50 protein-coding genes, 3 pseudogenes and 1 riboswitch (1 of these 54 running past the window's edge) are annotated in these 57,671 nt (G+C 47.4%); of the genes and pseudogenes, 37 read left to right on the top strand and 16 right to left on the bottom strand.

The features are described 5' to 3' along the window. Positions 1-113, bottom strand: partial view of an APC family permease gene (locus GSO_RS09440; RefSeq protein WP_010491485.1) — the 5' end (the start) only. The gene continues 1,558 nt to the left of window position 1, outside the view; only the first 113 of its 1,671 coding nucleotides appear in the window; its start codon is at positions 111-113; its stop codon lies off the left edge, out of view. A gap of 301 nt (positions 114-414) precedes the next feature. Between GSO_RS09440 and GSO_RS09435 the strand changes: the two genes are divergently transcribed. The 4 genes from GSO_RS09435 to GSO_RS09415 all read left to right on the top strand — a co-directional run bounded on the left by GSO_RS09435 (position 415) and on the right by GSO_RS09415 (position 6,178). Next, positions 415-1,176 carry an ABC transporter ATP-binding protein gene (locus GSO_RS09435; RefSeq protein ID WP_010491483.1) on the top strand — a complete coding sequence of 254 codons (762 nt, stop codon included), beginning with the start codon at positions 415-417 and terminating at the stop codon, positions 1,174-1,176. 12 nt (positions 1,177-1,188) lie between these two features. Further along, complete coding sequence (locus GSO_RS09430; RefSeq protein WP_010491481.1) at positions 1,189-2,997, top strand: FtsX-like permease family protein; 1,809 nt, start codon at positions 1,189-1,191, stop codon at positions 2,995-2,997. Between the two features lie 555 nt (positions 2,998-3,552). Continuing rightward, the gene (rhaD, locus tag GSO_RS09425) at positions 3,553-4,446 is read left to right on the top strand and encodes a rhamnulose-1-phosphate aldolase (RefSeq protein ID WP_010491477.1); all 894 of its coding nucleotides are present in this window, start codon (positions 3,553-3,555) and stop codon (positions 4,444-4,446) included. A 376-nt stretch (positions 4,447-4,822) separates the two neighbouring features. Further along, complete coding sequence (locus GSO_RS09415) at positions 4,823-6,178, top strand: cysteine peptidase family C39 domain-containing protein (RefSeq protein WP_010491475.1); 1,356 nt, start codon at positions 4,823-4,825, stop codon at positions 6,176-6,178. Between the two features lie 278 nt (positions 6,179-6,456). Here the strand turns inward: GSO_RS09415 and GSO_RS09410 are convergent, their stop codons facing one another. Then, complete coding sequence (locus GSO_RS09410) at positions 6,457-7,122, bottom strand: histidine phosphatase family protein (RefSeq protein WP_010491473.1); 666 nt, start codon at positions 7,120-7,122, stop codon at positions 6,457-6,459. A 160-nt stretch (positions 7,123-7,282) separates the two neighbouring features. Between GSO_RS09410 and hemH the strand changes: the two genes are divergently transcribed. Further along, complete coding sequence (gene hemH / locus GSO_RS09405) at positions 7,283-8,251, top strand: ferrochelatase (protein ID WP_010491471.1); 969 nt, start codon at positions 7,283-7,285, stop codon at positions 8,249-8,251. Further along, positions 8,238-9,590, top strand: a complete 1,353-nt coding sequence (locus tag GSO_RS09400) for an Nramp family divalent metal transporter (protein ID WP_010491470.1) — start codon at positions 8,238-8,240, stop codon at positions 9,588-9,590. Before hemH ends, GSO_RS09400 begins: the two co-directional genes overlap by 14 nt. A gap of 100 nt (positions 9,591-9,690) precedes the next feature. Here the strand turns inward: GSO_RS09400 and GSO_RS09395 are convergent, their stop codons facing one another. The 3 genes from GSO_RS09395 to GSO_RS09385 all read right to left on the bottom strand — a co-directional run bounded on the left by GSO_RS09395 (position 9,691) and on the right by GSO_RS09385 (position 13,365). Continuing rightward, a complete protein-coding gene (locus tag GSO_RS09395) occupies positions 9,691-10,152 on the bottom strand; it encodes a DUF8821 family protein (RefSeq protein ID WP_010491468.1) in 462 nt (153 codons plus the stop codon). Positions 10,153-10,209: 57 nt separating this feature from the next. After that, positions 10,210-11,115: a proline-specific peptidase family protein gene (locus GSO_RS09390; protein ID WP_010491466.1), complete on the bottom strand. Its 906-nt coding sequence runs from the start codon at positions 11,113-11,115 to the stop codon at positions 10,210-10,212. A 420-nt stretch (positions 11,116-11,535) separates the two neighbouring features. Next, positions 11,536-13,365, bottom strand: coding sequence for a monovalent cation:proton antiporter family protein (locus GSO_RS09385; RefSeq protein ID WP_010491464.1), 1,830 nt, complete (start codon positions 13,363-13,365; stop codon positions 11,536-11,538). 71 nt (positions 13,366-13,436) lie between these two features. Here GSO_RS09385 and GSO_RS09380 point away from each other — a divergent pair, with 71 nt between their 5' ends. From GSO_RS09380 to GSO_RS09365, 4 genes are all read left to right on the top strand, one after another. Beyond that, positions 13,437-13,634, top strand: a complete 198-nt coding sequence (locus GSO_RS09380; RefSeq protein ID WP_010491462.1) for a hypothetical protein — start codon at positions 13,437-13,439, stop codon at positions 13,632-13,634. Between the two features lie 95 nt (positions 13,635-13,729). After that, positions 13,730-16,024 (top strand): RNA polymerase recycling motor HelD, encoded by a 2,295-nt coding sequence (gene helD / locus GSO_RS09375; protein WP_010491460.1) that lies wholly within the window; start codon positions 13,730-13,732, stop codon positions 16,022-16,024. A gap of 5 nt (positions 16,025-16,029) precedes the next feature. Next, a complete protein-coding gene (locus GSO_RS09370; protein ID WP_010491458.1) occupies positions 16,030-16,506 on the top strand; it encodes an acyl-CoA thioesterase in 477 nt (158 codons plus the stop codon). Between the two features lie 476 nt (positions 16,507-16,982). Beyond that, positions 16,983-18,392: a C69 family dipeptidase gene (locus GSO_RS09365; RefSeq protein ID WP_010491456.1), complete on the top strand. Its 1,410-nt coding sequence runs from the start codon at positions 16,983-16,985 to the stop codon at positions 18,390-18,392. Between the two features lie 115 nt (positions 18,393-18,507). On the opposite strand, the gene GSO_RS09360 is transcribed toward GSO_RS09365, so the two are convergent. Then, positions 18,508-18,798: a hypothetical protein gene (locus GSO_RS09360; protein WP_010491454.1), complete on the bottom strand. Its 291-nt coding sequence runs from the start codon at positions 18,796-18,798 to the stop codon at positions 18,508-18,510. 36 nt (positions 18,799-18,834) lie between these two features. After that, entirely contained in the window at positions 18,835-19,182 is a 348-nt protein-coding gene (locus tag GSO_RS09355; RefSeq protein WP_010491452.1) for a hypothetical protein, read from the bottom strand. Positions 19,183-19,375: 193 nt separating this feature from the next. On the opposite strand from GSO_RS09355, the gene coaA reads away from it, so the two are divergent. Together coaA and guaA are read left to right on the top strand one after the other, a co-directional pair. Then, a complete protein-coding gene (gene coaA / locus GSO_RS09350) occupies positions 19,376-20,302 on the top strand; it encodes a type I pantothenate kinase (RefSeq protein WP_010491450.1) in 927 nt (308 codons plus the stop codon). A 203-nt stretch (positions 20,303-20,505) separates the two neighbouring features. Beyond that, positions 20,506-22,059 (top strand): glutamine-hydrolyzing GMP synthase, encoded by a 1,554-nt coding sequence (gene guaA / locus GSO_RS09345; protein ID WP_010491447.1) that lies wholly within the window; start codon positions 20,506-20,508, stop codon positions 22,057-22,059. Between the two features lie 162 nt (positions 22,060-22,221). Here the strand turns inward: guaA and GSO_RS16970 are convergent, their stop codons facing one another. Further along, entirely contained in the window at positions 22,222-22,458 is a 237-nt protein-coding gene (locus GSO_RS16970; RefSeq protein ID WP_225358798.1) for a site-specific integrase, read from the bottom strand. A gap of 254 nt (positions 22,459-22,712) precedes the next feature. Here GSO_RS16970 and GSO_RS09340 point away from each other — a divergent pair, with 254 nt between their 5' ends. The 3 genes from GSO_RS09340 to GSO_RS09330 all read left to right on the top strand — a co-directional run bounded on the left by GSO_RS09340 (position 22,713) and on the right by GSO_RS09330 (position 25,410). Beyond that, positions 22,713-23,267 carry a restriction endonuclease subunit S domain-containing protein gene (locus GSO_RS09340; protein ID WP_010491446.1) on the top strand — a complete coding sequence of 185 codons (555 nt, stop codon included), beginning with the start codon at positions 22,713-22,715 and terminating at the stop codon, positions 23,265-23,267. 3 nt (positions 23,268-23,270) lie between these two features. Beyond that, positions 23,271-24,647: an N-6 DNA methylase gene (locus GSO_RS09335; RefSeq protein ID WP_010491444.1), complete on the top strand. Its 1,377-nt coding sequence runs from the start codon at positions 23,271-23,273 to the stop codon at positions 24,645-24,647. A 67-nt stretch (positions 24,648-24,714) separates the two neighbouring features. Further along, complete coding sequence (locus GSO_RS09330) at positions 24,715-25,410, top strand: hypothetical protein (RefSeq protein WP_010491442.1); 696 nt, start codon at positions 24,715-24,717, stop codon at positions 25,408-25,410. Positions 25,411-25,413: 3 nt separating this feature from the next. Here the strand turns inward: GSO_RS09330 and GSO_RS09325 are convergent, their stop codons facing one another. Next, positions 25,414-26,184, bottom strand: a complete 771-nt coding sequence (locus GSO_RS09325) for a hypothetical protein (RefSeq protein WP_010491440.1) — start codon at positions 26,182-26,184, stop codon at positions 25,414-25,416. 735 nt (positions 26,185-26,919) lie between these two features. On the opposite strand from GSO_RS09325, the pseudogene GSO_RS15860 reads away from it, so the two are divergent. Continuing rightward, positions 26,920-27,273: pseudogene (locus tag GSO_RS15860) on the top strand (type II toxin-antitoxin system RelE/ParE family toxin); the annotation flags it as partial. A gap of 1 nt (position 27,274) precedes the next feature. Further along, the gene (locus GSO_RS09315) at positions 27,275-27,553 is read left to right on the top strand and encodes a helix-turn-helix domain-containing protein (protein ID WP_010491435.1); all 279 of its coding nucleotides are present in this window, start codon (positions 27,275-27,277) and stop codon (positions 27,551-27,553) included. 252 nt (positions 27,554-27,805) lie between these two features. Here the strand turns inward: GSO_RS09315 and GSO_RS09310 are convergent, their stop codons facing one another. The 3 genes and pseudogenes from GSO_RS09310 to eno all read right to left on the bottom strand — a co-directional run bounded on the left by GSO_RS09310 (position 27,806) and on the right by eno (position 32,241). After that, positions 27,806-28,447, bottom strand: coding sequence for a DUF4767 domain-containing protein (locus GSO_RS09310; protein WP_010491433.1), 642 nt, complete (start codon positions 28,445-28,447; stop codon positions 27,806-27,808). Positions 28,448-28,601: 154 nt separating this feature from the next. Continuing rightward, a pseudogene (locus tag GSO_RS15855) lies at positions 28,602-30,879 on the bottom strand (HAD-IC family P-type ATPase). 76 nt (positions 30,880-30,955) lie between these two features. Further along, positions 30,956-32,241 (bottom strand): annotated as a pseudogene (gene eno, locus GSO_RS15850) (phosphopyruvate hydratase). 50 nt (positions 32,242-32,291) lie between these two features. After that, positions 32,292-32,360, bottom strand: a riboswitch (Fluoride riboswitch). 520 nt (positions 32,361-32,880) lie between these two features. Between eno and folP the strand changes: the two are divergent. The 8 genes from folP to GSO_RS15845 all read left to right on the top strand — a co-directional run bounded on the left by folP (position 32,881) and on the right by GSO_RS15845 (position 39,537). Next, positions 32,881-33,714: a dihydropteroate synthase gene (folP, locus tag GSO_RS09295; RefSeq protein ID WP_010491431.1), complete on the top strand. Its 834-nt coding sequence runs from the start codon at positions 32,881-32,883 to the stop codon at positions 33,712-33,714. Position 33,715: 1 nt separating this feature from the next. Next, the gene (gene folB, locus GSO_RS09290) at positions 33,716-34,081 is read left to right on the top strand and encodes a dihydroneopterin aldolase (RefSeq protein WP_010491430.1); all 366 of its coding nucleotides are present in this window, start codon (positions 33,716-33,718) and stop codon (positions 34,079-34,081) included. After that, positions 34,078-34,575, top strand: coding sequence for a 2-amino-4-hydroxy-6-hydroxymethyldihydropteridine diphosphokinase (folK, locus tag GSO_RS17550; RefSeq protein ID WP_010491428.1), 498 nt, complete (start codon positions 34,078-34,080; stop codon positions 34,573-34,575). Before folB ends, folK begins: the two co-directional genes overlap by 4 nt. 12 nt (positions 34,576-34,587) lie before the next feature. Next, positions 34,588-35,160: a GTP cyclohydrolase I FolE gene (gene folE / locus GSO_RS17545; RefSeq protein ID WP_010491426.1), complete on the top strand. Its 573-nt coding sequence runs from the start codon at positions 34,588-34,590 to the stop codon at positions 35,158-35,160. A gap of 9 nt (positions 35,161-35,169) precedes the next feature. Beyond that, positions 35,170-36,519 carry a bifunctional folylpolyglutamate synthase/dihydrofolate synthase gene (locus GSO_RS09275; RefSeq protein ID WP_010491424.1) on the top strand — a complete coding sequence of 450 codons (1,350 nt, stop codon included), beginning with the start codon at positions 35,170-35,172 and terminating at the stop codon, positions 36,517-36,519. A gap of 367 nt (positions 36,520-36,886) precedes the next feature. Beyond that, positions 36,887-37,447, top strand: coding sequence for a helix-turn-helix domain-containing protein (locus GSO_RS09270; protein WP_010491423.1), 561 nt, complete (start codon positions 36,887-36,889; stop codon positions 37,445-37,447). An 18-nt stretch (positions 37,448-37,465) separates the two neighbouring features. Next, entirely contained in the window at positions 37,466-38,206 is a 741-nt protein-coding gene (locus GSO_RS09265) for an ABC transporter ATP-binding protein (protein ID WP_010491420.1), read from the top strand. Next, on the top strand, positions 38,203-39,537 hold the full coding sequence (locus GSO_RS15845) for an ABC transporter permease family protein (RefSeq protein ID WP_010491418.1): 1,335 nt from the start codon (positions 38,203-38,205) through the stop codon (positions 39,535-39,537). Before GSO_RS09265 ends, GSO_RS15845 begins: the two co-directional genes overlap by 4 nt. 105 nt (positions 39,538-39,642) lie before the next feature. On the opposite strand, the gene GSO_RS09255 is transcribed toward GSO_RS15845, so the two are convergent. Further along, positions 39,643-40,398, bottom strand: a complete 756-nt coding sequence (locus GSO_RS09255; protein WP_010491416.1) for a matrixin family metalloprotease — start codon at positions 40,396-40,398, stop codon at positions 39,643-39,645. A gap of 204 nt (positions 40,399-40,602) precedes the next feature. Here GSO_RS09255 and GSO_RS09250 point away from each other — a divergent pair, with 204 nt between their 5' ends. The 12 genes from GSO_RS09250 to GSO_RS09195 all read left to right on the top strand — a co-directional run bounded on the left by GSO_RS09250 (position 40,603) and on the right by GSO_RS09195 (position 55,783). Next, a complete protein-coding gene (locus GSO_RS09250; RefSeq protein WP_010491414.1) occupies positions 40,603-41,445 on the top strand; it encodes a phosphotransferase in 843 nt (280 codons plus the stop codon). A gap of 132 nt (positions 41,446-41,577) precedes the next feature. Continuing rightward, the gene (locus tag GSO_RS09245; protein WP_010491411.1) at positions 41,578-44,340 is read left to right on the top strand and encodes a DEAD/DEAH box helicase; all 2,763 of its coding nucleotides are present in this window, start codon (positions 41,578-41,580) and stop codon (positions 44,338-44,340) included. Between the two features lie 130 nt (positions 44,341-44,470). Further along, positions 44,471-44,869, top strand: coding sequence for an iron-sulfur cluster biosynthesis family protein (locus tag GSO_RS09240; RefSeq protein ID WP_010491410.1), 399 nt, complete (start codon positions 44,471-44,473; stop codon positions 44,867-44,869). Positions 44,870-45,291: 422 nt separating this feature from the next. Further along, on the top strand, positions 45,292-46,896 hold the full coding sequence (locus tag GSO_RS09235) for an ATP-binding cassette domain-containing protein (RefSeq protein ID WP_010491408.1): 1,605 nt from the start codon (positions 45,292-45,294) through the stop codon (positions 46,894-46,896). Further along, a complete protein-coding gene (locus GSO_RS09230; RefSeq protein WP_010491407.1) occupies positions 46,889-48,550 on the top strand; it encodes an ATP-binding cassette domain-containing protein in 1,662 nt (553 codons plus the stop codon). Before GSO_RS09235 ends, GSO_RS09230 begins: the two co-directional genes overlap by 8 nt. Positions 48,551-48,723: 173 nt before the next feature. Continuing rightward, the gene (locus GSO_RS09225) at positions 48,724-48,987 is read left to right on the top strand and encodes a hypothetical protein (protein WP_010491405.1); all 264 of its coding nucleotides are present in this window, start codon (positions 48,724-48,726) and stop codon (positions 48,985-48,987) included. A gap of 693 nt (positions 48,988-49,680) precedes the next feature. Continuing rightward, complete coding sequence (locus tag GSO_RS09220; RefSeq protein ID WP_010491403.1) at positions 49,681-51,351, top strand: peptide ABC transporter substrate-binding protein; 1,671 nt, start codon at positions 49,681-49,683, stop codon at positions 51,349-51,351. Between the two features lie 100 nt (positions 51,352-51,451). Beyond that, a complete protein-coding gene (locus GSO_RS09215; RefSeq protein ID WP_029345572.1) occupies positions 51,452-52,402 on the top strand; it encodes an ABC transporter permease in 951 nt (316 codons plus the stop codon). 68 nt (positions 52,403-52,470) lie between these two features. Beyond that, entirely contained in the window at positions 52,471-53,373 is a 903-nt protein-coding gene (locus tag GSO_RS09210) for an ABC transporter permease (RefSeq protein WP_420896616.1), read from the top strand. Positions 53,374-53,469: 96 nt separating this feature from the next. Continuing rightward, positions 53,470-53,778: a hypothetical protein gene (locus GSO_RS09205; protein WP_010491396.1), complete on the top strand. Its 309-nt coding sequence runs from the start codon at positions 53,470-53,472 to the stop codon at positions 53,776-53,778. Positions 53,779-53,803: 25 nt separating this feature from the next. Then, positions 53,804-54,871 carry an ABC transporter ATP-binding protein gene (locus GSO_RS09200; RefSeq protein WP_010491394.1) on the top strand — a complete coding sequence of 356 codons (1,068 nt, stop codon included), beginning with the start codon at positions 53,804-53,806 and terminating at the stop codon, positions 54,869-54,871. 33 nt (positions 54,872-54,904) lie between these two features. Further along, on the top strand, positions 54,905-55,783 hold the full coding sequence (locus tag GSO_RS09195; protein WP_010491392.1) for an ATP-binding cassette domain-containing protein: 879 nt from the start codon (positions 54,905-54,907) through the stop codon (positions 55,781-55,783). 135 nt (positions 55,784-55,918) lie between these two features. On the opposite strand, the gene GSO_RS09190 is transcribed toward GSO_RS09195, so the two are convergent. From GSO_RS09190 to GSO_RS09180, 3 genes are all read right to left on the bottom strand, one after another. Further along, the gene (locus GSO_RS09190) at positions 55,919-56,632 is read right to left on the bottom strand and encodes a hypothetical protein (RefSeq protein WP_010491390.1); all 714 of its coding nucleotides are present in this window, start codon (positions 56,630-56,632) and stop codon (positions 55,919-55,921) included. Further along, positions 56,625-57,341, bottom strand: coding sequence for an ATP-binding cassette domain-containing protein (locus GSO_RS09185; protein WP_010491388.1), 717 nt, complete (start codon positions 57,339-57,341; stop codon positions 56,625-56,627). The genes GSO_RS09190 and GSO_RS09185 overlap by 8 nt, the downstream gene beginning before the upstream one ends. Further along, positions 57,328-57,671: GntR family transcriptional regulator (locus GSO_RS09180; RefSeq protein WP_010491386.1), on the bottom strand; the 344-nt coding region annotated here is incomplete at its 5' end. The genes GSO_RS09180 and GSO_RS09185, both read right to left, overlap by 14 nt.

The following is a 57,671-nucleotide window of genomic DNA, read 5'->3' as shown; positions in this document are numbered from 1 at the left end:
TGGTTCTGGAAGTTATAGATGATATCGTCGAACCCGATCACGGTCACAAAATCCATGAGGCCGACAACCATCCAGGGAATATATTGTTTTTGCGGTTTTTCCAAATCGTTCATATTAAAACAAACTCCTTTACTAGGTTGAGTGCTGAACTAACTGCGAACCTAGACCCGGAGCTTTGTTGCGAAATTTTCCCACGACGAACCAACTTTCATAAGTATTTTCATGAATCAATAGTGATTATAGCAAGGATTCGGGGCTTTTTGGTGGAAAAAGTAAAGAAAAGCTAATGGAACTAACAAACCCGTTAGTTTCCAAAGGCCAACTGTTAGCGCATAAACAGGAGAAATCGATTAATAACCACTATTATTAAATTAATCAAGCAAGCGCCGTGACTTGGCGAATGGAGGTTTTATCATGGATAAACAACAACCAATTGTCACCGTTGAAAATGTGACCAAGACTTATGGTAAACGCGGGGAGAAGCAGACACCTGCGTTAAAAGGCGTCAGTTTTGAAGTTGAACCGGGAGAATTTGTCGGCATTATGGGCGCTTCCGGCTCAGGGAAAACCACGCTTTTAAATATTTTGAGTACGCTCGATACCCCGACGTCCGGTTCCGTGCGGATTAAAGGGAATGACGTGACCAAGCTTAAAGGTAACGCCTTGTCTGACTTTCGCGCGAAACGTATCGGCTTTATTTTCCAGGATTTCAACTTACTGGAGAATTTGACCGGGCGAGAAAACATTGCCTTACCGCTGGCGTTGCAGAACGTGAGCGCCAAGAAGCAGACCGAAGCGGTGGATAAAATTGCGCAGACGTTGGGCATCGAACCGGTGTTAGATCATTACCCGACCGAGCTTTCCGGTGGTCAAAAGCAGCGAGTGGCAGCAGCGCGGGCATTGGTTCAGCAGCCGGATATTCTGTTTGGCGATGAACCGACAGGAGCGCTCGATTCCACAGCGGCGCGCGAATTGCTGGATACCATGGCCCATTTGAATCGGGATGAAGGTGTATCGATTTTGCTGGTGACGCACGATCCGTTTTCGGCTAGTTATGCCAGTCGGATTTTGTTTATCAAAGACGGGCAGATCGGTTCTGAACTGAAACATGGTGACAAAAGCCAAGAAGCCTTTTATCAGGAGATTCTTGAGACACTCGGAACATTCCAGAAGTAGGAGGCGAAAATGATGTTAACAAAGCTCGCACTTGGCGGTTTAAAGAACCGTTTTCGGGATTATGCGGTGCTATTTTCTGGCTTGGTAATTGCCAGCGCCGTGTTTTATATGTTTATGGCATTAGCCACCAACACCAGCTTTTTGACGAAAAATTCTCCGATTAGCGTTACGCCGTTTATCTTCGGGTTCGGTGCTGTTTTACTGGCGATCATTACGTTGGTTTATATCGTGTATGCCAATAGTTTTCTGCTTAGTATGCGGCAGCGCGATTATGCCATGTTTATGATGCTGGGCGCAAAAGGTCGCAAAATCGGCCAGCTGGTGTTTCTTGAAACCGTTGTGATCGGTTTACTCGCTACGATTGCCGGCATTGCGATTGGGATGGTCGGCACGACCTTTATCGGCCAATGGTTAATCAAAACGTTACATGCTCCGGCCACCGGTTTTTCCGCGATCTGGGTGCCGGCGATTTTATGGACGCTGGGCTTCTTTATCGTTTTGTTTGTTTTTTCCGCAATCTACAATGCCAGGAAATTATTGAAAACGCCAATGATGGCACTGTTACATCAAGCCCAGACACCGAATCGGATCAAGCAGCGCAAGACCACTTTCGCCATTCAGATTGTGCTCGGATTGGTGTTGCTGGCGATTGGCTACTACAGCATGGCTAACATTGCCGTTTTTCAGTTAATGGCAATTCCGCTAGCGTTAGTAACGATCGTGGCGGGGACGTATTTTCTGTTTAATTCCGTGTTTGTGGCGTTGATTAGTCTCATGAAGCGCAACAAGCCATTCGCAGCTGAGCAGTTGCATACCTTCACGTTATCGCAACTGAGTTTTCGAATTCGCGATTATACCCGAATTTTGTCAGTTGTGTCGATTTTGTTCGCGTTGGCGTTAGGTGCGATTACGGTTGGCCTTGGTTTTACCCATGACATTCCAATGTTGGTCAATCAAACCACGGTTTACGACGTGACGGTGACCTCACCGAATGCCGCAACCCGCGCGGAAGTGAATAAGTTGCAAGGCGTTACCGAAAAGCAGCAATACACGCTTAAGTCGGATGCCAAAACGGTTTACGTCAGCAAAGCGGCGATTGATGCGCATCCGCTGGAAATCAAAGCGAATGACAAAGGACTCAACGCGCCTAGCATCAAGGTCACCAGCCGCAATTTCGATCGGGTTATCGAGCGTTACCCAACTGCTTTTGGCGTGTTCACCGGCAATAATCGCGGCAAGCAAATGAAAGTAGCAGACGCTGCGACATTTGCCAAACTCGGCAACGCACAGACGCTGACGACGATCAAAGTCAAAGATTTTAACCAGAATTATGACACGATTCAAAAGATTGTGACCATGCAGCAACATCAATATCCGCGGCTTGGCAATAGTAACACCGATCAAAAGATTGCCTTCTACGACATCATCAATGGCATGTATTCCGGGCTTGCGTTCATGGGCTTCTTCCTGGGCATTGCGTTCTTAGCGATGCTGGCGTCCACGCTCATGTTCAAAATCCTCTCTGGCGCCAACTATGATCAAAGCCGTTATCTCATGCTGCAAAAAATCGGTGCCCGTCCGCAAGCACTACGCCGTTCCATTCGCCAGGAAATCGGCGCACTGTTTCTGCTGCCAGGATTGGTCGGCATTGTGCACGTCTTATTCGGGCTTCAGATGTTTAAGACCCTGCTAAGTCAACCTTACGCGAATTTGTTAGTTCCGTTTGGCTTGTTCATCGTCTTATACGGTCTCTATTATTTGGCCACTGTCTGGATCTATCAGAGCATTGTCATTAACAAGGATCTGGCGGCTAAAGCGTAAGCAGGGCATAGACATAATCTAATATCAAAAAAGCAATCGCACACTTTCCAAAAATGGTGTGATTGCTTTTGTTTCTGCGTAGAATTTTTGTTAGGCATATTAAGTTCTTAGTGCCAAAGCGGAGCAATCGGAGGCCAGATGGGGCTCAGTGGTGCAATTGTACTAGCCGGGCGATCTTCCCGGCGTAGTACAAGGCCGATCTTTGAGACTCAGTCGGGCTTGCTGAGGCTCAAAGTCGTGCCCACCACGTTCCAGCCCCATCTGGCCGGAGATTGCGGAGTTTGGCACGGCATGGAACTTATTGCCTAAGCCTCTCAATATGTATATCTGTTCCGTTTTGGCTGTTTTGATGCGTACATTTGGTCTGGTCGAGCGCTTACATTGCTTCGTAAAATAGGGGTTGTAAGAAAGATAAAGAACAAATCAAACCGAGAGTGCTACTGGTTCAGTGCGGTTGACCATTTCTGACAAGGGTCGAAGCGGTTCATCTGTTTATTTGTCACTGTTTTCATAAGCAATCGGCGCGATGACCATAAGGAAAGAAGGAACGTTTTCATGGCAGATTCAAAAAAGGATTTCTTGAATCCCGAATATACGCAGGCGTTTATTGATTCACCATTTGTTCAACAAATGCAAAAGGTGACCTGGAACCTTTATCAACATGGCTGGGACGAGCGTAACGGCGGCAATGTCAGCTATCGGTTGACCGAACAGGAAGTTAGTCAGTATGGTGATGTGCATGAAGTGAAGCGCAACATCCCGATCAAGTTCGATGCCAGCGAATTGGCCGGCCAATACTTCTTGGTAACCGGCACTGGCCGCTACTTCAAGAATGTTAAGGACTTCCCGGAACGTGACACAGGGCTTGTTCGCATCGCCGAGGACGGCCACAGTGTTGACTTGTTGTGGGGCTTTTCAGACGGCGGCCAGCCAACCAGTGAGTTCCCGGCACATTTGATGACCCACATCCAGCGGCTCAAGAAGGATCCTAACCAGCGCGTTGTCATGCATTGCCATCCAACCAACGTGATTGCGATGACATTCACGTTGCCATGGAAAGAGAAGCTCTTCAGCCGGATTTTCTGGAAGATGCAGGCTGAATCGATTGTTGTCTTCCCTGAAGGTGTCGGCGTTTTGCCATACATGACACCAGGCACAAATGAAATCGGTCAGGCAACCGCTGAAAAAATGGGCACCTACCGCATCGTGCTCTGGCCATTACACGGCATCTTCGGCGCAGGCGACTCGATTGATGAGACGTACGGTTTGATTGAAACCGTTGAAAAGGCCGCAACCATCTACACCGCAATTCAGGCGCAAGGCGGCAAGTTCGTCAACGAGATTACCGATGAAAATCTGGAACAGTTGGCACAGCGCTTTGACTTAACCCCGAATCCGGAATTCATCCACGGCGATTCGTTGATTAAGGAAAAGGAATTGGTACACTAGTATTCGTTTGTTCAATAGTAAAAAAGAAGGTTACGCACTTGCAATTGATGCGTGGCCTTTTTATATGCCTTAGGGAGGCTTGATTGTTCTTTGCCAAGTCGACCGGTGTCTGGGAGTTAAAAATGTGGCAATCAATGGCACGAGCAAAATAGTTTTGAAACCACTGAAAAATAATAATTTTTCTTGATAGCGGTCTTTATGAGGCTCATTATATAACTTGTAAGGGCTAGCCGATGAAGCGCAAACAACAAGAACGGCCCTCTCTCGCATCGAAAGAGGGGACTCTGGATCCTACAACAGCTTGGCTGATGGATTTTGCTCACTTGATTGGCTATACAACCGAACTGCACTTTATCAAATGGGACGGAGGAGAGAAATGAAAACCACGATCAAGGCCGGTGGGGCCATCATCTTATCAGGACTACTTTTAGCAGGGTGCGGTGGTCAAGCAAAAGCGTCACAGACCAAGCCATCATCGGCGTCACAACTGACGCTGATGACGAAGCAAATAAAGAATCTCTACGCCGATAGCAAGTATGAGATGCCGGCAAAAGGTCTCAGCAAGTCAATGTTGACCAAAGCGGATAACCAAAAAGCCAAAGTGTACAAACTGCGCGGAGATTTATCAAAAGCTCAAAAAAAGATTTTTAGGGTCAATCAAGAACAACTTATTGCTGCAAAAAGAATTTTTTCAGTTCAGAGCGTGTTAAACACTCAGCTCGGCAAGGATCAAATACTTAAAGATGAGGGGTTGGAAGTTCAGAAGCTCAACACCGATTTTGCTTATCTCCAGAAGCATAAAGCGAAGTTTGCAGAAACGATCAAAGATAAGGTGAATCTGCTGAACAGTGAAGTAAAAGCAGTTGCGCTGGTAAAATCGACTCTTAGCGGTGATTCCGTCCAAGACAAGATCGATCAGGCACGTGACGCCATCAATGCTGTTAATGTTAAGGCGTTCAAAGATAAGTACCTACCGCAACTGGATGAAGCCATCAAAAAACTACCTAAAGATCAGCAGGCCGAACAAGCGAAGAAACAAGCTGCGGCTGGTGATCCGCAACAGGCCGCTGTTGCAAAGGCGGCAGCTGCTTCTAGCAGCAGGGCTCAAGCTGCAGCAAGTAGTCAGACAGTTACCCAAGCGGCTGCAACTCGTAGCACAGCTAGTACCAGTGCTCCGCAAAACCAGACTAGTAATAACAACGGCGGAGCTGCAAGCAATAGTAATGCTGCAGCCCAACCAAGCAGTAGTAAAGTACTGGGCGTCCAGTTTATCAGTCAGGAAGCGGCGGGAGCACCGATGGGTTGTGAGGCTGCGAGTGCATTAGAGGCGCTTCATTATAAGGGACGTGCAGCTGGCCATAATCTTGCGACCTTCTTAAAGACAATGCCGATTGCCGCAAACGGTAATCCGTATCAAGGCTTTGGTGGCACCCCGTACGCTGTCGTCAACGGTGTTTATCAGTCCATTTTCCCAAGTGCGTTCACGCCGTGGGTTAGTCAAGTTGCCGCTGGAAACCCAGTTGTGGCTTGGGTCACATTAAATTATCAAGTGCCACAGTGGCGTCATTACGACTGGGGCAATGGTATTGACAACGCACATGTCGTGACAGTAGATGGTTACAATACCGGGTCAATGCACATTGTCGATCCTGAAAATGGCACTTATTGGATTAGCAAATCAGCATTTAATGCGGCGTACAGCTACACGAAATTTGCCGTTGCCATTCAATAACTCAGCAATGGCATTAAGGAGATGAAACTGGACCGGATGCATAGATTTCCAGTGACTGATAATCTGTTGTTGGGTAAGCGTCAAAACAAGAAATAGTAAGAAAAAAGATCACACACAGAACTGATATGTGATCTTTTTTGATGTTTAAGTTGAAAATAAAGTAAAGTCCTCGTTGCATTTAGAAACATTGGTGAATAATGATGGACGTAATACCAAGGCTGAGCAACCATATGCTAGATGGAACTGGAGATTGCAAAGTTTGGTAGGACAAGGAACAATCAAGCCTCAAACTCGTTATAACTCAAGATCTTAATCCCCGTGTCGGTCAGCAAAATCTTGCTAATCGACCCATTACGCGGCGAATCGGTGACCACGAAGCCGTCATTTTTGCCGAACTTGTCGACAATGCTGCGGATGGTGGTGCCATGGCTGACCATGAGCACCTTGTCGCCTTCCTTGTTTTCGGACCGCAGCTGGCGGAAGCCCTTCATAAGTCGGGTCCAGTAAGTCCGTGCGTCTTCGGCTTCATGGAATGGATCGGCATCGTGCATGAAGTCCTTTGAGGCATCGACGCCATATTGTTCCAGAATTTCCGGATACGTCTTTGCGCCATGCGGAAAGCCGACCATGTACCAGGTTTGACCGGAATCTTCGCCTTCAAAATAGCCGTAAAACTGCTCCCGGAAAAATGGTGTAACCGTTAGCGGAATCTTGCCGGTTACATTCTTGCTTAAAATCAAATCAGCCGTTCGCGTCGCCCGCATCGTGTCACTGCAATAAGCATGGGTAAACGCGACATTGCGCAAAATAATGCCAGTGTTAGTGCCGTCTTTGACCCCGTTTTCGGTTAGTGGTGAATCGCACCAACCTTGCATTTTATTGAAATGATTGAACCATGTTTGGCCGTGACGCACCAGATAAACGGTAATACCCTTCGTAGCCATCCTGCTGCCTCCTCGAAAGTTTACTTCTAAAGATAGTTTAGCATAGAAACGCGGGTAGGTTAGCTTTGAACGGATGCTTATAGGCAAGAAAACGCCCTCAGAAGAACGCGCACTGTGTTATTCTTAATTTATGATTTTGACGCATGATGGGGGCAGTAAAATGGCAACAGGGTTGTTAATTGTAAATCTGGGATCGCCGGTTTCGCCAAGTACGCGGGATGTGCGCCGGTATTTGCAGGAATTTTTAAGTGATCAGAATGTCATCACGATGCCTAAAATGTTGTGGCAGCCGATTTTACGCGGCTTTATTCTGCCTTTTCGCAGTTGGCGGTCAGCAACCTTTTATCAGCATGAATGGACCAAAGCCGGATCACCATTGATTGCGTATACCCAGGTGACGCGCGATCGCTTGCGGAAGAAGCTGCCAGACTGGGATGTCCAAATGGCGATGACTTATGGTGGGGAATATCCCATTGGCGAGACTTTGCAAGGCATGGCGGCGCGCGGAGATCATCCGATTGTGGTCATTCCGCTGTTTCCCGAGTATACGCAAAGCACGACGAAGACCATTTTGGACAAAGTGGCAGCATCCGGAGTTAAGACGCTGGTCATTGATCAATTCTATGATCAGCCGGCTTATTTGCAATTGTTGGCGCAACAACTGGACGACGCCTACAGCCAAGATGACTATGACACCGTGATCCTGAGCTACCACGGAATTCCAACATCCATGGTGCGTCATGGCGATCCTTATCAGCAAGCCTGTGAAGCCACGACTGCAGGCGTTAAACGCTATTTAAAGAAAGTACCACAGGAGAAGGTCGAAATGTGTTACCAGTCCAAATTTGGCCCGGTCCCGTGGTTAAAACCCTATTTGCGCAACCGTTTGATGGCGTTAGCGGCGTTGGGCAAGCGGCGGGTACTTGTGACGACGCCGAGTTTTGTGGCAGATTGTCTGGAGACCCTAGAAGAAAATGATGTCCAAAACTACCAGACATTTCGAGCCAATGGCGGCAAAGTCTTTAAATCAGTACGACCGATGAATGGGTGTGCACCGTTTTGTGACATACTGGCATCGCTGGCAAAGGAAAAAGTTGCAGCGGAGGCCCAAGACGATGAAACAAGATGACCGATTGCGGGCGCAACAGGCCAAGCGCAGTCTAGATGACATTAATCGCAGTGTGCAGGTGCCGGGCGTTTACGAAACTTCTTTTTTCCAGAAGTTTCTGGCTTATAGCGGTCCTGGCGCGCTGGTGGCGGTTGGTTACATGGATCCGGGAAACTGGTTGACAGCGTTGGAAGGTGGTAGTAAGTACCGTTATGCGTTGTTGTCAGTGTTGTTGATGACGATTTTAGTTGCGATGTTTATGCAGAGTCTGTCGATCAAGCTCGGGGTTGTCGCGCGGCTGGATCTGGCGCAGGCGATTGCCGCCTTTGTGCCAAAATGGGCGCGGATTTGCCTGTGGCTGATCAATGAAGCGGCGATGATGGCAACAGATATGACCGGTGTTGTGGGTACTGCCATTGCGCTGAAGTTGCTGTTTGGTCTTCCGTTAATGTGGGGGATGTTACTGACGATTGCCGATGTGCTGGTTGTTTTGTTCTTCTTGCGTTTTGGCATTCGGCGCATTGAGCTGATTGTCTTGGTCTCGATTTTGACGGTAGGGATTATTTTCGGCATCGAGGTATTGCGGGCGCATCCGTCAGTCGGCGGGATCGTTGGCGGTTTTGTGCCACGTCCGGAGATTTTAACGAATCACGGGATGCTGGTACTTAGCTTGGGGATTATGGGCGCGACGATTATGCCGCACAATATTTACCTGCATTCTTCACTGGCGCAAAGTCGCAGGTATGACGAGCATATTCCGGCGCAGGTGACCGAAGCGCTGCGGTTTGGCAGGTGGGATTCCAATGTGCATCTCGTGGCCGCGTTCTTGATTAATGCGTTGTTGCTGGTGTTGGGTGCAACCTTGTTCTACGGCGTTGGCGGACACGTGACGGCATTTCAAGGTGTTTATAACGGCTTGAAGAATCCGGCCATCGTCGGCAATCTTGCCAGTCCGATCATGAGTACGCTATTTGCGTTTGCCTTATTGATTACCGGATTAATTAGCTCGATTGCCAGCACCTTAGCCGGGCAGATTGTCATGGAAGGCTACCTTAACATTCAGATGCCACTGTGGGAACGACGCTTGCTGACACGGGCGGTGACCTTGATCCCAATCATGATCATCGGCTTCATCATGGGGTTTAGCGAGCACAACTTTGAACAAGTGATTGTTTACGCACAGGTGGCTTTAAGCATCGCGCTGCCGTTTACGCTTTTTCCCTTAGTTGCCTTAACCGATCGACGGGATTTGATGGGAGATCACGTCAATTCTCCCGGAGTCCGCTGGGTCGGGTATTTACTGACAGGGCTGATCACGTTGCTCAATCTGCAGCTGATCGTGTCTGTCTTTGTGCCGTGACACAATTAAAAACGCTTGCTGTCCAAGCAGCTTGAATTTTCAAGCTACTGGCAGCAAGCGTTTTTTGCATTTAATGATCGTGAAGCAATTGGCGATAAAATCAGTAACTGCCCTTAATCACGAAAAAGGAACCGCGAATCGTGCCGGCAAGTTTTGATTTTTGGCGGGCAAACTTGAACTTACCGGCGAGTTCATCAGGAACAGCCATGCCCTCACTGAGTTTGAAGCCGACTGCCCGTTTTTTCGGGTCCGTTAATGAATACATGACATTAACAACAAGTCCGTCTTGATAATAGGCTTCGACCCAGCGCATGTCGGGCAATGCCAAGTCGCAGATTTCCAGCGGCTTGGCCGCAAAAGTCAACGCCCGTTCGGCTAAAATCGTTTGCAGCCAAGCAAGACTGTCCGGCTTTTCAGCAATCGGATACGTCACATAAGGCACTTTGAATTTGTTCCAAATGTAGCGCGCTTCATTGGCACGTAAACCAGCCAACGATTGGGCGACAGGCGAACTTTCGAGGCCAGTCGTGCTGACGGTTTTGAAATTAACGGTATAGGCCATCAGGAGGCTCCTTTATATAAAAAGCGGTGCCACAGACGGCAAACCGCTTTTTGATAACTAGTCATTGAAAGTGCCATTTTCAACATCGGAAATGAACTGCTTCAGGTGCTTAAAGTAAACCGGTGCATTGTCGATCATGTGATGGTGACCGCCATTAGGAGTGGTGACCAGACGTGCATGCGGAATGACTTCGGCCATGCGTTGCGCAGCTTTTAGTGGCATGGTTTCGTGTTCGCCAAATGTCAGCAGTGTCGGTACCTTGATGTTGTGGATTTGATCGCTGATGTCCCAGTCCTTCAACTTGCCGGTGACAACGAATTCGTTATCGCCTTGGAAAGCATTATAAACCGGCGTTGCCATGGTGCTGATTAAATGGGAAATAGCAGGCGGCTGCTTGCGATCAACGTACCCTCGGTTGAGGACATCGACATATTTTTGATACTGCGGATCATCCCATTTGCCGGCTTTTTCGATTTTCTTCATGTATTTAACGGCTGAAGGTGGCAATGCCTCTTCGCGAACCAAGTTGATGTGCTCCACGTACTCATTGATGTTATCCACCATGGATGAAATGATGGCACCTTTAAGATGCTGGCCGTATTTCAACGCATACAGTTGAGTCAGTGCACCGCCCCAGCTTTGACCGATTAAGTAAAAATGATCCAAGCCCAGCTTCTTTCGCACTTCTTCGACTTCACCCAAGAAATAATCCGTGGTGAGGTACTTTTTGGAAATTTCCGGATCAGAATAGTCAGGCTGATCCGAATAAAACGATCCGAGCTGATCGTACATATGCACTTGAACACCGAGATCAGCGAGCTCTTTGCCAAAATTCTCCCAGTATTCGTGGGTGCCACCAGGGCCGCCATGCAGGCACAGCAGATGAATATCGCCTTCACCCTGCGTGTTGGTCCACAGGTGGTAGCCATTGTCTAAGGTCAGGATCGTTGTTCCTTGTTTCATTTGATCACCTTTTTTTCTTAGAATAATCTCATTGTACCACGTCAGGAAACGAAAGCCTGGTTAAAAATCATAGTTAGGTGGTAAAGAGTATGCGCTTTTATGCTACTTCACAATTCATGCAGGTTCGCCCGAGAAAGTTTATTAAGGGTATGAAGATATTAGTGCCAAGGCGGAGCAATCGGAGGCCAGAGGAGGCTCAGTGGTGAGATTGTACTAGCCGGGCGGTCTACCCGGCGTAGTACAAGGCTGAGCTTTGAGACTCAGCCGGGTTTGCTGAGGCTCAAAGTCGTGCCCACCACTCTAGCTTCGCGGTCGCCAGCCCCGATCTGGCCGCAGATTGCGGAGTTTGGCACGGCAAGGAACTCATTGCGTAAGTTTTTCTATATCGTTCAAGAAGAATGGTGGTTCAACCTCAACGAGTTAATTAAGCTTTTCCACCTGCGTCCGAATGTTGCGGATCAAGTGTTTGTCGCCAGAGAAGATGAGGTGATCGCCAAGGTGCAGCTGGGTGTCGCCGTGTGGAGCGATGAACTTTTTGTTGCGGTAGATTTGGCTGACGGTGATGTCGTCGATGAATGGCAGGTTCTTGAGTTCAAGGCCAGCAAAGCGCGAGTTGCGAATCGTCACTTCGTAAATTCCGGCGACAGTATCGTCCAGAATCTGCAATGTCGACGGTGTTTCGATCAGGCTGCGGAGAAGGGCAATGTTGGCGTCAAGCGCATTGAAGACTTCGACGCCTTCATCCCGCAAGCGATCATAGCGATCGGTGGTGGCATCCTTGGCGGCAAACCGGGCAATGATACGCGGCACTTTTTGGGCGAGCGCCATTTTGGCAAGCGCATAGTTAGTGTCCGCGTCGAAATCTCCGAGTACGATAATGTCACAGTCAAACGCACCAGCCGCTTTCAGCGCGTCTTCCTTATAGTCTGCTAAGGAGATGGCCACTTCGGAATTATAGGTGCGGAAGTTTTCGGCCTTATCGGTAAACAGTTGGACGTCATATCGGTCTGAACTCAGATGTTGGGCGATCGGGACGGTCAACAGATTGCCGCCGATAAAAGTGACGCGCGTTTTCTTGAACGTTTCCGGTTCTGGTTTGAAAAGGCGATTGAACAGAATTGGCCCACTGACACAGGCGATGACGGCCGCTAGTGTGAAGGCGCCGGATTGTTGTTCCGTCACAATACCAAGGTTGCGGCCAACGGTTAACGTCGGGATCACCAACGTAATGGTGGCAGTTGATAAGAAAGTGCCGGCTAAAGCATTTGACACCTTGAAACGGCGGCGCAATACCGGGAAGAGGCCAATTTTGGTGATAAAGAAGCCGACTAGAACTAAGGGAATCAATGAGAGGCTTTTAGGATCGGCAATTAAGGCCTTTAAATTCAGATTGGCGCCGGTGACGATGAAGAAAATCGGGATGAAGAACCCGTAGCCAATGGATGTCAGCTTGTCTTGGGTTTCCTGTCGCGGTCCGAGCAGCTTCATCACCATCCCGGCAAGGAAAGCCCCTAAAATGGACTCAGCCCCGACTTGTGAAGCAATTGTGACTAAGGTGAACACTAAGAAGAAGGCTAGGCGAATGTCTAATTGCGTGGTGCTTTTATCGATCGCTGCAAAAAAGCTGTAGACCCGTTTGAATCGCGCCAACAACACCAAAGCAGCCAGTAACAGTAACAGCAGCAGCCAAAGATTGTTGTCGCTACTGCCATTCACGGCGGAGTATATCGTCAAGCTAATCAAAGGAATCACTTCGCCTAAAGCTGCAATCAACAAAATCGTTTGGCCAAGCGGCTGGTGCAGCAGTTCTTTTTCTTTTAACGCCGCAATGACAACGCCGAGTGCGATCGTTGTAAAAAGGATGGTCGCAAAAATCGGATAGTTAAAGAAATGAATCAATTGCAGCAGGTAGCTAAAGCCAAGGCTGAGCAACACTACCGTCGCAAATCCCACTGCCGCAAGCATGACGGGATTGGCTGGCTGCGGTCCTTTTGTCGTCTTAGGCTGCGGCTTGAACAGAGAAAAATCGATTTCCATCCCGGACAGGAAAATCAGGATGGTGACACCGAGTTCGCTCAACGACTGTACATTGCCGCCGGTGTGCACCCACCCCAAGAGGCTTTTGCCTAATACAATACCAACCAGAATCTCGGCTACCGCAGTCGGGATACTATTAATGTGAAAATGTGCCATGAACAGCGGGGTTACCAGAGCAGCTGTCAGGACAATTAAAAGTGAAATAGATTCCATAATGACCTCCGATCAGCGATAATGGATGAGTCAATCGTAACGAAAAGTGTGAATAAATGAAAGGAATGCGTATGATACAAAATCAAAAGCCACCGCGTCAAGGAAAATCATTCTTCAATCGCCGCGCGGTCATTGTCGGGACTTGTGTTTTAATTGGCCTATTAATCAGCCTGCCGTTCAAACGCATTTTACTAGGCGTCGCCATCGGCCTGGCAGTAGGGTATGTGCTCGAAGCATGGACGCCGTTGTTGCGCGGAAAGTTAAAATAAAACCTGATATTAGGTGAATGTCGCTTTTGCGGCGCAGGCTCATAAGTGATAAGATGTTATAACGATTATTTGATAACCGTTAAGGAGATGATGGCGTGGTCGAGAATGAGCAGGCTAAAGAGCAGCAACATTTAGATGGCATCATGAAGGAGCTCTCCGGTGCTGAGGTTCGGCTTTCAAACGAGATGGCCAAGACCAAGACTGAAGAGAAAAGCATTAGCGACAACTTCTTCAATGATTTTTCCCTCAACTTCAGTAATGACGCGGAAACCATTGAAACGGCTGCTTCGATCCAACAACAGCAACGCGTGCTTGATGAGCGCACCAATGCATGGAAGCAAAGCGCTCAGCAACTTGCAACTGTCAAACGATTGTTGGGCAATCCGTACTTTGCCCGGATTGATTTTCAGGAAGGCCAGGAAAAGCCGGAAACAATCTACATTGGCCTTGGTTCATTTACCAATGAGGCTGGCAAGTTTCTCATTTATGACTGGCGGGCGCCGATCAGTTCCATCTACTATGATGGCGGTTTGGGCAAGGTCACTTACCAAACGCCGGACGGGCCGCAACAAGTCAATGTCTCTTTGAAACGGCAATTTGTGATTAAAAACGGTCAGATTCAGACCATGTTTGATACCACTGAGACCATCGGCGATCAAATGTTGCTGGAAGTGTTGGGCGAGAAGTCCGATACGCAGATGAAGACCATCGTCACAACCATTCAGCGCGAACAAAACCAGATCATCCGTGACACTAAAGCCGATCTGCTGTTTGTGCAAGGTGCTGCCGGTTCTGGTAAAACCAGCGCCGTTTTGCAGCGGGTCGCGTATCTGCTTTATCGGTACCGCGGCAATCTGACCAGCAGCCAGGTGATTATGTTTAGCCCGAACCAGCTTTTTTCCGACTACATCAGCAATGTGTTGCCGGAATTAGGTGAGCAGAACATGGTGCAGTTCACTTACTACCAATACGTCACACGTCGGCTGCCGCACATTGACGTCCAAAATCTCTTTTCCCAGTTCGAGCAACAATTGACGCCGGTGCAAAAGAAAATCGCCCGCGTCAAAGGTAGCCTGGATTTCTTCAATGCGGCCAAAACATACGCCACCAGCCTGGAACGTTCCGGCTTGCGTTTCCGGGATATTCGCTTCCGCGGCGAAGTGTTCTTTTCCCGTAAGCGAATCCGCGAGATCTTTTATAGTTACAACGAAAATTATCATATGGGCAACCGCCTGAACGCCACCAAAGAGCGGCTGATCAAAATGCTGAATCGTAAAATCGAATCCGAAACAAAAGCGCAATGGGTTCAAGAAGCGGTACAGAATTTAAGCGACGAAACGATTCGTTCGATGCAACAAGACGGCCCGAAAGAATTTAAAAATAGCGATGATGAATATCGCTTCTTTGCGAGACAGTTAGTCATGAAGGGCTTTGACGAGATTCAGCAGGATATTGTCCGGAATCGGTTCATCAACATTCGCGGCCAGTACGTCAGCTTTTTGCGAGAAGTACCGGCGATTTATGATTTAGCGGCAGAAGGCATTTCTGAGGATGAATGGCAGGCGGAAGTCGATCATTTCATCGACGTGTTCAAGCAGCGGCAGTTGCCAATGGCTGATGCAACGCCGTACCTGCATCTTTATGACCTGATCACCGGCCGGCATGGCGAACGCGAGATGCGGTATGTGTTTGTCGATGAAATTCAGGATTACACGCCGTATCAGTTGGCTTATCTCAAGGATAGCTTCCCGCGGGCCAAGTTTACGTTGTTAGGCGATCTGAATCAGGCCATTTTCACCAAGGATGACTCGCGAACACTGATCAACGAAACCAGCAAGTTGTTTGATCCGGAGAAGACCCGGGTCGTGCAATTGACGCAAAGTTATCGGTCAACCAAGCAGGTGACGGACTTCACCAAAGCCATTTTGACCTCGGGGCAGAAAATCGTGGCCTTTAACCGCCAAGGACCGCTGCCTAAGTTGGTCGTGCGGCCTGATGAAGCGGGACTGATGACGGCGCTTGAGGCGCAGCTAAAAGTGAACAATGAAGCCAAGCAGACAACCGCGGTGATCGCCAAGACGCTTGAGGATGCCGAGGCGATTTACGAGCAGATGAAAGCGGCGGGCATTAAGGTGACGCTCATCAAGTCCGAAAATCAGCGGTTAGCGGCCGGTGTGATTGTGGTACCGAGCTTTCTGGCTAAGGGGCTTGAATTCGATGCCGTTGTTCTGTGGCAGGTCAACGCGGCAAACTACCACGAAGAAGACGAGCGGGAATTATTGTACACGGTCGCGTCACGGGCCATGCACCAGCTGACGATGCTTGCCAGCCCGGATGTAACACCGTTGTTGGATAAGGTTCCGGCAGATCTGTACGAGCGGGGGGGGTAAAGTTGATGGTTAAAATGCGTGACACTTTGGCGGTTTCGAGTTATCGGGTCTTTCCTGGGATGTTAAATGCCCACAAGACACTATTCGGCGGCCAGATTTTTACCTGGATTGACGATGTCAGTTCGATTGCAGCGCAGCGACTAGGCCGTCGTGGGCTGGCGACTGGTTCGCTTGACATGGTGCGGTTGGATGCGCTGGTCACTTTAGGGGATGCGCTGATCATCAAATGTATGGTCAGCGGCGTGGGTCACCGGTCCTTGGAAGTGTTTATTCATTTAATTGGCGAGCATCTGGCGACCGGTGAACGGTTTCAAGTCGGCACGGCCTTTGCAACGTTTGTGGCGCGCCACAAAGAAGATGGCCCGCTGCCTGCGCTTGAAGCAGAATCGGATTTCGAAAAGCGGTTGTTAGCCGGCTATGAGGAGCGGCGTGCGGATTATCGCAAGATTAACGCCAGCTTTGGCGAGGTGCCGTTGGATTAGTTTGACAGAATGGATAATTCCGCCGTGCCAAACTCCGCAATCTCCGGCGGTTTGGGGCTGGCGACGCGAAGCTAGAGCGGAGGGCACGACTTAGAGCCTCTGCAAGCCCGGCAGAGTCTCTAAGCTCGGCCTTGTTGTAGGCGGAGCAAAAACCGCTCCACCAACAACAATTCCACTGCTGAGCCCCAAACCGCCTCCGATTGCTCCGCCTTGGCACTAGATTTTTTTGGTTCCGCGACTATCGGATACATGACGTTACGCCAGACAAACAAGAACCATGTTGCACTTTCTTGAAAATAAATTTAAGTCAAATATTAATCGCCTGTCATGAGAGCAATCATCTCAAACCGGCGATTTTGTTTACCTAGGTTTCCCGCCAACTATTGGCAAACACATTTTTGCGCGGTAAAGTTAACTTTAAATCAAGCTTGTTGGCGTTGTGCAGGCGAGACTATTTTGAAAGAAGGACGATTATTTTGGCAAAACGTTATGTCGGCTCGTGTACCACGGTGTTAGTAGGTAAAAAGGCTTCGATTGACGGCTCGACGATCATTGCGCGTAACGAAGACGGCGAATCACCGTTGCATCCGCAAAAGTTTGTCTATGTTAAACCTGAAGATCAGCCGCGTCAGTATCATTCTGTGCTCAGTAAATTTTCGATTGACCTGCCTGCTGATCCGTTGGGCTACACATCCACGCCGGAAGCCGAAGACGGCCATGGTATTTGGGCTGCGGCTGGGATTAATAGCGAAAATGTGGCGATGACGTCAACTGAGACGATCACGACCAACAGCCGGATTTTAGGCGTTGATCCGCTGGTGCCGGCCGGAATTGGCGAAGAAGATATGCCGACCATCGTGTTGCCTTACATTCATAGCGCACGTGAAGGCGTTCAGCGGTTGGGGAGTCTCCTTCAACAATATGGCACTTATGAAAGCAATGGTATTGCGTTTGCTGACAAGGATGAAGTCTGGTACTTCGAAAGCATCGGTGGCCATCACTGGGCAGCAATCCGGATTCCGGACGATGCTTACGTGATCGCCCCGAACCGGTTCAACATCACCGATTTTGATTTTACCAGCGATGACACGATGAGCAGCGCGGATTTACGTGACTTGATCGAGACATATCACCTTAATCCGGATGCAGACGGCTATAATCTGCGGCACATTTTCGGCTCAGCCACCATCAAGGACACCCGCTACAACAACCCGCGGGCATGGTACGGCCAAAAATACTTCAATCCGGAATTCGACACCACCCCGATTGATCAGGACCTACCTTTCATTTGCCGCACCTCCAAAAAGATCAGCATCGAGGATGTGAAGTTTGTCGAGAGCTCACATTACGAAAACACGCCGTACGATGTTTACGGCACGACTGGTACGCCGGCGCAGAAAAAGCTGTATCGGCCAATCGGTATTAACCGCAATCAGGAACTCCACATTTTGCAAATTCGCAATGATGTGCCAGCTGCAGTCGCCGGCATTCACTGGCTCGCATTTGGCCCTAATACCTTCAATGCCGTTGTGCCGTTTTATGCCAACGTGAATGACACACCGGCTGCTTATCGCGACACCGGCGATCACTTTGATGTTTCCAAAATGTACTGGCTGAGCAACCTGCTCGCAACGTTCGGCGATTACGACTTCTCCTTGTTCAAGGATCAGGAAGACGTCTTTGAACAAAAGACTGTTGCGGCTTGCCGCCATCTGCAACTGCAAACCGATAAGGCAGTTCAAGATGCCAAAAATATCCGCGAGCACCTGACCACTGCTAACGAACAGATAGCTGACTTGGCCATGGCCAACAGCAACGAGCTGCTGGGACAAATGGTCGCAGCTGCAGCGCCGAAGATGAAGTTGCAGTTTACTTTGCATGATTAATGATTGGCAGCAAAAAAAGCGCTCGGGTTCGGGCGCTTTTTTGTTTGGCTTTAGACTTAAATGAATTGCTGCGGGTTGTGGCCTGCAAAAGCATGAAGCATGGGTGTTAGGTCGGTTATTGTTGGCGGATACGCTTGCGATAGGCGCGAAACAAGAGCGTCGCACGGATCAGCGCGCTTGGCATGAGGGCGATCATAAGAATGCCCATTAAAACCAACATGCTATATTTGACCCTGAATTTGGCGGCAATAAGCATCCAAACGCCGAATCCGGTGACCCCGATGCAGACGATTGCCAGAGACAAATACCATACCCAGTACCAAATCGGACGCGGGTGATGTTTGAAGCCAGGGAAGAGAAAGAACATAAACAAGATGGAAGCGACAAAGCTAATGATTTGACGCATTGGTTGGTGTCTCCTTAATGTTAAGCATTCAGCCAATTAAAGTTCCTGATAAGGTTTTTCGGCTTCGGTTTTAGCAAGTCGTTGGCGACGCATGGTTCTACGATAGTCGATAAAATCAATGACTGCACGGCCAGCTGGGACACCGCCCGATGCCAGGAGTAACAAGCCTCCAAACAATGCCACCATTGAATCGGGCGAGTCTGTCAGTAGGTGCAGTAAGAGCCAAACGCCAGCGCCAGCAAGGAACAGACTAACTGCAAGTGTTAGCAAAAGGCGCAGCCAGTTAAACTTAGGCGATGATTCAAGATCGAATTCCGGCCAAAAAATCGGTATGAAAATGATCTCGAGTATCGGTTCCAGAATAATGGAAAGAAATTCAAACATAGCAACCCTCCGATAGTAGTGAGCGTGAGCCGGCGCGTTCAGAATCCGGGGAGTTCATGATGGCACGCAACATGAACTAATTGCTTTAATTGTGGGCAACCTTTTCCCGGCTGTCAAGCAAAATCGATTGGCCGAAATAACCGGCCGTTTCTATGCTAAAATGAAAGCATTAAACGCAAGGACACGGTAAGTTATGCAATCCGAAATGAATTTCTATAAGTTTGATCGGGCAGAATGGTCCCAGTTCCACTCGCAAAATTTTACCAGCGTAACCGATGCCGAGCTGGCGCAGTTACGTTCATTGAACGATGAAATCAGTCTTGATGATGTTAAAACCATTTATTCACCATTGCGCCATCTGATTCATATTCGCTATGAGGATTACCAAGGCGACATGTTTACCTTGAGCCGATTTTTGGGGATGCAGCGCAATCCGCACACGCCGTTTATTATCGGTATCGCCGGTTCGGTGGCAGTCGGAAAAAGCACGACTGCCCGCTTGCTACAGTTGTTACTGAGCCGGGCGTATCCAGACAAGCGCGTCCAGCAAATCACCACGGATGGTTTCCTCTATCCCAATGCCGAACTAGAACGACGCGGCATTTTGGATCGAAAAGGGTTTCCCGAAAGCTACGATATGCAGCTGCTGATTCACTTTATGAACAACGTCAAAAATGCTAGCGGCGTGGTGCGGGCCCCAAAGTACAGTCACCAGATATACGATATTGTTCCTGACGAGTACGAGGTCATCGACCGGCCGGATATTCTCATTGTAGAAGGTATCAATGTCCTGCAGCTGCCAAGCAAGCAACCGATTTATGTCAGTGATTACTTTGACTTTTCCATCTATGTCGACGCCGATCCGACCTTGATTGAACAGTGGTATCTGGAGCGATTCGGCATTTTGCTGGACACAGCCTTCACGGATCCGAGTAATTATTACTATCAATACGCTATCGGGGATCGCAAGGACGCTTTTGACATGGCGCGGAAGGTCTGGCGGGATGTCAACCTTAAGAACCTGAAGGAATACATCCTGCCCACTAAAAATCGGGCGGACATCATTTTGCATAAAACGACTGGACACAAAATCGATCAGGTCGCATTACGAAAATGGTAACGGTGGGCGCATGCCTTTTTTCAAAAATCGGGAACAACTTGCCAGACAATCTGGCATTAACTCGGTCAATCACGCGACGGCTTCGCAATTTCTTAGATGAGAGGCTTCTCACTCACTTAGATGAGAGGCTTCTCACTCACGATTGACCAGCTTATGAAAACTCTGTAAAATTAGTGCATTCAAACAAGGGAGTGTGGCGGACTGTGGCAAATGACCAGAACAAGGATTACGACAAGATCATCGTCCTCGATTATGGCAGTCAATATAATCAGTTAATCACCCGGCGAATCCGGGAATTTGGTATCTACTCTGAATTAAAGCCTCATACCATCACGGCGGCAGAAGTTAAAGAAATTGCGCCAAAGGGGATTATCTTCTCAGGCGGTCCGAATAGTGTGTATGACAAAGGCGCGCTTGGCGTTGACGAAGACATCTTTAAACTCGGCATCCCGATTCTGGGCGTCTGTTATGGTATGCAGCTGATGGCGCAGCGGCTCGGCGGGGATGTTGAACCGGCCGACAACCGTGAATACGGCAAAGCTGACATTGAAGTGACCGATGACAGCGCCAAGTTATTCCATGACCTGCCAAAAGACCAAACCGTCTGGATGAGCCACGGCGACTTGGTAACCCGTGTGCCAGATGGCTTCCGCAGCACAGCTACCAGCGTTAATTGCCCGATCAGCGCTATGGATGACGACGACCGTAAATTCTACGGCATCCAATTCCACGCCGAAGTGCAAAACACCCAGTATGGCCATGAAATTCTGCATCATTTTGCCTTCGACGTCTGCCACGCCGAAGCCAACTGGAGCATGGACGATTTCATCACCAAACAAATCGCCAAAATCCGGGCCGAAGTCGGCGACAAACGCGTTCTGCTCGGCCTCTCCGGCGGGGTTGACTCCTCAGTTGTCGGCGTTCTGCTGCACAAAGCGATTGGCAAGCAATTGACCAGCATCTTCGTGGATCACGGCCTGCTGCGTAAAGGCGAGGCCGAACAGGTCATGGACAGCCTCAAAGGCAAGTTTGGCCTCAACATCATCAAGGTTGATGCCAAGGATCGTTTCCTCAATGATCTAAAAGGCGTCACCGATCCCGAAAAGAAACGCAAAATCATCGGCCGCGACTTTATCGAAGTCTTCAATGAAGAAGCCGCCAAACTCAACGGCATCGAATTCCTCGCCCAAGGCACGCTCTACACCGACGTCGTAGAATCCGGCACCGACACCGCCCAAACGATCAAGTCCCATCACAACGTCGGCGGCCTACCAAAAGACCTCAAGTTCAAACTCATCGAACCGCTCAACAAACTCTTCAAAGATGAAGTCCGCGAACTCGGCGAAAAACTCGGCATGCCGCACGCACTAGTATGGCGCCAACCATTCCCGGGTCCTGGTCTCGGCATCCGCGTCATCGGCGAGGTTACCGAAGACAAGCTAGAAATCGTCCGCGATTCCGATTATATTTTGCGTGAAGAAATTGCTAAGCATGGCTTGGATAAGGATATTTGGCAATACTTTACGGTGTTGCCAGGCTTCCGTTCCGTCGGCGTCATGGGCGACGGTCGAACCTACGACTACACCATCGGCATCCGCGCCATCACCTCCATCGACGGCATGACCGCCGACTTCGCCCGAATCGATTGGGATGTGTTACAGGAGATCTCAAGCCGGATTGTTAATGAGGTGAAGCACGTTAATCGGGTTGTGTATGATATCACGTCGAAGCCGCCGGCAACGATTGAGTGGGAATGACCGGTACGAAATTTAAATGAATTTGGCTGAAGCTCAATGATGAAAATCGTTGGTGCTTCAGCTTTTTTATTTGTTCAAATTCATTCAGATTTATTCAAATTCATAACGGCGGGGGGTACATCGGGGGTACAAAATTGCTTTTCGAATTTTTGTACCCCCGGGCTAACCATTTTTCTGTTTGGGGTTCCCCTCGGCAGCTTCAAACACATTTAAACTTGCTTCTTTAGTATTTCGAGTGTAGTCAGCAGTCATTTGCAAGTTTTTGTGTCCCAGATAGTGCATGATGTCAATTCCGGAGGCTTTGTGAGCGGTAGCCTGTGTTGCTACATAGTGACGAAGTAGGTGAGGATGAATTGAAATCCCTGACCATTTGTTAACCCGAGAAGTTAGCCTATTGATGTGTGAGTAAAAGATACGGGTTAATTAAAATTGGAATGTTAATTTAGCGGTATTTTCGAGAGATACAAAGGATATCATTGGCAGAAAATGTGCTAAGTTTGCTGTCGAAATCCCCGCCAAGAATTGGACTTGAAGTCTGATTTTTGACGGGGATTTTTTGTAATTCTAACGAATAACAGTTGACGCTTTAATGAATAGTTGTTATGATGAATTCATCAATCAAATGTAATTCACGTGACGAACGGAGAGATGAGATGGAATTTGACAAGTTTGAATTAGGCTCTATAGCTGATTTTAGCAGTGGGATCTTATTGCCACGAATTACCGATACAGTTAATGAAATCCCAAGTCGGCGGATGATATATAATCCGCTAGCTGAATCATCAAAGTATGTTCATGGTAGTTCAGAATTACCACTGATTACACCTAAACAAGTCGGCATATCAATGCTACAGCGTGAGGCATACGTAGTTAAAGCAATTCCACAGGTTGATGAACAAATATTAACCTCGAACTTTGCTTCAGTAACACTTGATGAGAGACTAGATCGTAACTATTTCGTTTGGTGGTTTAATCATAGCCTTGAATCACAAAGACAGTTACAAGCTACTGGACAGCTTGGGCGGCGCGTAGTTTTAAAAGATTTACGAGAACTAACCATCTCAGTTCCAGATTTAAATCTTCAACGAGACATTGGAGAGTTGAGTGCAATCAGTCATCAGCAGGCACATGTTCTTAAAGAACGGGCCCGCTTGACTGAAGAACGAGCACTACAGTTTATTCGACAAACAATGATGGAAGAAGGTTAATCGATGTCTGACTCAAAAAACGCTAATGTGATTGAACAGAGAATTTGGGATACAGGCAATAAATATCGTGGTCAATTCGAATTGGAATCAATTATAACAATTTGGCTGGACATGATTTACCTTTATACAATCAAAAAGGAATATGCAGTATTACTGGAAGTGGACACAGTTGATTTGGCTTCACTGATCAAAAGATTACATGATTTAGCTAAAACAGACAAAATCCAGCTGGCTGTGGTGAACGATTTTGATGAACGCGTGCGTCATGCGTTACTTCCACGTACAAATGATGAGAACCGACTTCAAGTTTTTAACGGAATCCGTGAAGATGGAATTCGCCTGATTCGTGAACAGTGCGACCGTGTTTCTCTAATGAAAATTCTGCAGCAAATAAATATTGAGTTTGATCCGCGGATGAATGGGAGTCATGCAACACCGGATAGTGTCAATATATTGATGGCACGAATTGCTGGGACACAATTTAGTGTCAGTCCACACGTTACTGTGTATGATCCTACTGCCGGCATTGGTGGCTCGCTGATTGCCATGCGGCAGGTATTGGACAAGTCGACAAAGGTAAAATTAGTAGGTCAAGAGCTGAATACGCAGGCGTATGTGCGTTGTAGCATGATGCTTGACCTAACTGATAATCACGCAACAAGACATATTCTGGCTAATGGTGACGTGCTTAATCAGGTTGGATATTCTGGCGGTCCGAAGGCTGATATTGTTATTACTGACCCACCATACTCCGTCGAGTGGAGTCCAAGTGATGGTCTTTTAGAAAGTGTTCCGTATTCAAAAATTGGGGTACTTCCTCCAAAGTCTAAGGCAGATTTTGCTTTTGTCTTACAAGGATTTTCTCATCTGAGCGAAGACGGAATAATGGTGATTCAGTTACCGCATGGCATACTGTTTCGGGGGGGAGCGGAGGCAAAAATCCGGCAATATTTACTCGAGCAGAACTACATTGACGCAGTAGTTGGGCTCTCTGCTAGTTTGCAGTACAAAACTTCTGTTCCAACTATGTTACTTGTGCTACGTAAGAATCGGATGCGCAAAGATGTGCTATTTATTGATGCAAGCGATGAGGTTGAGAAGGCAAGACGCAATAACGTTATTCCTGAATCCTCGATTGACACGATAGTTAAGACGTATGAAAATTTTCGTGATGTGGAGCGATATGCTCATGCAGCTACTCAAGACGAGATTTTAAAGAATGATTTTAACCTAAACATTCCGCGTTATGTGAACAAATACATCCCTCCTGAAATAATTCCCGTTTCAAAGTTAGAAGAAAGGCTCGCTGACCTCAAACATGAATCTAAAAAGTTGGATGCCCGTGCCCAGAGAATAATGGCAAAATATCGTGCTGAATGAATATATATGGTCTTGTATTCATTGCTAAATCAGGCAAAAAAATTGAAGAAAATTGGAGGAAAAGAAAATGCCAGCTACTTCTATTTCGTTTCGCCGTGTAACTCAATTTGTTATTCCAAAGGGACTAGTGAAGATAACGAAAGCAAATGTCCCGCTTGGTTCGATTCAGCGAGATTCGCACACTCTCACGGTGGGACGCGTAGTTTTTGAAAAGTACAAATGTCAGTATACTAAGGATATCATTGACGATATTACAGTCTACGACACGAATATTGAAGGCTATGTTGAGTATAATCAATACAAAAAATCGGTTGATTTTAATATTTTCTACTCCAGCAAACAGCAAATACTATTTTCGGACGCAACGACACCAGTTACAAAAAAGTTTCTTAAACAATTGGCTTTGAAAGATGATGTTGAGTTAGATTACCAAACAATACACCTTGATATGAAGAACATCTCCAGCAGAATGCCACAAACAAGGGGGATTAGATTTTCAACGGTTGACGAAGGCGTCACTCGTAAAAACTTTTCAGGAGATGAGGTTGACATCAATGAAGAGGCTGTGGAAGCTTTGCAGAATGATACAGCAATCCAAATAATAGGGACATTAGATATAGAGGGACGTGGTAGAACTGTCATGATTTCACAGGCTGGCACATTGATGTCATTTACTTCGTTAGTTGACATGGATGGCAGAGAATACCCAATGTTGGAGTTTTCTCTTGAAGTACTTCAAGAGATTGGCGTGCTCACGCTATAGAGTTTAAAGAATTTTCGAGAGCGGCACATAATCTTTAACCACTTTGTCGATGTCCGATCGCATATCAGAGCTTGCATATATTTTATGCTGTGAAGTAGTTACTGTAAGTTGATTATCTGTAAACCTTAGCAAAAAATTTTTAACTTCAGCTTTTCCAAGTCGCCTAATTGTTAGGCGATAGAAGGGATTGAAGTTTTTGATATTTGTCTGAATTGTCACGTCATATCTAGGCTTTGATTCTGAAGAGCGAGCGAAGTTATCGAATAAAGCTTCTTGTAATCCGCAGAATTCTTTCCATGTTTTGTTAACATCCCTGTAAGAAACTTGGTAATGCACCTTCAAGATGAGAAGTGTTAATTCCTCCTGATCTAAGACTGTCAGATCAAGATCGTATGATAATCCTGACTCTGTGACGATATCATAATGAATTAGTCCTTCAGAATATTTTTGTTGTCTCTTGGTATTCACTTTCTGCCCAAGGCTTATTAATGTTTCGTCTAAATTCTTTTTGACTTGAACTACCGATATCTCATCTCCAACAGCGTATTGAAACTTGGGAGTAAAGGAAACTGTCTTTGCTGAAAAATATGATCGCACTTTATTAACTTGAATATAAATCCAGTCTACCTCACTGTAAAGGGCGGCAAATACTGGAATCAAGCTCGCTAAAGGTAATAAGTTCATTACCCCTGAATTTAGAAAAGCATTTGCTACACTCCAGATCGTCCAGATGATGGAGACGAGGATGAGCAAAACTTTAAAGATTTTTGACATCAGTTTTGCAGCTCCTTTGTTTGTCTTTCCAATGGTCTCAAAGATTCTTAGGCTTTAATTATACCCTCTTGGTTCTGGAATGTCTTTTGCATCACGGTGCAGACAAGAACTTTGTCTGTTTGTTCACTACTGTCGAGATCGGGCGGCACTTTCGCCGCGCGCTTATTTGGAATTAGATAGTACAGCACTGAAGATCAAACTTTGCTAAATTAGGTGCTGAAACAAAGAAATTAGATGATTATGCGACCTAGCGACGTTAAAGATTCATTTGAGTGGAAATGATTGCTTTTCGCGACGCGTATTATATCGGCAACATGCCCGCGAATAGGAGCGACTACTTCCAGCGAGGCCTCTACCGGCTGCTGGAAGTAATCGCCATTATTTCGATGCGTTTTATTTCGGCTAATTGAGGGTACAACAATAGGAGCTTCAACCCTTAAACTGTTTAATGATCAAGCAAAACAGAGCAAGAGGAGTCCCATACGTGCATCATACAGGACAAACTGCTTTTGGCAAAGGGCTAACCACTCTTTGCAGAGAATTTTATAGACTGGAGTTAAATTCTTATATGCCCTTAATAATCATTTTTTCTAATACCGTGGATGCTTGTTAGCAGGCAAAGAAGAGAATTTCGACACCTTTTTAAAGTGTGTCATTAAAATCTTTGAGTTATTGCTGAGTGCTGATAGCATATATCTATATTTGGCTTAGATAGGCGTATAAGTAACTAATGGAAATCATAAATTTAAGTTTAACACGCGTCCAAGTGGCCATAATGAATTCCAAGAATTCTTAGACAATTTGAAACCGGTGGAAAAGCAAAAAGTACTCGCCATAATTGCCAAGACGCAGAAATTTGGCTTGCAAGTGGCGGCGCGGCAAATGTGGATCAAAAAAATCTCAGATGGTATTTTAGAGCTTCGGACAACGGGCTCGAATATCCAGCGAGGTTTGTACTTTCACACTGAAGGTTCTCATTATGTGATGACGCATGGATTCACAAAAAAGACGCAGAAGACGCCAGTGTCTGAGCTTAATCATGCCAAAGAACTCAGGACAGAATACTACGATAATTTGGGAGGTAAGTAACATGACAAAGGACATTCTTTTTGACGATTATCTCGCTGAACAACTTAAAGACCTTGAGTTCAAGGCGGGATTCGATGCCGAATCTGCCAAACTTGAGAGTGCAGTGGCATTGATGAATGCGCGTGAACGCGCTGGATTGACGCAACGGGAACTGGCAAAGCGCGCTCATGTTCCGCAATCAACAATTGCACGGATTGAACACGGCCAGAATACTAGCTTCGATACTATGAGCAAAATTGCCTTTGCACTTGGCAAGAAACTCAAAGTTGAATTCACTTAAGGTATAGAGATGTCCCAATGCTTGTGAGCGTCGGGTCTCTGAACTTTCGACACTGCCGCTTTTGTTTAAATTCAAAAAAGTCTAGTGAAGGAACACAAAAGAAGGATCGCAACAGATCCTCCTTTTGTGTTCCCTTGAAACATTTTTATGAGGGTTTATTTGATTTAAAGAAGCAGTGCCAATACAAGAAAGTGGGTAAAGAGCTCTCCGAACTATCTATGGATTAATGGTAAAAATAGACTTTCTGCAGCTTTAATCGCCCTTAACAATCTTAGCAAATCCCTCACGCAACGCCTCATTCCGCGTTTCACCAAAGTATATCCAGTTATTCTCGTTTCCCTGATTCTGCCCGGTAACAAGTGCCTCAGGCTGGCCATTGTGCAGCGTAAATAGATAGACGTACTTACCGCCATAACGTGCGTGCGCTGCGTTTGAATAGATGGCGACAATGGTATATTCGGCATTACTTTGGCCGTTTGCGCTGAGTGCCCAGGTAACGGCTCTGTCACCGACTGCCAGTGCCATCTTGCCGTTTGTGCCATCTGGTTGGGATAATTCGTCAGGAATTTTCAGCCCGTACATATCAGCACTGTTGCCTTGCCAGTAACTTTCGTATTGCTGGCCCATCGTCTTTTCCCACTCGCTCATGAATGCGGCAAGTTGCTGACCCTTGGCGCTTGACCACACAGATTGTTGGCTGCTTGAACTGACACTCTGACTGGACTTTGCGGCTTCTTGGCTTGATGTAGATGGCTGCTTCGATGCCGATGAAGTAGAAGCCTTGCTGCTGGAGACCTGTGACTTGCTTGGTGTGCTTGTCTTTTGCTGATTACCGCAGCCTGACAAGCCCAATGCGAAAAGCAGTGCTGTGAGGCCAATTGTTAACTTTTTCATGATATTCCTCCGATGATCTTTATGTTCATGGATAATTATACATGGCCAGATTAAGGTTAATCATTAATTTCGTCGGGTCAGAGCAAGTAAAAAAACCATCCGACAAGTGGTAATATCCAGCGGTTTAGAAACCGTTATGAGTTTAGTTGAGTTACTACCTGGGACGGGTTACAAATTTAAACGTTGTTAGCACAGTGCCGGTCATTAAAACGATGCAAATTGCTAAACCGACTAAGAGGGGATTGATTGCAGCAATTCCCCAGCCCCTGACCGCTAAGAGGAGTGTTAGTAAACAGTTGATAGTGATAGCGGCAGTAACTGCGCGACTGGGTGTGCTAGCCCAGAATGGCTTTTTGGTACGGGTCATCAAAATTGTTAGCATAGCGCTGAAGATAAGATAAACATAGAGGCCGGTGCTGATTTGGCCAGTGGCTATGTCTAAATGATGTAACCATGTCAGCCAACCGTAACCGACTGCTGACCAGCTTACTGCCAAAATGCCAGAAACTTTACCCAATTTGATAAGACTCCAGCTTTCTGGCTGATATGTGATGGCGGTGTTGTCAGTGCCGAGGACTAAGGTCACGCAGTCATTTAAAATGGCAACTAGGATCATGGCGTTCAAAGTCAATGGTATGAAGCGCATTAGCAGATAGCCGAGAGTTAGGAGAATTGTGAGCTCAGCGGTGCGCGACAGTTTAGTGATTGTCCACGTCATCATACGCTGATAGACGCGGTGGCCGGAGTCGAGAATTTCAATGATTGGAGACAAACCATTTCTCAAAAGTACCATGCGGGCAGAACGCTTAGCGAGATCGACGGCGTTGTTGACAGCGATGCCGACGTCGGCCTGTTTCAGGGCCGGTGCATCGTTGACACCATCGCCTGTCATGCCCACAATATAGCCTTCATGTTGCAAACGCTTGGCTATGGCAAGCTTTGCCTCGGGTGTGACATCGGCGATCCCGGCGAGGGACACGATGTTAGTGTCAATGGTGACGTCGGTGTACGAACGGACTTCACCGTTGAGACTAACTGCTTGAGCCACTTTTGCGGCAGTTTTCTGGTTGTCACCTGTTAGCATGAGCACTTTCACGCCACGAGATTGAATCTTTTGAATTGCGGCAGCGGAGTCTTTTCGAGGTTGGTCTTGTATGATGAACAAACCGGCTAGCTGCGAGTTAACCATAAGGGCAGTCGTGCGTCCATCAGAGTAGTTCACAACAGAGAGGTCTGGACAATTGGTAGCAAGTGTTGCTAGCTTCTTCAATGACCCAAGCCGTACGGTGACGTTCATGTCGTCGCTAACTACGGTGGCTTGCGAATAACCGATTGCAGACGTAAACGGAGAGAACTTGTTCTGTGGCAAGGCATCAATACGTTGTTTCAAGGCGTAATTTAAAATTGCTGAATCGATCACACTGGGGTTGCGAGAATCAAGCGCACTTGCGGAGAGTTGGATTAAGTTTTTATCCGTTAATGTTGACCAGTTGTAAAATGCCACAACTACCGGCTTGTTATTGGTGATCGTGCCGGTTTTATCAACCAATAGGAGGTTCATATTGGCTGCCTCTTGAATACCGTTAAGATCGGCCACCAGAATTTGTTTTTTGCTTAATACCTTGGCCTCAACTGAATTGGCAACAGTGAAACTCGATGGCATGGCAATCGGAATCGTACCGATAAAAAGCATCGCCAAGAACGGGGAGCATGGCGACCAAGTTCTCGTGGCGTATGACGGCGACTATGATCAAGATTACCGCTAATATTGCGTCCAGGACTGCTAGATAGTTAATGATTTTACCCAACAGCTTCTGCAAGTGACCAGGTGCGCCACTTTGATTGACCAAACTGATGGTTTTACCTGTGCGACTGGCAGCACCAACAGACGTTACAACGGCCAAAGCATTGCCAGCAAGAACCTCAGTGCCTGCATAGGCGGTGTCACCTGGTATGTGAGTGACGGCCTTGGATTCGCCAGTGATTGTACTTTCGTCGACTTTGAGGGTGTCTTTCAGTAAACGTACGTCAGCAGGAATGATGTTGCCTTGACGAAGATTGATGATGTCATCGACCACCAAAGCTTGAGCTGCTAAGCGGGTCCACTTACCGTCACGGTTGACGATAGCGGTGGGGGTGAGATCATGAGCGAGGCCGCGGAGCACAACATTGGCGCGGCGAGATTGGATTGCACCATTAGTCGCTGCGAATAGCAGCATCAAAACGATAAAACTAGCTTGAATACCTTTGCTAAGCAAGAGTTCAACAATTAATGCACCTTCAAGGATCCAAGCGCTTGGTTCCCATAGTCGCGACAGAATCGCCTTCATAAAGTTGAAGGGTTTTTCGGCAACTTCATTGGGTCCGTCACGTGCCAGTCGTTTCTCGGCTTCAGTCTGACTGAGACCATGAAAATTTGTTTTGTCTAACATAGTAGGCACCTTTTTTCTCAACGATGAAAACGGCCGAATGCACGTAAATGCTCGGCCGTTGGATTGATTAGACTAATTAGTCGAAGTCGACAGAATCGGGAAAATGGGCCAAACGTGTGCCATCAGTACCGAGTTCTTCTTCGATCCGAAGTAGCTGGTTATACTTTTCCACTCGTTCGGATCGAGCCGGAGCGCCAGATTTGAGCTGAGCAGCATTGGTGGCTACGGTGAAGTCAGCAATGAAGGTATCGCCTGTTTCTCCAGAGCGGTGGGATATCATAGTTGTATAACCGTTTTTTCGAGCCAAACGAATTGCTTCGAGTGTTTCCGTAACGGTGCCAATTTGGTTGAGCTTAATCAAAATGCTATTAGCCATGCCTTGTTTGATAGCATCTTTAATTAAGACAGGATTCGTGCAGACCGGATCGTCTGCGACCAGTTGCACACGGTTGCCATACTTTTTAGTGAAAGACGCGAAATGGCCCCAATCTTCTTCGCCGTAAGGGTCTTCGATGGAGATGATTTCAGGGAACTTGTCCAGTAGGTGAATGTAATATTCTCCTAATTGTTCAGGTTTGTACGTCTTGCCTTCGAAGTCATAATTTTTAGTGTCACGGTTGTAAAAATAAGATGCCGCGGCGTCAAAGGCGATTGCAATTTCTTTGCCAGGGGTGTAGCCAGCCTTAATGATCGCGTCATGCAGCATCTGCAAAGCGTCCTCAGAATTCTTGAGGTCAGGCGCAAAGCCGCCTTCGTCACCGAGACCGGTAGTGTAACCAGCAGCTTCGATGACTTTTTCAGCGTATGGTAAGTGTTGACAATCTTTTCGAAACCGTCACGAAAGCTAGAGCGATCGACAGCAGTAATCATGAATTCTTGAATGTCGATGGCGTTATCGGCATGTTCGCCGCCGTTGATTACATTGTGGAAAGTTTGTGGTAGCTCTAGGTCGGTTCCCCCTAGATAGCGGTATAGCGGGATGTGCAGATTATTTGCGGCTGCGCGGGCGGTAGCCATAGATACACCTAAGATTGCGTTAGCACCGAGACGTGCCTTATTCGGAGTGCCATCTAGGTCGATCATTAACTGATCAATGTGTGCCTGATTGAACGGGTTTGCTCCATGCAAGCCTTTGTTGATTTCGGTATTAACATTAGTTACAGCCTTGGCAACGCCTTTACCTTGCAGGCGTTTGCCGCCGTCTCGCAACTCTACAGCTTCTTTTTCTCCGGTGGACGCACCTGATGGTACTTCTGCACGACCTAGTGTGCCGTCGGAAAGAACGACATCTGCTTCCACAGTTGGATTGCCACGAGAATCGAAAATTTCACGTGCTTTCACAGATTCAATGACTACTGACATAATAGATCTCCTTCCGGTAAAAAAAGATGACGTCTACTGTACGCAAAAACCATACAATAGACGTCATCAAATTAATTTACCAATTAGTTTTAGCGGCGAACGTCATCGCCTATTAACTTTTAACATCTATAGCCTACGCTCGTGTTCGATTTTATGCAAGCCCGACTTGATTTAAGAATGGAACTCGAGAAAATCTTGCGAATACTCTTTGCCACAGAAAACCCGTAAAGGAATATTCTTTTATTTGAGAAACGAAGAACCTTGATTCGACGCGACTTTTTCAAAATGTCAATCCTGCTAGAAGTTTAACAATGAACTGAATGCAGAGAACATGAGATGATCGGTCAGAAAAGGTATGAACGATTTAATGATCAAAAAATTGCGGTAACTCTTTTTGCATGGTACATTAATTCTTGTTTCCATTGTGGACAATTGATTATAAAAATGTCGGTGGCCTATTGTGCAAACTGATAGTTCGCTTACTGCGTCTTTTATATGAAGGGAAAAATGCTTCTATAACACACCGCGATTGGCAACAAATGCTTCACAAGTCTTGTTACACCGATCACCATTGCAATTTCGTTCCAGAATGATGGCACACGTCCTGATCAATCCATATGGGTCTCAAAGGAGATTAAGATGAAACCAGATTATTTTATTGCAAATAACTTCAAACTGCCGCTTGATGGTACGACCAAGGTTATGGGAATTGTTAATGTCACGCCAGATTCTTTTTATGATGGCGGGAAGTATGAAAGTACTGAGTTGGCGGTCGAACATGCTTTATCTTTGGTGGCGCAAGGCGCTGACATGATCGACATTGGCGGGCAGACAACGAAGCCTGGAAGTCAGCCAATTAGCGCGGAAGTCGAGCTGGCGCGGATTTTACCGGTGATTTCGGCGTTAAAAGGGAAGCTGAACGTTCCGATTTCCGTGGACACGTATAAACCGCAAGTGGTCGCGGGTGTGATCAAGGCTGGCGTCGATGTCATCAACTTGATTTTTCAGGATGAGGCATCCGAAAAGCTCATCCTTGACATGATTGGCCATACCTCAATGGGCTTGGTGCTTGCCCACAATTCATTCCCCAAAATGTTGGATTCTGACCGGGCGTTGGATCAGTTGAAAGACTTTTTCAATGCGCAACAACAGCTTTTGCAAGGATATGGCATTGGTACCGAGCGGGTTTTGTTTGATCCGGCACTTGGGTATGCGTATGGACTGGATCTGGCGGGGAATTTGAAAGTCATCAACGAAGCCAAGAAGTTAAGTGATGATTTTCCAATGCTCTATGGCTATTCCCAAAAACAGTTTATCGGCGATTTAACCGGAAGTATCGCTCCCGGGCGCTTGGCGGGGACGCAGGCTGTCACGGCGCACTTGGCGGCTCAAGGTGTTGACTTTGTGCGGGTGCATGAAGTGGCCGAGGCCAAGCAGCTTTTGACCATGCTGAATCAGATTTGGAGGGCGTAGGATGACAGTTGTGATCAGGCTCAATTCGGCAAAATTCCATGCGCACATTGGCGTTTATCCGGAAGAACGCACCATCGGCCAGGATATCGCGATATCGGCGGAAATCACGCTGAAGTTAACGGATCTTGCGATTTTAAAAGCTGACGAGTTAGCCAATACTATCAGCTATGGTGAGGTTTATAAAATCATCGCGCATGAGGTGTCTTTGTCGCAGGACAAGTTGCTGGAGACGTTGGGCGTCAGAATCGTTGAGGCGTTGCAAGCTCGATTTGCGGATAAATTCAGTTCGTTGACGTTGTCGATTAAAAAGATCGCCCTTCCGATTAACGGCATCGTTGATAATGCGGAGGTGTGCATCACCGTATGAGCGCTGGTTTTAAGCATACGGCTTTTATTGGCATTGGCAGTAACCTCGGCGATTCCCTGCAAACGGTTAAGGCAGCGGTGGATGTGATTGACGCGGATCCGCAAATTGAAGTGACCGGCAGCTCTTCGTGGTACGATACCAGCCCAGTCGGTTATGAAGCGCAAGCAAATTTTGTGAATGGTGTTATCAAAATCAAGACCAGTTATACACCGATTGAACTGCTGGATGCGTTAAATCAGATTGAGAAAAGATTCAAACGCAAGCGCACGATCCATTGGGGGCCGCGGACGCTGGATTTAGACATTGAACTTTATGATGAAGAGACGATCCGGACTTTGCGTCTCGAGATTCCTCACCATGAAATGTTTAATCGTCTGTTTGTTCTAAAGCCACTTGAAGAAGTTTTCGATGGGAACACTGAAATGGTCCTTCGTATTCATGATGCCATTACGAAGATTCAAGAGACACAGCAGATTAGAAAAATAGAGAATTAAAGAGGTGCTCACATGAAGCCGTTTGATCGGGCGTTACTTGAAACGAGCGTACGCAATATTTTAATTGCGATTGGGGATGATCCTGATAGGGAGGGCCTGCAGGAAACGCCTGCGCGAGTCGCGAGCGCCTATGAAGAAATGTTTTCGTCTCTGCATCAGAAAGCTTTTACTGAAAGCAAAGTCTTCAACAGTTCCATGGCGAATGATGGGGAACTCGTTGTTGTTGCTGATATTCCGTTTTATTCGATGTGTGAACACCATTTGCTTCCGTTTTTTGGCAGTGTCTCGGTTGGCTACATGCCGAAGAATGGCCGGATCATTGGACTTAGCAAAATTCCCAGACTCGTCGACTATGTTGCCAAAAAGCCTAACGTGCAGGAAAACCTGACCAGTCAAATTGGCTTGGAGCTGCAAAAATTAGTCGATCCCCAAGGCGTGGCGGTGGTCGTGAAGGCCCGGCATATGTGTACCGAAATGCGCGGTATCAAGAAGGCGAACAGTCACACGCTCACGTCCTTTTTCTCTGGCGCGTTTAAAAATAAGGACTATCGTATGGAATTCTTGCAGGAAATCAAAAATCAGTGAGGTGACATCATGACCGAGCATGATAGCTATCGTAAGGTTTTAGCGCGTATTCCCCGGGTGATGCTGTATGATGATTCCTTGAATCGGGTTGATTTGCTTAGAAGGATTTTGAAGCAGTTGGGGAGCCCGGATATGACGTTTCCCAACATTCATATCTGTGGGACGAATGGCAAAGGCTCAACATCAACCATGATTGCTCAGATACTGCAGAATGAAGGGTATCGAGTTGGCCTGTTTACGAGTCCGTTGCTTCTTGATGAGCGTGAGGATATTCAATACAATCGGCGGATGATTGCTGAGGATGAGTTTCTCGCTGCGTACGACGTTTTGATTCAGGGAATGGCTGGAATGAATCTGACGCAGGCTGACATTTCTTTTTTTGAGACGTGGTATTTGGTGGCGATTATCTTTTTTGCGCAGAAGCACGTGGACTATGCCGTTATCGAATGCGGGCTAGGCGGTGAGCTTGATGCGACTAATGCAACGAGCAACGTCAGATTCGCTGTCTTCACCAAAATTGCGCTCGACCACATGAAGATTCTCGGCAATACGATCGAAGAAATTGCGACGGCCAAATCTAAAATTATTAAATCGGATTCGATGATCGTGATCGATTATCCTGCGCAGGCATCTGTTGCTCATGACATCATCGCGGCGCGGGCCAAAGAGCAACACGCAAAGTTGTGGGTGGATCAAGATTTCGAAATCAACCTGCTCTCCAGCGATCTAGCGTCTAACTTAATTGATGTTCGCCTCAATGGTCGCTGGCATCGTGCCTTGAAGTTCTCACTTGCGGGAAAATATCAGATTGACAATCTTGCGACGGTACTCAAATGGTGCAGCGCTTTTAACGCGAGCGAGCCGCGTAAAATTAAGGATGCTTCGATTGTAGCGATGATCAACTCGGCGACGTTTCCGGGCAGAATGGAGGAGCTCTCCAGCAAGCCCACGCTCGTCATTGATGGTGCGCATAATGTAAATGGCATCGATGCGCTGGTCAAGACACTTCTGACAGTGATCCCCAACCGCAAGTTGACGGTTCTCGTTGGTTTCTTGCGCGACAAACAAGTTGCGTTGTGTGTGGACAGGCTGCTTGATTTACCTCATGCGACTTTTGTGGTCTCAAAGCCAGACAACCCGGAGCGCGCGATGTCTTCTGATGAGTTGTATCGTATTTTTGTAGAGAATGACAAAATACAACAGGATCTTGCACTTTACAATGCTCCCAGCGCAAGTGACGCAGTTTACTATATACGTGCGAATGCAGACGACCAGATGATTTATGTTGCGGTGGGGTCTTTTTACTTTATTAATCAAGTTAAGATGCAGTGGGAGGAAGATAGCGCCAGCCAATCATAAGTTTTGAAACTTTGTGCCTGTAAAGGATGGCGAATAAGACTTATTTAACTGCTTGCTGAACACGACAATTTAAAGAAGGCAGAACCTTTCAATGTTGATAAGCTCTCAACATTGAAGGAATCTGCCTTCTTTTTGTGTTACCAATTTTCGACTAGGTACTGTTTACGTTGGTGTCAGCTTTTCCAAATGGCCACAATGAACTCATCCCAACAAAATGCCAAGCACCTTTCCCGGGAAATAGTGGTTTAATTTATATGAGGAGAATGCTGTCATATCACGGCATTTTGGCACCTATCAAATAAATTGTTAGCTATTTGTGACTGCTCATGGCTTACTAAAGGTGTCCCATTGAAAGGAAGTTGTTGCGATGAACGAGTCAATCGGCCGACGAATTCGGAAAAAACGCGAAGAAAAGAAAATGACCCAAAGTCAGGTGGCTGAACGGCTTTATGTGACGCAGCAGACAGTTGCGCGCTGGGAAAGTAACAAGCACGTACCACCAGTGAAGGCTGTGCAGGATTTGGCCAAATTATTTAATGTTGATGCTGCTTATTTCTTTGGCGAAGACCGGATTGTGGCGCGCCACTTTAATTTCTTTGCGTTTCTGGGCAGTTTGCTCTTTAATGTTTTATTTTTCTGGATCCCTGCTGTTTTGCTTGTGTCCTTACAACTTACTTTGTGGGGCAGTGTTGGTGCGTGTTTAGTGGCTCCAGGTGCCGTAATCTGGCAGGCTATCGCCGGGATCAAAGCGTTTACTATAACGCGAATGGTTTTCAGCTTAGTCATGCTCGGCGGTGCTATTTTGGTGGTGCCGATTCTTTGGAAAATCACCAAATATCTGGGCCGAATTTTGCGTGCTTATTATCGTTACAACATTGACGCGATCGTCTACGAAGTGGTGCCAAAGTCGCATGACGATCACGCTTGATGCCAGGAGGTGCCAGTGATGACAGTTATTTTGAAGGCAATAGATGTGAGAAAAAGCGTTAAACGACAAGGAAGTCGAGGCGAAGAGTTCGAAATTCTGCATGGCATTGATTTGGAGGCTTCCGCTGGCGAATTTGTGAGCTTCGTGGGGCCTTCTGGTTCTGGCAAAACAACACTGTTACGATGCCTGTCCGGACTGAGCCGACCTACATATGGTGAAGTACAAATAAACGGTCAGTTATTAAGCAAATTATCTGAACGAAAAATGGCTATTTTACGCAGAAATACAATTAGCTATATTTTTCAATCGTATAATTTGTTGCCAGCCTTGCCAGCATATGACAATATCGTGTTGCCTCTGCAGTTAGCGCACCAAAAAGTCACTCGTGAAGCAGTGCAGCAATTAATGAACGATTTGCAGTTTAAAGCGGATTTATCTCAGCTACCGGCTGCATTATCAGGCGGTGAACAGCAAAAAGTGGCTATCGCTAGAGCCTTAATGATGCATGCTAAAGTGATCTTTGCTGATGAACCGACTGGCGCTTTGGATTCCATTTCTCGCCAGGTTATCTTTGCTCGATTACGGGCACTGGCAGATAGTGGCGTGTGTGTCGTGATGGTGACACATGATATTGAACAGGCAGCGCATACGGATCGAGCTGTTATCTTACATGATGGCCGGATTGATGCGGTTTTCAATCACCCCACGGAGCAAGCATTGTTTGCGGCGATGCGTGAATCGGAGAAGGTGGCGCCATGATTAAGGCAAGTTTGTTGCAGTTTCGTTATTCGTGGCGGGTTTGGGTAACGGCCGGTTTTGTTTTTATGGTTGCTGGGTGGCTGGTAGGATTTTGCATGACTGGTTTTGTCGGTCTAGGCACTCTGAGCGATCTTGTCGACGATCCTAAGCCTTTATTTATCATACCGATGATCTTTGGCAGCATGACGCTTTTCTTCGTACTTGGTGGGGTGATTCGCGGTGTTTTGCGAATTCTGCGACAGGATTACGAGCTTTGGGCCATTTTAGGAGCGGCTCCGCGACAAATTACCTTATTGGTTGCCGTGCAACTTGCATTTCTCGGCAGTATCGGCGGGTTCACCGGGTACTTTCTGGGCATCATGACAGTCACGCCGTTCTATGGGTTGTTACAACAGCTTTTTGGTCAAAAATGGTTGCCGAATGCACCCTTTCATTTTTCGTTAATGAGATTGGTCGAAACGTGTGCCATTGTTGCGGCAACCTGCTTTGTCTCGGGGCTCGCAAAGACCCGCGGCGCGTTAAAACGGCTTGGTACTAGCCATCGTCACCGTTACATACACCTCTCATTCATTTTAGGCGGATTGGCATTTCTTGGCTTGCTTGTGGCCGGTGGACGGATAATGCTTCAACCAGCCGTGCGACAGTCATTTGATCAGATGACGCAGGAAGCTGGCAATCAATTTTTCCTAGCACTTGTGGCGCTCGTTGTCTTGCAACTGGCTGCAGGTAGGCAACTGTTGGCGCACTTCTTTATCTTCTTGATGCAGTATCTCCCTTCAAAACGTCAGGCAATTATACAGACGGCGAGCTATCAAGTCGTTACAAATTCAGAGCGTCTGGCGACAATGCTTGTGCCCATTTTGGCAGTCCAGACACTTGGCATCGGCCTGTATATCTCGTTGTATGGTTTTACACCAGCAGGTCGAGTAGATGTTCAAAATGCGCTGCTTTCATTTATTGTTTATGTCGGCGCGCCGATCATCATAGTCGTTGCAAATATCGTATCAGTGGCAATGTTAAGGGGAAGGCAGCAGGGAGCAAATTTAAATCAACTGCATCAGATTGGATTCACTACCGGACAATTGATGCTGGAACGTTTGTCTGAAAGCATCATCTGTTCAGTAGGCTTCTATGTTGTTGCCGTCGTCGGCAATCTTAGCTTGTATGGGTTACTAGCTACTGCCTGTGCTAAGGCGGGTTTAACTGTGAATATCGATTTTGGTCTTATGTTCCTTCTCCCATGTTTGATGGCCATTGCAGTGGGATTGATCTTGTTTGCCATTGATTGGATTGGAATTCAACGGTGGGCGGTGCTATTTAGGAATCGCTAAAAGTGTTGCCCAACTGGTCAGTGAAGCCGTGTCGTTTTCAGGTTTTATAAAAAGGCAGCCCCACAAGCTATTTCTGCCGGTGGCGTTGCCTTTTTGAAGTCGTATTTATTGCCCATAAATTGCTTTCAACCCAGCAATATCGCCGCTAGAGAGTTGCGTGACCCCACGCGTGATCGGGTACATGACCGAGTCGAGAGACTTGCTGTGATCTAAGCCGAGCGCGTGGCCCAGTTCATGCATGGCAACGGCTTCGTTGATGGATTGTGCCGGATAGGTGAGGTTGAGACTGGCGCGGGCATGGTTGATGACTGTGACCTGCGTACCCATGGTTTCAACAATGATGGTCGGGCCGCCTTCGCCAAGTTCGGTGGCGCCTAGATCCTGCTCACTCATGCCTTTTTGATAACTTGAAAAAGTAATTTGGTTGTCATTCTTTTGACCCTTGCCAGGGATGAGTTTGACGATGCCGGTTGCGTTATAGGCACGGACAGCTTCGTTGAAAACGTTGTGTTCTGACTGCGGCAAGTTGGCATCAAAGTGATAGTAATAAGTTTTTCTGAGGTGACGGCCTTGAACGATATTTAAGGCGGGGGTGGTGTCGGCTGAGGTACTGGTCGAAGTTGCTGATTGGCTGGTGTTGCTGGCTATCAGGCTACCAGATGAGGCTTGGCTGGCCTGGTTAGCTTGATTATTGCCATTCAACCATCCAGAGACCGTGCGTGTGGCGGTGTTCCAGACTTGGGCGATGCCGTTTTTGACAGTTTCGCGCGTCGCAATTGGCAGCGGACTCTCTGTGCTATAAATTAAGAAGACTCCCGCCACAAGCACGATCACCCAGAATAAGCGGTTGCGGTGTTTCATGGATGGCCTCGTTTCTAAAAGAAGTTTGCCGAAGATCTACTGTTATTCTATGCTAATTTGGAAGACTTGTCGTGAAGCTTTAGGCTGATGTTTGAACGAGTATGTCGATTTGACAAGTGGTGAGATGATCATACCCGAAAACTGCCAATTCGTCATGAAAAAGGCTTCGTCACAGCCATTCGCAAAAATGGATGGAGGAGAATCATGCCTGATTTAGATCGGATCGTAAATGCCTATGGCCTTGGGCAGATCAAAAAAGTGACGCCAATGACCAATGGCAAAAGTGGTCGCGCGTGGCGTGTAGAGACTGATATGGCAATGGTTTTGGTGAAGACGGTTTCCGATGTTGCCCGCGCTTCCCTCGAATTTGCCTTAACGCAGGCGATTCAGGAAGAAGATCGCGATGTAACGCCAGCAATTTTGTCGACCACAGACGGGCAACAGTTTGTGACGGTGGATCACCAGGTGTATCGCGTTCAGAGTTATTGGGAGCAAGCCGCGATGAAGCCATCATTAACCGCAACGTTGGCATGTTACCGAAAGATTCGGATTGTACTTGATCGATTTGAATATCCTTGCTCGCCTGACGATTCGCATTCGTTGGATCGACTTTGGAAAAGTCAGCGAGTTAGCTTAGTCCAAAATTGGCCCGGCATTTATGAACAACTGACACCGATGATCGCGCAACTCGAAATAATTGACCGCCAGCAGGAAACGTGGGTGCATGGCGATCTCGGTCGTTGGAATTTACTTCCGCTGGCCAACGAAAAAGTTGCGATTATCGATTTTGGTGAGGCACGTCGCGGCCCTCGGTTTCTGGACTTTGCCGCGCTTTTTGATAGCTTCATGCCGCGAGAAAAGAATGTAGTCAAGGTGTACAGGGATCGTTTTTGCGACTTGGCGGGGATCGAGGAACATGATCGGCGCATCTTTTTGGAGACTGTTCAGTTGTGGCTAGCGAAGGGGATGTTAGTTGCAGTGGAGAAAGCGCCGGAACATGTTCAAGACTTTTGGGATCAAGTGCAGCTAGTTAGAAAATTGAAGTAAAGAAAATTCTTTTCTGTAAAGTTTATCTTCCTGTATACAAAGTGATTGTGAATATTGTAAAGTTGTCAGTAATGTTAACCGCAAGAATGATAGCGCTTTTTATGCCTAACACAAGATGATGAAAGGTCACATATGGGAAGAACATACACTTTAGCCGGCAAGCAGTATGATTACGTCAACAAAGCCAAAGATCTTGGGGCGCAAGGACGTGGGGATATTGTTATCTTGCAAGATCCGATCAGTCGACAATATTTTTGTATTCCTGAGCGCGAGTTACAAGTTCGCATGGGCAATGATTTAGGTGCTCACCTTGCGCTTTATAAAGAACGGATTGTTGGCCGAACGGATGTGTATGCGCATCGGTATTTTAACAAAAAGGCACAAAAGGAAATCTATGGTCCGTATCCTGTTTTTAAAGACGGGCATCCTGTCAAAAATGCTTACGCACCGTTAACAGATCAAGACATTATCGATCACTTGGATGGCATACAGTTCCTTGGCTTTTATCCGATGCTGAAGGGGAATCTCACAAAACAGCTCATTCTTGACTTTGACGGTCATCATGAAGGTCAGCACTGGCAGTCTGTGACAAAGGGCGTTAAGACGCTGTGTGATAAATATGCGATACCTTGTCTTGTCGAGTTATCACAATCAGGTAATGGCAGCCATATTTGGTTCTTTTTTGATCAACCGCTTGCTGCTGGTCTGGTTAGGCGTCTCGGCGATGCCATTTTGAAAGCGGCAAGTGCCGTGAATACCAATATCCAGTTTTCTGCCTTTGACCGGATGTTCCCCAGTCAAAGTGTGCTTGGTGATCATCAAATTGGTAACTTGATCGCCGGGCCATTGCACGGGCAACGCCGACTGGAAGGAAAGTCGAGCTTTGTTGATGATCATTTCACACCACTGGCAGATCAGTGGGGTGCATTGGAACGCGTTGGGTTGATCAGTGCCGCGATGATTGATCACTTGCTGGAGAAACTGGCTAATCAAAATATTTTTCGGCTTTACAATGACGACCAAGCCGGCGAGACAGATTTGTTTACACAACCGCTTACGATTGATCAAAAATTGACGATTATTCGGGCAAACGCACTTTACATTGATCGGACACATTTAACCGATAAACAAGTTGCCGCGCTTAAATACCTTTCGTCATTTAATAATCCAAAGTTTTATGAACATGAAGCTCAGCGCCAGTCCACCTACAATGTTCCTAGGATTATTAGTTTGTTCGAAGAAAAACAACAATACTTGATTCTTCCACGTGGATTGGAGACCCGGTTGCGCGGGTTGATTCCGCATATTCGATGGATGGATAAAACGATCAAAGGGGCGCCAATTAAGGTTTCATTCGTAGGGAAATTACGTTCCGACCAGCAACCGGCTTTTAATGCGTTGCAAAAAGAATCAGATGGTATCCTGCAGGCACGACCAGGTTTTGGCAAGACCGTCATCGGGGCAGCTTTGATTGCTAAGCATCAAGTCAGTACGTTGATTTTAGTCAAAAATAAGGTTCTGGCGGAACAGTGGGTCAGTCGTTTAAACCAATTTTTAAAAGTCGATACAGCGCCGCTCTTTGAAGAACTCACGCCGACTGGCCGCGTACGCCGAAAAAATTCGATCGGCACCTTTTTTGGAACCAAGAAAAATCGTAGTGGGGTTATTGATGTTGCGACAATCCAGTCATTGACAGGGGACGCGCCTGCTCAAGATATTTTAAATAGCTATGGCATGGTTATTTCAGATGAAGTCCATCATGACGCAGCGTACACCTATGATCAGGTGATCAAGTGCATTCGCTCGCACTATTTATACGGCTTGTCCGCCACTCCTTATCGGCGCGATGGCTTGGATCCGATTTTGGTGATGCGTTACGGTCCGATTCGGTACCAAACAGAGGCAATTGACAGCCGATTTGCGCTTGAAGTTGCACGTCACGTTGTTCCTCGATATACGAGTCTTGGCATGATGTCGCTTGAAATGGCAACAAACAGTTTGGCGCAAAACCGTGAAGCCATGCTGCATGATGAACCACGAAATCAGGCGATACTCAGAGACATCCGGCAAAGCTTGGCTGAAGGTCGGCATGTTCTTTTATTAACGGATCTAAGAGCGCATGTGGATGAGTTGGCAGCCGCATTGCCTGAGAAACAGGTGTATAAACTTTATGGTGGGCAAAAAGCGAAAGAAAATGATCAGGTTGTTACAAAAGTAGCCAAAACAAATGAGGCCTATGCGTTGATTGCGACGGGAAAATATGCTGGGGAAGGCATGGATATAGGTGGTATCGATACCATAATTTTGGCCATGCCATTTTCATGGAAAGGCATAATGGTGCAATTTTTAGGACGCATGCAACGTTCATTGAACACCAAGCCAGAATTGCGGGTTTACGACTATGTTGATCCATCAATTCCAATGCTTGCGCGTATGTACCGCAAGCGGCTCAAGGAATATAAGCGATTGGATTATCAAGTCATTGATGATCAGTATTCAAAACAGACGGGGATGCAGGTGTACAACGGTGGTTATCAAAAGACGTTATATCGAATGTTACCTTCCGCCGACAAGACGACCGTTGTTGGCAATCGTATTTCTCGCTTTATGGAGAAAGCGATCGCCATTGTTCAAGGCAATCACGGACAAGTTCATGTTATTCTCAACCAAGATCAATATGAAAGTACCAACTTCAAGCGGTTAGACGGTGTGACTTATACATTCTACAGCGGTAATCTACCAGACTGTCTTGTGTTGGGGAATGATCAGCTTTGGTTCTCATCAGATACCGGATTTCAACGAAACAGTGGTATGACCATTCAATTTAACCAACCTGCCTTTATCGAGCAATTTCAGAAAATGATCGCTCAAAGTATTAGAGGGCTTGATCTTTAAGATTGTTAGTATCAAAACTCTGATTGCAGCCTATATTTAAAAAGAATACAAGATAATTAACCGCGCACAATTGATTTTGCCCCGCATAAGTGTCACACTAAAAGTAAGTAACAGGAAAGGTGACGGTATGATGGCATCGATTAAGTTATCGCAGTCGTTTGTTGACTTGATGAAGAAGAAGCATTTTGATAAGAAGGTTTTGCTGTTGATTGCCGATGACGGCGGCGGGCGGTATTCGTTACAAGGCGGTGCCTGCAGCATTGGCACGAAGTTTACCTTGATTGTGCTCGACCAGCCGGATCCGGATTATCAAGTGAAGTTGGACAATGACGCCGGTCTGCAACTGTACACTTCGGACTATGACATGATTTTCTTTGCCAGCGGTTTGGCGATGGACTTTAAGAATGGCGCCATCAGTATCAAAGACGACGCGCATGCTTATTTAGACGGCAGCGTTCGTATTGCCAAGGGGTCAGATGTGTTAGCGGCATTCAAAAAGGGCATCCTGATGAGTGGCGCGACTTGCTGAGTCAAAGCAGGTTGTCAGTTGTTTGGTAACTGAATTCTTTAAATAAGTGGTACTAGCGGTGGAACAATTTTTGGTGCTAGTGCCTTTTTTGTTAACTCGACGAAAAATTAAAAAACCACAGATAAAATTTATTGATTTTTCAGGAAGCGCCTGTTATGCTAACGCTATCAAAACCGAAATCGAACGGAGGCATCTTAACATGCGGATCAAAGACCGATTTACCCCATCAAAATTGAATGCAGGGGCTGCGGTTGGTGCAGGGTTCTTTGGTGTGCGGCGCAGATGGGCTTCTAGTCGATCAATATGATGTATTAAAAAGACGGCTGAGGAGGCCGTCTTTTTCGTGTACACGTTCAAGTTTGCAACAACGTAGTCCCCAAAATTTTGACTGGATTCTCCAGTCACTCGAGGAGACGAGAACAATGCAAACAATTTTTCAAATCGGTTCAATTAAAAAACGGTGGTTACTAGGGCTACTTGGCTTACGGGTCGCGGTTGATGGCTTTAACGTCGCCATTTCCATGTTGATTCAGCTAGGGTTAACCGCGGCGCTGGCCGGTCAGGTTGGCTTGTTGCTGGGTATTTTTGGTGGGATGCTCGGTGCATCGGTTGTTTATACAGGCGTTTACTGGTTATCAGGAGTGGTTGTGGAACGGCTAAAACGGCGCTTGAGCCTAGCAATTGCCACTGCTTTAGTGAGTGGCTTTTTGGCTGGGAGGGCTGATGAGGCACCTGATAGTGGTTTTGCGACGAACTTACTGGTAACAGACACCCAAAACATCATGCAGTTTCTGGATACCGGCGTCTTGCCACTGGTTGATTTTGGCATCACCGTCATTTTGGGCATCGCGTATGTTGCTACTCAGTCCTGGCAGTTGGCAGTCGTTTTTATCTTGATTGGTCTCGGTTTTGCGGTGCTTTCTCGGCAACTTTTCCGCTACCAAAATCGGGCACAGACAAATTTGATTGGCATTGATGATCGCCATAAAGGCTTCTTCAATGATTTTTTAGCGAATTTTGCGATGGTGCGGAATCTTCATGTTTTTGCGTATATCCGGCAGCGGCATCAGGCTTTTTTCCAGGAGGCAACGCCAAGCATCAACCAGCTGGCAAGTGCTGCCGGTGCCTTGTCCGGTATTTTTAACGGCGGGATTTATTTGGCGGAAGTGCTAACTCTGGTTCTGGGATTTGCCTTGCTGCCGCTGACACAGCAGTCGGTGGCGAGCGTGCTGGGCGCGTGGAATGCCGGTGTCGGCTCGATTTTGTGGCCATTTTTAGGGTTAGCGCCGACAATTGGCTATCTTGCCCAACAGAAAACGTCGCTACAACGCATTTTGCCGCGGCTACAGGTCACGATTGAAGTTCAGACCACGACTAACACCAAAATAGCAGCCATTCCTGATCAGCCTATGACGATTGTCGGCGAGCAGGTGACTTTTCATTACCCGAACAGCTCACGGCAGCTATTGCACAATCTGAATTTTCAGATTGATAATCACGGCATCACTTTTATCATTGGCGCAAACGGTGCTGGCAAAACAACGTTAATGAAGCTGATTTTAGGTGAGTTACTGCCGACTTCCGGACACATCGACATTCGCGGCCGTCCAACTGCCACCTCGCCGGCTGAGTTAATGGCTTTTGTGCCGCAACGCAGCGTGATGTTCACGGCGTCTGTTGCGGCCAACTTGCTTTTGGCTGAACATCATTTGTCACAACGGATCGTGCAACTACTACACCAACTTGGACTTGAAAAATATGCGGCTGATGTCGATCAAATATCACATCCCGCACAACTCTCACCAGGCGAGCAGCGGCGGTTCGGGATCGCGCGTGCACTGCTTTCGGAGCGGCCTTGGTTGGTTTTGGATGAACCTTTTTCCGATATTGATGCGGCCAATCAGGCGGTGGTCATGCGGATTCTACGGCAAGAGGCACGACGGCGCGGCATTATCGTGATCACGCATACGTTCGATTTTGTCACGACCGCCGATCACATCATTGAGGTGGGTGAGCAGCATGACTAAGCTAAAACAAATCTGGCAACTTGTCGGGATGCGGATCGCACCGCTTTTATGGTTGATCGCCTTGATCTGCGCCGGTTTCGAGTTTGCGTTAGCGCGCATCATTCAAAATGTGACCCAACAAAGCATTTTGACGATCAGATTATTTGTCGTTGCGCTTGGTGCGGCACTGATGATAGGGCTAGGGCGCTGGCTGATTGGGCGGCGGCAGACGCAAGCACAGTATCGGCTGGTCCAGCGACTTCAAACGCAACAAATGACCGCACTCATGACCGGCCCGGTTGCAACGGACGATCAAGCCGGCAGTGAGCGACTGAACGGTCTAACAACCGAGGCATCTTTGGCCGCCCCATTGTTTATTCAGTCGGTAACTGCACTTGCTGTTGGGACCTTTTCGTTCCTTGCCGCCAGCTTATTCGGCTGGTTGAGTTCATGGTTGCTGATGGTCGTCATCGTGGGATTGTGCCTGACTGCGTTATTGATCCCACGCTTCATGGCCGGTCGCTTAACTCAGGCTCAAGATACCCAACAAGTCGAAAATGGTCGCATGCAGGCAGTATTATTGGAAGTACTTGCAGGACGAACGCTATTAAAAGACTATCAAAGTGAACAGTTTGGTTTAAAACTATTCCGCCAAGCTTATCAAACTTTTGCAGACGCCCAGTATCACATGGGCATTCAGCAAACCGGAACCATTGTGCTTGGTTTTGCGCTGGGGTTGTTCGTTGACATCGCGATTTTAGGCATTGAATTGCTGTTTGTCGATTTCAAAATGATTACGGTCGGTCAATTTGCGGCGTTTGCCATGCTGACGCCGAGTTTTACGTGGTTGTTCTACAGCATGCCAGGCCAGTACGCCCAGCTTTCACGGCAGTTGGTTGCTGCCAAACGATTGCTCGCGTTAGGGGCATTGCCGGAAGAAAAACACTCAGACTTAACCCAAAAAGCATCTCGACAGTGCCCAACCTCCGCCGCCTCCTGTTCTGGAGAGCAACTGGTTTTACAGGATCTAAGCTACACCTACCCATCTGCGCACCAGCCAGTGTTGCAGCAACTTAATTTAACGATTGATGTTGCGGCCCATGAAAAGATTTTGGTCACCGGTCCAAGTGGTGGCGGTAAAACAACGTTGATTCAGATCATTTTAGGCTTGTTGATTCCACAGGCTGGCATGATTCAAGGACAACCGGCAGGCGCAGCTTCGGAGCGACTAGCCGACAAGATTGGTTTTGTTCCGCAAGTCGTGGCGCTGTTTGATGATACCTTGTTACAAAATATCACGCTTGGCCGTCCGATTACCCAGGAAGCAATTGAAGCTGTGCTCGCCCAAACCGATTTGCAGGCATTCGTTGACCGTCTGCCGCAAGGACTCGCCACGCAACTGCACGGCCAGACGAAAGCCAATGTGTCGGCAGGAAAATTGCAAAAGATTGGACTAGCGCGGGCGCTTGTCGCAAAGCGAGCGATGTTACTGCTAGACGAACCGTTTGCTAACTTAGATGCCACGTCAGCAAAAGCGCTTAGTCAACGGCTTGAATCATTGTCAATTGCCATGATGGTTATTTCCCATCGACTGGATATCACGCAGTTTTGGGATCGGGCCTTGCGCCTAGAAAATGGCCGCTTAAACGGAGAAAGTCTCGCTAAGCCAAAATAGTTGGCAACCGCTACCATCTCACGTATAGTAAAAGCGTATTGACGCGATTCTCTGTGCAAAAACTTGGGTGCTGATCTCGGGTGCTGTGGCCGGATGAACGGTCATCTAACCTGAGGCCATTGGCACACCAGCTTCTGAACGCAGCGAATTGCTTATCAGAAAGGGGGAATAAGATGTTTAACTGGTTGATTTTAGGGCACATTATCTTTGGCCTGATCTCGTTTGTTGGATCACTCTTGTTGGCGCTGGGTTTCCGCGCTTCATTTGCCAGCTTGACACCGATTCAAAAATGGGGGATTGGCCTTTCGATTGGCGGCCTTTTTGCAACCATGGCATTTGCCATGTTGTCGGCAGCTAACGGGGTATCGGCGTTGCTATTTATCGGCGCCGGCGCTGCACTTCTGTGGGTATTGATGCACCACCGCGCAGAAGCGTAACGTACGTGTCTGTTAAAATTGAAAACAGCCGGCTGGGAAAGTAATTCTCAGTCGGCTGTTTTGATGAGCATAAAATTTAAAATAGTTTCAAATGAAGCTTATGTGAGCAGTATGTTTTGTCCATTTAACCGTAAAGAAACGGCTAATACGAGGAAATTTAAATATGAGTTAGCCAGCAAACTTGAATGAAAGCTGAACGTTAATCAGCTTTAAGTAAAACTGTTTTAAACGAAATGACCTTATTGCTTTTCTTTATCTTCTTTCCTCAGCTGCCACGACAAAGGCGTTTCCGCAATCACCGCCATTATTTTCTTAACGACCATTCAATCACAACGGCAGTTAACCAAAATTAAAATTCTATGAGCGTGATCAAACCCAATAGCCAAGCGGTATTGAAGCATGTTACTGCCCCGAACAAATCAGGTTTTAACAAATTACCCGTTGACGAATAAAATTTTTAAAAGTATGCTAATGCTAATTTCTTCGAGAGGAGTCAACGTGATGACCCAGTTCAACCAAGTCATGTTCATGTCCATGTGCTGCTGCTATGAACAACATAGCGGTTCTATTTACATGGCTGGATATTGGCTTGGGTGACGGACAAACGTGACTTGAACGAAGGACAAAACTGGCGGTGTATCTAGAATCCTAGATGCACCGCCAGTTTTTATTTTACTTTAGGAGATGGCATGTATGAAGAAGTCCCATTGGCTCACAGCTCTTATTACCGGCGTTGCGCTGGCGACCTTACTTGTCGGTTGCGGCAGTAAAGGTTCTGCGTCATCAAGCAGCGCTCAGACGTTGAATTTAACCGAAGAGCTTGATCCGACGACGTTAGATGTGAATGATATGCGCAATACTAACGAGAACGATATTCTTTCAGAAGTTCAAGAAGGCTTGACCACGATTGAATCGAAAAACGGCAAAGATAAAGTCGTTTTAACTGGGGCCAAATCCTACACCAAGTCAGCAGATGGCTTAACGTATACCTTCAAGTTACGCGATGCCAAATGGTCAGATGGCAAGAAAGTCACTGCCCAGCAATACGTGGATTCCTTCCGCCGGTTATTGAAAAAGGAGAACGCCTTTTCCCAGGCTACCGGTGCATACTTTATCAAGGGCGCCGAAGCTTACAACACTGGCAAAGGTAGCGCCGAAGACTTGGGTGTAAAAGCCTTGAATGCCAAAACACTTCAGGTTCAGCTTGCTTATGCCCATCCGTCGCTTTTGTCAGATTTTGCATCGGTTATTTATTACCCAGTCCGCCTCGACAAAATTAATAAAGTTGGCAACAAGAAGTGGAAGACCGATGTGAAGGATCAGGTCTTTAACGGCCCGTTCAAGCTAACATCTTGGAAAAAGAATGACAAGATCACGCTAAAGAAGAACAACACTTATTGGAATGCCAAAAAGGTTAAGCTGCAAACCGTAACCTATACCACCACGAACAAGGCGTCGACCGTGCTTTCGTTAATGCAAAGTGGCCAGTTAGATGCCTTGTCTGCTTCCGGTAAACAGATTAGTGACTTCAACAAATTGGCTAAGAGTAACAAACTGGTCTCGCGAAAACAAGATGGTTCTGGGACGACCGTTTTAATCATGAATCAACACAATGGCGGGACTCAGGGACTTTTCAAAAATACGAAGGTGCGGGAAGCAGTCTCACTTTCTATTAATCGCCAAAGTTACAACAAGGCGGTCAATGACGGCAAAGACCAGCCAACCTATACCATGGTGCCGCAATCGATGAACGTTGGATCGACAAACTATGGTGAGTATGTCGGTAACCCACTGAAAGATCTACAGGCACAGTACAACACTAAGGCTAAGCGTCAGGCTTTGTTGAAAGAGGGGCTGAAGGAACTGGGTAAGTCAACGGATCTCAGCAAGCTGAACTTTGTTTACCTGACTGTCGATGATGATGACACCGGTACTTGGCTGAAGCAAGAGCTTGATCAACAGTTAGGCGTCAAAGTCACGATCAAAACTGCCCCTGATGTACCTAGCTTTGTGAAGTCCAGAAATGATAATCAGTATGATTTGCTTGATAATGGCTGGTCAGGGAGCGCCGATCCGAATTCGTATTTGAGCCTGTGGGATTCAAATAACGGCTTCCAGCAATTCTTCGGCGGGTATAACAGCAAAACGTTTGACGATCTCGATGCCAAGTTAAATGCCAATTTAAGTACGAAAGAACGGCTGGCACTCTACAAGCAACTGGAAACACAGCTGGTCGCCAAAGATTTCGGCGTCGTGCCGTTAACCAACTCGCAATCACGTCTTTATATCAACAAGTCAGTTAAAAATCTTCAATCAACCGTCTTTGGCGCCACGTTCAACTACACTTATGCGTCGAAAGAATAGCTAGCTAGTCACATTGGCCATGTACACGGCCAATGTACATAAGGTCAATAGGAGATGGCAAAATGACTCATTTTGATTCAAGGAGAAGGTGGCTGCAACCGTGATCAAGCTGATCGTTCGACGTTTTATCGAACTGTTAATATCGACGTTCCTAATTGCCACGGCAACGTTTTTCCTGATTTCGGCCGTGCCTGGTGATGCTCTGAGTGCTCAAACCGATAAATTACCAGCGGCAACCCGCGCGCAAGTTTACAAGAACACGGGTCTCAATAAGCCGGTGATGGAACGATATGTGATCACCATGAACAACATGTTGCATGGACAGTTTGGCGAGTCGATTGCCGATCCGTCAGTGACCATGTCGAGTTTGATTCGTGACCGCCTGCCAGCATCGGCGCGTTTAGGTATTCAACAGATGTTGTTAGGTATTCCGCTGGGGCTGCTGCTGGGCATTCTGGCGGCTGTGTATAAAAACACCTGGATTGATCGGGCGGTGACGATTCTGGCGCTGTTTTTGATGTCGTTCCCGAGTCTGGTGCTGGGGTTGCTGTTGCAAAGTTATTTTGGCGGCAAGCTCGGTTGGTTCCCGATTATCGGGTGGCCTAGTGGCGATCAGTTGTGGTGGGGTGGTTGGATTTATACCATTTTGCCGACGATTGCCGGTGGGATCGGCTACATTGCCGGTTATGCACGACTATTGAAAAATTCAATGGTGGACGTCGCCTCAAGCGAGTATGTCATGACGGCGCGCGCCAAGGGATTATCGGAACCGCAAATCGTGTTGCACCATATCGTGCGAAATGCGTTCATTCCGATTATTACCTCGTTGCCTGTTACGTTGGCTTTTGGCATTACCGGATCAATTTTCATTGAAAGCATTTTTGTGATTCCCGGCATCGGGCAGTATTTTGTGACGGCGCTAACGAATCGCGATGTGCCGATTATTATGGGCGAAACGGTGTTGCTGGCGATTTTGTACATTGTCACGATGTTTATCACCGATCTGCTGTATACCGTGGTTGATCCGCGGATTAAGTTATATGACAACTGAAGGGAGTCAGGCGAATGGCTGTCAGTGATACGGATTTTCATTTTGTTCAAGGAACCGACAACGCCGGTATGCCAACTGTGCTGACAAAACAACCTGCAATATCTGCGGATGAAGAGGGCGCACCCAAAAGTATCAGTTTCTGGGCGTCGGCGCGACAAAAGTTACTGAAAGATCACTTGGCTGTGGCGTGGGGCATTATTTTACTTCTCATTGTGCTAGTGGCCTTGATAGGGCCGCAACTTCAGCATTACGATCCCAATTTGATTCGGGTCAATGCGCGAAATGTCGGGCCGAGTGCAGCTCATTGGTTTGGCACCGATCGCTTGGGGCGGGATTTGTTTACGCGTACCTGCATCGGCATTCAGGTTTCGCTCTTGGTGGCGATTCTCAGTACCGTTCTGGCAATTGGTTTTGGCACAATTTATGGCATGGTCATGGCGTTTTTTGGTGGCTGGGTCGATGAAATCATGATGCGGATTATTGAGGTGTTTAATTCGCTGCCGGGATTGTTGATCACCATGCTGATCATGGTCGTTTTAGGCAATGGCATGTGGACCATGTTGTTTGCTTTGGCGCTAACGAGCTGGTCGGATGCGGCGCGGCAGGCGCGGGGACTGGTCATGCAATTGCGGCAACTTGATTATGTGACGGCCGCCGTGATGCTGGACACCCCACTGTGGCGAATTATGACGCGGCATCTGGTGCCGAATATGATGAGTATTCTGATTCTGGATATTGGCCAAAGCATCCCCGGCAACATCTTTGGTGAAGCCAGTCTGAGTTTTCTCGGCTTAGGGATTCAGGCCCCGAACACGAGTCTTGGCATCCTGATTGCCAGTGGTCAGGATCAGATGCTCCAACACCCACTGCAACTTTACATTCCGATTCTAATTTTAGTTGCGATCGTCTTTGCGTTTAATATCGTAGGTGACGGCTTGCGCGACGCCCTTGATCCGAAATTCCAAGGTTAACTCAGCCGACTGCCGGCAGCGAGAAGCTTGTTTGCAGGCTTCACCCAAAAGCCGCTGCATTGGCAATCAGCTCAACCTTTTTAAGGAAGTGTCAAAATGATCCAAAAACATCCTTGGCAGGTCGGTGCCGCCCTTTTCATTGGCTTGCTGGTGGTCACCACAGGCTTGTCGTTAACGCGAGAAGGCCTGACCTTGGCCATATTGTGGGGGCTACACCAGACGTTTTGGCTGCTGGTGGGTTTGGCGATACTTGCGGTGGGGATTAAATTGCTGCTGCACACCCGTCGCCCGCATGCTGACTTGACCAGCAAGATGCTCGGCGCGCTGCCCGGTAACTTGCAATTAGGCATTTGGGTCGCCGTGAATCTGATTGGCGGCACCGTGATTGATTTGCTTTTGTATTAAAAATGAATTTTGAAAGGGGCGCAGCATGACTGATATTGTTTCAATTAAAAACTTAACCGTGACGTTTCATGAAGCCAACGAAAATGTCTATGCCGTCAATGGGGTGGATTTAACGCTGCATCAAGGCGAGACGCTCGCTTTGGTTGGCGAATCCGGTTCGGGTAAATCAGTGACCACGCATGCGTTGCTAGGTTTACTTGGCAAAGATGCAGAAGTCAAGGCTGATGCCATGCAATATGGCGAAACCGATCTGCTGCACGCCAGTAGGAAAACTTATACGCGATTGCGCGGACAGGAGCTTGGGTTGATTTTTCAGGATTCGCTGAGCGGGCTGAATCCAACCATGCGCATCGGCCGGCAGATTGGTGAAGGGGTCAAAGCCCACCGACACCTGCACGGGGCCGCTTTAAAACAGGCGGTCAACGCTGCGATTCAAGAGGTCGGCTTGCCTGATCCTGCCTTGATTGCGCGCAAGTACCCGCATGAACTGTCGGGCGGTCAGCGACAACGTACCATGATTGCCATGGCGATGATCATGCAGCCTAAGGTTCTGATTGCCGATGAACCGACCACCGCTTTGGACGTGACCCTGCAGGCGCAAGTACTGGACTTGATCAAGCGCCAAAAGGCTAAGCGCGATTTAAGCGTGATCTTCATCACCCACGATCTAGGTGTGGTTGCGAATATTGCCGATCGCGTGGCCATTATGTACGCCGGTAAAATTGTTGAAACTGGCACGGCAAATGAAATCTTTTATAATCCGCAGCACCCGTACACTTGGGGATTGTTGGATGCGGTGCCGAGTTCGGATGATCAGCGTAAAGAGCTATTCACCTTGCCGGGGACACCGCCGGATCTACGGGAGCCGATTAAAGGGGATCCGTTTGCACCTCGCAACCCCTATGCGTTGGCTATTGATTTCAAGGAAATGCCGCCGCTGTTTCAGGTATCACCTACTCACTTTGTTCGTTCGTGGCTGCTTGATCCGCGGACGCCAAGTTACCAGCCGCCGGTTACGATTCAAAAACGGTGGGCGCGGTTTGCCGAACTCACCAAGGAGCCGTCGTTGGCGGTCGCGGTGAATCAGGCCTGATTCGAAGCCTTTTATAAATGGAGATGGTTATTTTTGACAGAACCGTTATTTGCCATTCAAGATCTAAGCGTCAACTTCCGTAAAGATCAGCGGCTCATCAAAGCAGTGAATCACATCAATTTTACAATTGCTTCCGGCACCACCGTTGGCTTGGTGGGCGAGTCAGGTTCGGGAAAAACGACCACTGGCCGTGCGATTGCCGGCATCGGGCCGATTTCAGGTGGAGATGTACTGTTTTCAGGTGAGTCGATTCAGCATTTTTCCCATGCTGAACGCAAGCAATTTCGGCGCCAGGTTCAGATGGTGTTTCAGGATCCGTTTGCATCGTTGAATCCACGGCAAAAAGTGGCCGATATTATTGCGGAAGGCATTGATAATTTTCATCTAGCGTCATCGACACAGGAGCGGATTGATCGGGTTTTGCAGTTGCTGGAACAAGTTGGCTTGCCGCCGGATGCGATTAATCGGTTTCCGCATGAGTTTTCCGGCGGTCAGCGGCAGCGTATCGGCATTGCCCGCGCACTGGCGGTTGAGCCGAAGTTTCTGGTATTGGACGAACCGATTTCGGCGTTAGATGTGTCAATCCAGGCGCAAATTGTGAATCTGTTGCGGCAGATTCAGCAAGCCAAGCATCTGACGTATCTGTTCATTGCCCATGACTTATCCATGGTGCACTACATCAGTGATCAGATTGTCGTGATGTATCAAGGCCAAATTGTTGAAACCGGTGCGACTGAAGCCGTTTACCGCCATCCGTTGCATCCTTACACGCAGACGCTACTGGCTTCGGTGCCGCAAGCCGACCCGCTGTTTGAGCAGCAAAAGCCACGGGTCCAGTTTGACCGCACACCGATTCCGGCTGGTGCGGCCTTAACCGAAGCGGCACCGGACCACTGGGTGTTGGCGCCTTAGGCTTAAGATTTTTTACGTGTTATTACAAAAATGGACTTCCAAGTGACAGCAAACGCTGCTTGAAAGTCCATTTTTATTATGTGGATACCCATAAAAGCTTTTAGCGCAGAACGATGGCATATGCCAATAATCGACCTACTTCGTCTCAACCCATTTTTCCAGCAGGTAGACGTTAAGGCTGGAAATGAGCGTGAAGATAACCGCGAAAACGCCGAAAATGGCGGCTATGTTGTAGTTGCTAAAGGGCATTAAGAATAGTTGCCATAGCTGGTTGAACAGGTAGGAGGCCGTGATGATGACGACCAGATAAATGGCCCATTGTGCGAGACGAATCTGGGTTTCGGGTAAGAAGGCCATGATGGTGACGGAGAGCAGGTGGACCAGACTTACAAATGTCCAGATAAATAGGCAGGTTAAGCCAAGAATGATGATCCCTTCGGCAGCGTCCATCCAGACAGACATCTCCGGCCAGTGAATGCCATGACTGGCCACTTGCAGAATGGTAAAAATCAGACTCTGAGCGAGACAGTAAATGACAAAGTTACAAATAGTGCCGAATAAATTGGCCATGTAAAGTTTTAGGTTGGTAATCGGCACAGAGCGGTAATAATTGTCGACCCAGGTATGTTCCTGCCTGATCGCGAGTCGAATAAACAAGTAAATGCCACCGATAAACGAGTAGGGTTGAAACGCATAGTAGAAAAGGTCAATGGAAAAGTGGGCACTGCCGCCAAAATACATTAAAATCGCCGTGATGATGGTTGCAACGATCGTAACGATAAGCGTGTTGACAACGGTTTGAATTCGCTGCCGAATCAAGACTTTTGTCATGGTCCAGGTATTAGTCATTTGTGGTGCTCCCTTCATAGAGGCTTTCATAATAAGCTTCGACACTCATACCGGTTTCTTCGCGGAGTTGTTCCGTGTTTCGGTGAGCGATAACATGTTTGTCTTTTAACACAACAATTTCGTCGAGGATGTTCACGACATCGTTGACATGGTGATCCGAGATCATGACCGTGGCTGCAGCAGGCTTCCAGGCGACCATGTTGCTGATAAGGCGTTTGCGCGTCATGCTGTCAATACCTTCAAAAGGTTCGTCAAGTAAATAGAGTTGGGTTTGACGGGACAAGGTGAGGGCAGTCGCAAACTTTTTCCGATTACCTTTGGAGAGTGCACTTAATTTTTGGTGACAATCCAGTTCGTACTTGTTGGTGAAATTTTCAAACGCCTTTTCCGAAAAGTCGAGATACATGATGGCGTAATCGGTGGCGATTTGATGTAACGTGCGGTTGGCGTTGACGCCTTTAAGTGATTCGCTGAAGCTGCTAAGTTGCTTGCGGTCGACGATACTTTCCGAGGCGCCGATTTGAATGGTACCGGTAAAATTGGTCGCCACCCCGTTTAAAAGCCGCATCAATGTGGTTTTACCGGCACCGTTTGCACCCAGTAACCCGATGAAATGACCTTGCTGGACCTCAAGATTGAGATCATCCAGAATGAGGTGGCGATTGCGTTTATAGGTTAGGTGTTCTGCGGAAATCTTATTCGTGGTCATGGTGAGCCTCCTGTTCATCAACATATTGGGCAAAAGCGTCTTTCATTTCCGCGGCGCTAAGATTCAGGTCAGCCAGTTGGCGATACAAGGTGCCGAGTTCGGTGGCGATGAGGCGATTTTTTAACTCAATCAGCACCTTAATGTCGTCGGTCACAAAATTACCGCGGCCGCGGCGGGTGACGAGCACGCCTTCTTGAATCAGTTCACTTAAAGCGCGTTGAACCGTGTTGACATTCACCGTTAGCTCGGCGGCCAATTGCCGAACAGCTGGCAACTGGGCGCCAGACTTAAGCCGATCCGTGATAATGGCTTGGTAAAGGTACTGCTTGA

The sequence above is a fragment of the Lacticaseibacillus zeae DSM 20178 = KCTC 3804 genome, from assembly GCF_000260435.1.
GTDB classification, from domain to species: domain Bacteria; phylum Bacillota; class Bacilli; order Lactobacillales; family Lactobacillaceae; genus Lacticaseibacillus; species Lacticaseibacillus zeae.
This window is presented reverse-complemented; position numbering and strand designations above follow the sequence as displayed.

What these genes read in the sequence shown, in the direction of transcription:
- GSO_RS09245 (WP_010491411.1), top strand. Translation starts at nt 41,578, where the DNA reads ATGGGAAGAACATACACTTTAGCCGGCAAGCAGTATGATTACGTCAAC.
- GSO_RS09205 (WP_010491396.1), top strand. Translation starts at nt 53,470, where the DNA reads ATGATCCAAAAACATCCTTGGCAGGTCGGTGCCGCCCTTTTCATTGGC.
- GSO_RS09225 (WP_010491405.1), top strand. Translation starts at nt 48,724, where the DNA reads ATGTTTAACTGGTTGATTTTAGGGCACATTATCTTTGGCCTGATCTCG.
- GSO_RS09380 (WP_010491462.1), top strand. Translation starts at nt 13,437, where the DNA reads ATGATACAAAATCAAAAGCCACCGCGTCAAGGAAAATCATTCTTCAAT.
- rhaD (WP_010491477.1), top strand. Translation starts at nt 3,553, where the DNA reads ATGGCAGATTCAAAAAAGGATTTCTTGAATCCCGAATATACGCAGGCG.
- GSO_RS09415 (WP_010491475.1), top strand. Translation starts at nt 4,823, where the DNA reads ATGAAAACCACGATCAAGGCCGGTGGGGCCATCATCTTATCAGGACTA.
- GSO_RS09240 (WP_010491410.1), top strand. Translation starts at nt 44,471, where the DNA reads ATGGCATCGATTAAGTTATCGCAGTCGTTTGTTGACTTGATGAAGAAG.
- GSO_RS09325 (WP_010491440.1), bottom strand. Translation starts at nt 26,184, where the DNA reads ATGTCAAAAATCTTTAAAGTTTTGCTCATCCTCGTCTCCATCATCTGG.
- folP (WP_010491431.1), top strand. Translation starts at nt 32,881, where the DNA reads ATGAAACCAGATTATTTTATTGCAAATAACTTCAAACTGCCGCTTGAT.
- GSO_RS09360 (WP_010491454.1), bottom strand. Translation starts at nt 18,798, where the DNA reads ATGCGTCAAATCATTAGCTTTGTCGCTTCCATCTTGTTTATGTTCTTT.
- GSO_RS09200 (WP_010491394.1), top strand. Translation starts at nt 53,804, where the DNA reads ATGACTGATATTGTTTCAATTAAAAACTTAACCGTGACGTTTCATGAA.
- GSO_RS09395 (WP_010491468.1), bottom strand. Translation starts at nt 10,152, where the DNA reads ATGGCCTATACCGTTAATTTCAAAACCGTCAGCACGACTGGCCTCGAA.
- GSO_RS09270 (WP_010491423.1), top strand. Translation starts at nt 36,887, where the DNA reads ATGAACGAGTCAATCGGCCGACGAATTCGGAAAAAACGCGAAGAAAAG.
- coaA (WP_010491450.1), top strand. Translation starts at nt 19,376, where the DNA reads ATGCAATCCGAAATGAATTTCTATAAGTTTGATCGGGCAGAATGGTCC.
- GSO_RS15845 (WP_010491418.1), top strand. Translation starts at nt 38,203, where the DNA reads ATGATTAAGGCAAGTTTGTTGCAGTTTCGTTATTCGTGGCGGGTTTGG.
- GSO_RS09220 (WP_010491403.1), top strand. Translation starts at nt 49,681, where the DNA reads ATGAAGAAGTCCCATTGGCTCACAGCTCTTATTACCGGCGTTGCGCTG.
- GSO_RS09230 (WP_010491407.1), top strand. Translation starts at nt 46,889, where the DNA reads ATGACTAAGCTAAAACAAATCTGGCAACTTGTCGGGATGCGGATCGCA.
- GSO_RS09410 (WP_010491473.1), bottom strand. Translation starts at nt 7,122, where the DNA reads ATGGCTACGAAGGGTATTACCGTTTATCTGGTGCGTCACGGCCAAACA.
- GSO_RS09430 (WP_010491481.1), top strand. Translation starts at nt 1,189, where the DNA reads ATGTTAACAAAGCTCGCACTTGGCGGTTTAAAGAACCGTTTTCGGGAT.
- GSO_RS09210 (WP_420896616.1), top strand. Translation starts at nt 52,471, where the DNA reads ATGCCAACTGTGCTGACAAAACAACCTGCAATATCTGCGGATGAAGAG.
- GSO_RS09390 (WP_010491466.1), bottom strand. Translation starts at nt 11,115, where the DNA reads ATGAAACAAGGAACAACGATCCTGACCTTAGACAATGGCTACCACCTG.
- hemH (WP_010491471.1), top strand. Translation starts at nt 7,283, where the DNA reads ATGGCAACAGGGTTGTTAATTGTAAATCTGGGATCGCCGGTTTCGCCA.
- GSO_RS09335 (WP_010491444.1), top strand. Translation starts at nt 23,271, where the DNA reads ATGTCTGACTCAAAAAACGCTAATGTGATTGAACAGAGAATTTGGGAT.
- folE (WP_010491426.1), top strand. Translation starts at nt 34,588, where the DNA reads ATGAAGCCGTTTGATCGGGCGTTACTTGAAACGAGCGTACGCAATATT.
- GSO_RS09435 (WP_010491483.1), top strand. Translation starts at nt 415, where the DNA reads ATGGATAAACAACAACCAATTGTCACCGTTGAAAATGTGACCAAGACT.
- GSO_RS09235 (WP_010491408.1), top strand. Translation starts at nt 45,292, where the DNA reads ATGCAAACAATTTTTCAAATCGGTTCAATTAAAAAACGGTGGTTACTA.
- GSO_RS09315 (WP_010491435.1), top strand. Translation starts at nt 27,275, where the DNA reads ATGACAAAGGACATTCTTTTTGACGATTATCTCGCTGAACAACTTAAA.
- GSO_RS09340 (WP_010491446.1), top strand. Translation starts at nt 22,713, where the DNA reads ATGGAATTTGACAAGTTTGAATTAGGCTCTATAGCTGATTTTAGCAGT.
- folK (WP_010491428.1), top strand. Translation starts at nt 34,078, where the DNA reads ATGAGCGCTGGTTTTAAGCATACGGCTTTTATTGGCATTGGCAGTAAC.
- GSO_RS09385 (WP_010491464.1), bottom strand. Translation starts at nt 13,365, where the DNA reads ATGGAATCTATTTCACTTTTAATTGTCCTGACAGCTGCTCTGGTAACC.
- GSO_RS09330 (WP_010491442.1), top strand. Translation starts at nt 24,715, where the DNA reads ATGCCAGCTACTTCTATTTCGTTTCGCCGTGTAACTCAATTTGTTATT.
- GSO_RS09310 (WP_010491433.1), bottom strand. Translation starts at nt 28,447, where the DNA reads ATGAAAAAGTTAACAATTGGCCTCACAGCACTGCTTTTCGCATTGGGC.
- folB (WP_010491430.1), top strand. Translation starts at nt 33,716, where the DNA reads ATGACAGTTGTGATCAGGCTCAATTCGGCAAAATTCCATGCGCACATT.
- GSO_RS09255 (WP_010491416.1), bottom strand. Translation starts at nt 40,398, where the DNA reads ATGAAACACCGCAACCGCTTATTCTGGGTGATCGTGCTTGTGGCGGGA.
- GSO_RS09250 (WP_010491414.1), top strand. Translation starts at nt 40,603, where the DNA reads ATGCCTGATTTAGATCGGATCGTAAATGCCTATGGCCTTGGGCAGATC.
- GSO_RS09190 (WP_010491390.1), bottom strand. Translation starts at nt 56,632, where the DNA reads ATGACTAATACCTGGACCATGACAAAAGTCTTGATTCGGCAGCGAATT.
- GSO_RS09185 (WP_010491388.1), bottom strand. Translation starts at nt 57,341, where the DNA reads ATGACCACGAATAAGATTTCCGCAGAACACCTAACCTATAAACGCAAT.
- GSO_RS09400 (WP_010491470.1), top strand. Translation starts at nt 8,238, where the DNA reads ATGAAACAAGATGACCGATTGCGGGCGCAACAGGCCAAGCGCAGTCTA.
- GSO_RS09265 (WP_010491420.1), top strand. Translation starts at nt 37,466, where the DNA reads ATGACAGTTATTTTGAAGGCAATAGATGTGAGAAAAAGCGTTAAACGA.
- GSO_RS09275 (WP_010491424.1), top strand. Translation starts at nt 35,170, where the DNA reads ATGACCGAGCATGATAGCTATCGTAAGGTTTTAGCGCGTATTCCCCGG.
- GSO_RS09370 (WP_010491458.1), top strand. Translation starts at nt 16,030, where the DNA reads ATGGTTAAAATGCGTGACACTTTGGCGGTTTCGAGTTATCGGGTCTTT.
- GSO_RS09355 (WP_010491452.1), bottom strand. Translation starts at nt 19,182, where the DNA reads ATGTTTGAATTTCTTTCCATTATTCTGGAACCGATACTCGAGATCATT.